Here is a 57,671-nt window from a genome sequence, read left to right as displayed (position 1 = left end):
CATGACCACGCTTGCGATGATCCTGACCTCGGTAATCTTCTGTACCGTCATCGGCGTGCCGGTCGGAATTCTTGTCGCCCGCAGCGATATGATGTGGAAGATCGTTCGGCCGATCCTCGACGTGATGCAGACGGTTCCAAGCTTCGTCTATCTCGTTCCGATCGTTATGCTGTTCGGTGTCGGCATGGCGCCGGGCATCATCGCCACCATCATCTTCGCGCTGCCGCCGATCATCCGCATGACCAATCTCGGCATCCGCAATGTGCGCACCGATCTGATCGAGGCATCGGAGGCTTTCGGCGCCACCTATTCGCAGACGCTGTTCGAAGTTCAGCTCCCGCTTGCCATGAGAACCATCATGGCGGGGTTGAATCAGACGCTGATGTTGGCCATGTCAATGGTTGTCATCGCAGCGCTTATCGGCGCGGGCGGCCTTGGACAGGTCGTCAACACTGGCCTCGGCCGGCTTGATGTCGGCGGCGCGACCGCCGGCGGCGTCGGGATTGTGGTTCTTGCCATCGTGCTCGACCGCATCACCCAGGGCCTTGTCGAGCCATCAGACCCCAACCGGATGACATTCCGTCAGGCGTTGGGTACGCTTTTCAGCGGTCAGAAAAAGGCCGCCGAATAAAACGAAGGCGTCCATCCGGACGTTTTCCGAAAGGGATCTCCAATCCCGTCGCCAAGGCGGTTGCCTGAAACAGGGCAAGCGCCGCAACACGAAGAAACGGAGAAACGCTCATGAACAATCTCACCAAACTGACCGCCGCCCTTATGCTTGGCGCCGCCAGCATCGTCCCGGCCACTGCCGCCTTCGCGCAGGAACCCGGCGATGGCAAGACCATCAAGATGGCGCAGGCCGACTGGGATACCGGCTGGTTCCAGGCCGAAATCTACAAGCAGATGTTCGAGGATCTCGGCTACAGCGTGACCGGCCCGATGACGCTCGGCGCTTCCGCCTTCTATCAGGCCGTGTCGCAGGGCGATGTCGACCTCTGGGTCAATGGCTGGTTCCCGCTGCATGAAACCTACAAGCCGACCTTCGAAGGCAAGGCCAAGGTTGACGGCGCGGTCGCCAAGGGCGGTGCCCTGCAGGGCTACCTCGTCGACAAGGCCGCGATCGAGGAATTCGACATCAAGACGCTTGACGACTTCAAGCGCGACGAAGTCAAGGAAGCCTTCGACCGCAATGGCGACGGCAAGGCCGATCTGGTCGCGTGCCCGCCCGGCTGGGGCTGCGAGCTGACCATTTCGAAGCACATGGAAGAGTTCGACCTGGGGGATGACATCAACCCGATCAAGGCCGGCTACTCCGCTTCGATGGCCGATGCGATCGCCGCCTACCAGAACGGCGAGCACATCCTGTTCTACACCTGGACGCCGAACTGGACCGTTGACCAGCTTTCGCCGGGCAAGGACGTGATGTGGATCGAAGTGCCGCAGAAGGAAGGCGTCGAACTGCCGGCTCCGGCCAAGGGTCTCGACACCTGCGTCGCCGATCCGTGCTACATGGGCTTTGTCGCCAACGACATCGTTCCGGTCGTCAACGACGAATTCATCGCTGACAACCCGGCCGTCGATGCGCTCCTGAAGGAAGTATCGATCCCGCTGCCGGATATCTTCGCCCAGAACTCGAAGATGAACAATGGCGATGATGACGTTCAGGCCCAGGCCAGCGCCTGGATCAAGAACAACCAGGACAAGGTTGACGGCTGGCTCGAAAAGGCCCGCGCCGCGGCCAACTGATCAGCCTTCACGGTTGAATGAAATGATGAGCCCCGGCCTTTCGGCCGGGGCTCTTTTTATGCGTGAATCTCAAGAAGCGTCGAGGCTGATGCCCTTGGTTTCGATGCGGAAGAAGAAGGTCACCAGCGCGCCGACAAGCGAGGTCGCCACAAGGGCGTAGAGCAGCGCCGTCGTGCCGATATCGGCGAGAAGGATCGGGAACAGGAAGGCCGTGAGGCAGGCCCCGATCTTGGCAAAAGAGGCCGCGAACCCCGCTCCCGTCCCCCGGATCCGCGTCGGAAACACCTCGCCGGCAATCAGATAGGTCTGGGCGTTGGGGCCGAGATTGGTCATGAAATTGAACAGCATGAAGCCGGTGAAGATCAGTGCGGTCTGGGTCGCCCCGCTATAGCTCCCGGCCTGGGCGGCGATGAACAGGCCTGCGGCGCAGCCGACAAAGCCGAAGACCTGCAACCTGATCCGCCCGATCCGATCGGCGAGCAGGACGGCGGCGACAATGCCGACCAGCAGAAGCACGTCCAAAAGGGCAGTGCCCTTGGCGGCGATCAGGTCGTTATGCACGAGATCGGCGATGTTCTGGGCATGCTCGCGTTGGTGGCCCACGGTGGCGGCCAGGATCGTCGGCGTGAAGATGCCGATCCCATAGGTGCCGAGGTCCTGCAGGAACCATGGCACGGAGGCCAGGACCAGCGCCCTGCGGTTCCGGTTCTGGAACAAGCCGCGATAGCCCGTCGCATGCGGTTTTTCACCATGCTTTTCCCGCCGGCCATTGATCGAAACCGTCTTCGGATAGAGCGGATTGCGGCGCAGCAGCTTCTGCAGTTCCGTCTCCGCGGCGCGCTCCCGGCCGCTGACGGCCAGCCAGTGCGGGCTTTCAGGAATGAAGAACCGGCCGATAAAGACCGCGAGCGCCGGAATGATCGCGCAGCCATACATCCAGCGCCATGCCCCGACGGACGGGTCCAGCGTGAGGATGATGTAGCCGAGAACCGTGCCGAACAGCGCGCCGACGGCCTGAAACCCAAACGCGGAAAGCACAAGGCCCCCGCGCGTGCGTGACGGCGTGCTTTCCGAAATCACCAGATGGGCCGTGGGGTAATCGCAACCGAGCGCGAGCCCCATGCCGAACAGGCAGACAATGAGCCATGGGAAGTTCGGGGTGAACACGATCATCGCCAGAAAGGCGATGAAAAGCCCGATCTCGAAGATGAACACTCGCTTGCGCCCGAAGCGATCCGAAAGGCTGCCAAGCGCGCTCGCGCCGATCAGGATGCCGAACAGCGAGGCCGAGCCAACCATACCGTGCTGGGCGGCATTGAGGCCGAACTCTTTTGCAATCAGCGGCATGGCGACGCCGGTCATGAAAACCACAAGCCCTTCGAAGAACTTGCCGGCGACCGAAAGGCTCCAGATCCGCCACTGCATCGCCGTCATCTGCGGCGCCGGCGCTGCCGTGCCATCCGCCCAATACGGGTGTTCGTCGATATAGTGCTGGACGCTGTGGCCATCCGCCTCGGTCCGCATGTCCTTGTCTACCACGTTCATCACAATCCCTTCCCTGCCGGACGCAATCCCCTGCGACAACAGTCGTAATGACGCCGGTTGAGACTTTGATGACAATACCCGAAATACGGGCCCTGGATTGGAAGGATGATGTGGCGCGAGGACGAATTGAACAGAAAAAGAGGCCCGACGCTGAACGCCGGGCCTCTTTCTGTCTGAACGTTTTTTCCGGCTGCCCTTGTCAGGCGGCAGCGGCGAGTTCGCTTCCGATCAGCGCGCCGAGCCGGCGCATGCCCTCGTCGATCGCCGCGGGCGCCGAGCAGGAGAACGACAGGCGCAGATGATTCTTGCCGCTGCCGTCCGCGTAAAACGCATTGCCGGGCACGAAGGCCACCTTGGCCTCCTTGAGCGATTCCTTGAGCAGCGCGGCGCTGTCGATATGCTCCGGCAGCGTCACCCAGACGAACATGCCGCCCTGCGGCTTGGTCCAGCTCACGCCGTCGGGCATATGCCTGGCGAGCGCATCCAGCATGGCGTCGCGACGCTCGCGATAGACGGCGATGATCTTTTCGGCCTGGGCGTCGAAACCGGCTTCGGCAACGCGCGCGACCGCCATCTGGTTGATCGTCGGCGAGTGCAGGTCGGCGGCCTGCTTTGCCAGCACCAGCCGGCGGATGACCGGCCGCGCCGCGCAGACCCAGCCGACGCGCAGGCCCGGCGACAGCGTTTTCGAAAAACTGCCGCAGTAAAGCGTGCGGGTGTTCTCGATGCCGCCGGAGCGCGCGCAATCCATCGCAAGCAGCGTCTGTTGACGCTCGCCGTCAAAACGCAGCGCGCGATAGGCGGCATCCTCGATCACGGCGATATCCAGCGCCTCGGCGATATCGAGCAGCTTTTCGCGCTCCATCGGCGTCAGGCATTCGCCGGTCGGGTTGGCGAAATCGGCCGAAAGATAGGCGAATTTCACCCGGCTTCCGGCTTCGCTGGCGGCCTTTGCATAGTCTTCCGGCGCGGTGTTACGCGAAAGATCGAGCCTGTCATAACGCGGCTCATAGGCATTGAAGGCCTGCAGCGCGCCGAGATAGGTCGGCCATTGCACCAGCGCGGTATCGCCTGGCGACAGCATCAGCTTGCCGAGATAATCGAGCGCCTGCTGCGAGCCGGAGGTGATGAAGATATTGCCGATATCGGCATTGATGCCGCGCGCATTCATGCGCTGCACGATCCATTCGCGCAGGCGCGGATAGCCTTCGCTGACGGAATATTGCAGCGCCTGACCGGCCTCGGAGCTTCCAAGGATATCCGAATAGGCCTTCTGGAAGTCGGCCGCCGGAAACAGCGCGGGATCGGGAATGCCGCCGGCAAACGAGATGATATCCGGCTGCTCGAGAAGTTTCAGCAATTCGCGGATTTCGGACGCGCCCATGCGTTTGGCGCGCGTCGCATAGATGTTTTCCCAGTCAAGCATGGGGGTTTCCTCAAACGTCTTTTTGTGCCGGGAAGATCAACACAGCACGGGATTTAAGTCAATAATGCTGACCTATTTTTCGGCAATAAAAGCGCATGAAACAGCGGACTGACGTAATTTTCAGTCTCAGCGGGATCAAGCACGGCAACTTTATGATCACTTGTCGCGCAACTGCAAGCGCTCGAAGCCCATCACGGTGCGTGGCTTCATTCTTCCGCGCGCGCAAAGAACGGATCGCCTGCGTCCTTGAGCTCGCAGGCATTGCCGTCGGGGTCGATGAAGGTCGCAACAGTGCCCCAATCGAACGATTTGCGGGTAACGGCGACGCCGCGGGCTTCGAGCACATCGGCCGCCGCATCAACGTCCTCGACGTTGAGCCGCAACATGGTTGGGTTTTCGGTGTTGGGTTTGCGCGCGTCGCGGGCAAACCCGCCGGTTTCGATCATCAGATAGCCGTCGCCGAAATGCAGACAGCACAATCGCTCCTTCTCGAACCAGACGGGCAGTTCAAGAATGTCGCGATAGAACCGCAGGCAGGCATCGTAGCGCTCTGTTCCGAGAATGATTCCGTGTGTCCGGATCATCCCTGCAAGACTTCTGGTTTTGCCGGCTGAGGACATTCGCTGATTCCCTTTGTGGTCCGCTGCCTGAAAAGGTCATGCGGAAGGCTGGCCAAGCGTGTGCAGGCTAACATCATTCGCCTGACTTTTAGAGCAACCGTGTTGTCGTCTGGTCACCAGGGCGGTTGGATGACGGGCTGCTGCGCCTCACAAAAGAGGCCCTCAAGGCAATCGCTCGTGGAGACACACTCAGAAAGAACGCGTCATACGAAAAAGCCGGAGCGCTTTTCGGCTCCGGCTTCTCCTAAATCGCTTAGGCGAAAGACTTAGTTGCGCTCTTTGTCGACCAGCGCGCCCTTCTTGATCCAGGGCATCATGCCGCGCAGCTTTTCGCCAACTTCCTCGATCTGGTGGTGATCGTTGACGCGGCGGGTGGCCTTGAAGCGGGCGGCGCCGGAATGCCATTCCTGCATCCACTCGCTGGTGAAGCGGCCGGTCTGGATGTCCTTCAGCACGCGCTTCATCTCGGCCTTGGTCTCTTCGGTGATGATCCGCGGACCGGTGACGTATTCGCCCCACTCAGCCGTGTTCGAGATCGAGTAGTTCATGTTGGCGATGCCGCCTTCATAGATCAGGTCGACGATTAGCTTCACTTCGTGCAGGCACTCGAAATAGGCCATTTCCGGGGCATAGCCGCCTTCGACCAGGGTTTCGAAACCGGCGCGGATGAGCTCGACCAGACCGCCGCACAGAACGACCTGCTCGCCGAACAGGTCGGTTTCGCACTCTTCCTGGAAGGTGGTCTCGATGATGCCCGAGCGACCGCCGCCGACGCCGGAAGCGTAGGACAGCGCGACGTCCAGCGCGTTGCCGGACGCATCTTGGTGAACGGCCACGAGGCAGGGAACGCCGCCGCCCTTCTGGTATTCGCCGCGCACGGTGTGGCCGGGGCCCTTCGGCGCGATCATGATGACGTCGACGGTTTTCTTCGGCTCGATCAGGCCGAAGTGAACGTTGAGGCCGTGGGCAAACGCGATCGCCGCGCCGTCGCGGATGTTGGGCGCGATCTCGCTGTTGTAGATGCCGGCCTGCAGCTCGTCAGGCGTTGCCATCATCATCAGGTCGGCCCAGGCGGCGGCATCAGCCACGGTCTTGACCTCGAAGCCGTCGGCTTCGGCCTTCTTGGCGGTAGCGGAACCCTTGCGAAGGGCGATGGCGACGTTTTCGGCGCCGCTGTCCTTCAGGTTCAGCGCATGGGCGCGGCCCTGCGAGCCATAGCCGATGATCGCGACCTTGCGGCCCTTGACGAGATTGAGATCAGCATCCTGATCGTAGTAAACACGCATTGTCTTTCCTTCCCTTGACAACCTGTCCTTTGATCAACCGCCCCAAGGCGGCGTCAATTCACTTGGCCGCGTAAAGCAGCCAGAAACGTTCAACCGCACGCTCGGCGCGGCGCTGGAACATGCCGCGGTCGGCGGGCTCGCCCAGAAGCTGGCGCACATGGCTGTCGCCGACGATCAGCCCGTAAAGCACACGGTAAGCCTCGTCGCCATTGTCGAACAGCAGCACGCCGGAGCGTCTGCCGTCTTCCAGAAGCGCGCGGGCGCGCTGGTCGATCTGCGCCCGGCCCCGTTCCAGAAGCATGCGGCCGAGCTTCTGTCCATCCCGCGTCACCCGGCCGATCGCCAGCCGGTTCAGCGCCAGCGACACATCGCCGGAAAGCACTTCCAGCAGATCCTGTCCGAATGTCTGGAGATGCCGCTTGAGTTCGTCGCTATCAAGGCGATGGCCTGCGCTTTCGAAGGTGCGCACCTTGCTGGCCTGATAGGCGACCATGGCCGCCAGCAGACCGTCACGATCGCCGAACCATTTGTAGAGGCTTTCCTTCGAGCAGCTTGCCGCGCGCGCGATACCCGCCGTCGTCACGGATTTCTCGCCGCCCTCGACCAGAAGCCGCAGCGCCTGCTCGAGCACCGCCTGCTGGCGGGGCGAAAAATGGGCCTCGATGTCGCTGTCCTCGACCACGGAACGGCTCTCTTTCTCCAATAGGTAACGTACGGTACGGTACCTAGTGCAACAGATTTGAGCCGCGGTCAAGCGTTTTGATGATCCCTGATGCTGTCTGCCTGGCGGGTGAATTCGAGAAGCCCCGCCACGGGAACCGCCCCGGAACCGGGAGTGCGGCTATAGCTTGAGTCCGGCCGCCGGTTCGGGAAGGTGATAGGCATAGCCCTGCGCCAGATCGACGCCCAGATCCCTGAGACGCGCGGCGATCTTATCATCGGAAACATATTCAGCAATCGTCTGAATGCGCAGTATCCGGGCCATCTCCACGAAACACCGTATCGTCGCCTCGTCGACGGGATGGGTCAGCAGCCCCTGGGCAAACTGGCCGTCGATCTTGAGAAAATCGATCGAAAAGCGCTTGAGGTAGCTGAAGGAGGAGGAACCGGCACCGAAATCATCAAGCGCGATCATCACGCCGCGTTCACGCAGCGCCCGAATGAATTCCATGGCCTCGGCCATGTTGGAGATCACCGATGTCTCGGTGATTTCCAGGCACAGGCTGCGGCGCACCGCCTCGCTTGCCCCATCAAGCAATTCCAAAGCGAAACGGTGAAACCCGCGGTCGCCGACCGACTGGCCCGAGACATTCACCGACACGACGCTCTGGGGACCGGCACCGGCCGACGCCATCCATTCCAGCGCATGGGCGAGCACCCAGCGATCTATCCGGGTCGCGAGATTGAAGCGCTCGGAGGCCGGCAGAAAGGCGCTGGGCGGAATAACCTCGCCATTGTCGCCGATCATGCGCAGCAGGAGTTCGACATGGGTCTTGCCGCCCGTTCCGGAAAACGGGACGATCTTCTGGGCATAGAGGACAAAGCCATCCTCCTCCAGCGCCTCCTCTATGCGGGTGACCCAACTCGTCTGGCCGACCAGGGATCTCACAGCCTCGTCATAGTCTCTCCAGACATGAACCCGGTTGCGTCCCTCCTCCTTCGCCGCATAACAGGCGGCGTCTGCCTCCTGAAGGATCGTCGCAACGCTCGACGCGGCCGCATCGATCCGGGCGAGACCTATACTGGCGCCGATCCGGTAGTGCTTGCCCTCGTGAACCAGAACGAAATCGGCGACCGCGTCGCAGATTTTCTGGGCGATGTTCTGGGCGATATCGATGGGACAGTTTTCGATGATCACGGCGAACTCATCGCCGCCGAGACGCGCGAGAGCGTCGTTCGCCCGGATCACGCCCTGCATCAGCCGGCTGATCTTGATCAGCAACTCGTCGCCCACGGCATGGCCGCAACTGTCATTGACGATCTTGAACCGGTCGAGGTCGATGAACAGCAGCGCCGATTCGGGACCGCCGGTACGAGCCGCATCGAGTGTCCTGTGCATCCGCCGCTCGAATTCCGAACGGTTGATAAGTCCGGTGAGCTGATCATGGTTGGCGCGATAGGACATCTCGCGCGCCAGCCGTCTTTGTTCGCTGACATCGCGAAACACCAATACGGCGCCCAGGATCTCGCCCTCCTCGCTCCTGATCGGCGCGCAGGAATCCTCGATCGCGAACTCCCGTTCGTCGCGCGAAATCAGGACAGTATCTTCCGGCAGACCAACCACCTGCCTCAGTTCCAGGCAGGCGCGGATCGGATCCACTGCCGGTTCGCGGCTGTCTTCGCGAATGATTCGGAAAACGCGGTGTGACGGCTCGCCCTCGACATCCGCCGCGGACCATCCGGTCATATGCTCGGCGATCGGGTTCAGCCAACGGATCATGCCGTCCGCATCCGCCGTGATCACGGCATCGCCGATCGAATCCAGCGTGACCCGCATAAGCTCGTGCTGCTCCGCAAGCTCAAGCGCCAGTTGTCGCTCGTCGGTGACCTCCCAGGTGACGCCGATGAAGCGATCCGGCCCCCCATCAACGCCACGCACCACCCGCGCCGAGGCGCGCAGATGATGGAGCGAGCCATCCGGCCAGACAATCCGGTATTCCTCGTCGAGCTGACCGTCATTGTCGATGGCGCGCCTGACGGCATCCACCAGACGGGTGACATCCTCTTCAAGCGTGTAGCGCCGCCATAGAACGGCCAGAGGGGTTGGGGTATCCGGCGGCAATCCGTACAGGCGGTACATGCCGGCGTCCCAGCTTGCCTCATTGGTGGAGAGGTTTATCTCCCATATGCCGATGCCGCCATTGTCGGCAGCGATCGCCATGCGCTCTGCGTTCAGGAGCCGCTCGACCTCCTGCTCCTTTTGCCGGGTGATGTCGGTGTGGGTCCCGATCATGCGCAGCGGCCGGCCGTCCTCGTCCCGTTCGGTGACCAGCCCGCGGTCGAGGATCCAGATCCACCGACCATCCTTGTGGCGCATCCGGAACTGTTCCTCGAAGATCGGCGCCTCGCCGCGAACATGGGCGGCATCCGCCGCCAGTGCGCGCTCCATGTCGTCGGGATGGATGAAGGATTGCCAGGCCGTTCCGCTGTCCGAAACCTCTTCACGGGTATAGCCGATCAATTCGCACCAGATATCGGAATAGTCCGTCTTTCCTGTAACGAGGTCGGCGTCCCATATACCGATCCTGCCCGTTTGGGTCGCCACCGCGAAGAGTTGGTTGACGTCTTCCAGCGCCTTGCGCTGGGCTACCGTCTCGCTGATATCCTGAAATGTTCCGACCAGCCGGACGGCCTTGCCGTCCAGGAATTCCGCCGAGCCGACGGCGCGGACCCAAAGCAACCTGCCCTTGGCGGTAACAAGTTGCAGCTCCAGGTCCCACCCCTCGCCCGTGGCGATGCATTTTTCAACCGCAGTCAGAATGAGGGGTTGCGAATCCGACGCATAGAAATTGATCGCCTCGTCGAGACCTGGCTCGAAATCCGGTTCGACGTCGTGAATCCGACAGGTCTCTTTCGACCAGCGCAACCTGCCTTCCAGCAGGTCCAGCTCCCAGCCGCCGACGCCAGCCACTTGGCCCGTGCGGTCGAGAAGCTCCTTGCTCAGGCGGAGTTCCTCTTCCCTGCGCTTCTGGACCGTGATGTCCACATGGATGCCAAACATCCACTCCGGCCGGCCATCGCTCAGGCGCGCAAGCACGCGCCCGCGTGTGGCGATCCATACCCAGTGCCCCTGTTTGTGGCGTACGCGCAGCTCGGCTTCGTAATTATCGTTCTCGCCGCTGAAATGCGCGTCAATCCGCGCGTCGAGCAGCGGCCGGTCATCGGGGTGAATGCGGTCCCGGAAGGCATCGATGGTGACGGGCGCGAGCTCCTTCAGCGTATAGCCCAGCATGGCCGCCCATTCCTCATTCACCCGGTTCTCGCCGGTGGCGACGTTCCACTCCCATGTGCCCGCGCTGGTGCCCTCGATGATCTGGCCGAGCCTGCGCCGTTCTGCCCGCAACGCCATTTCGATCTGCCGGCGATAGGTGATGTTTTCGACAATGCCGATTGACCGCAGCACCTCTCCTGAAGCACCGCGTTCGATCACGGCCGAAAGCAGGACATCGATCACCGCGCCGGAACGGGTGGTCATCTGCGCCTCGACATCCTCGTAATGTCCTTCGTTCGCAAGCGCCGGCAACAGCTCAGCGCGGAAGCGGCGCGCCGACGGCTCCGGCATGAAGTTCGCGAGCGGCCGGCCGAGCACATCCTCCCGACAATAGCCCATCATCTCAAGCCAGCGATCGCTGACGCTCAAAAGCCGGCCGTCGGGGTCGAGGGCGTGAAGCATGGCCGGCGTGGCCTGATAGAGCCGGCGCAGTCGCTGTTCCGCTTGCGAAAGCTCGTTCTGCGTCGCCAGGATATCCGAAATGTCGCGGATGATTTCGGTGGCGCCGACGATATCACCGTCTTCGGAGACCACCGGACCGATCGACACGGAAACCGGAATGACCGATCCATCCCTGTGCCTGCGTTCCGTGCGGACCGTGCGGGCGTTGCCGAGTTCCCTCAGCCGCGCATATGGGTCGTAGGCGGCGGCATCGTCGCCGGACATGATGCCTGCCGAAGCACCCAGGGCCTCATCAGCCGCATAGCCGAACATCCGCTCGGCGGCCCTGTTCCACCGGGTGATCCGGCCGCCCATATCCATGGTGACAATCGCATCCTCGCTGTTTTGCAGGATCGATTGCGTCTCGGCCGCGGCGGCCAGCAGTTCATTCTCGTGCAGGAACGCTCGGCGCATCTCCAGCGCCCTGGCCGTCGCTTCCGCAAGATGGCTCAGAATCTGCCGCTGCTCGTCCGAAAGGCTGCGCGCTTCCATATCGATAACGCAGAGAGAACCGACATTCTCACCGCCGGAGAGCTTCAGCGGCACGCCGGCGTAAAAGCGGATCCCGGGATCTCCCGTAACGAAGGGGTTTGCCGCGAAGCGCTCATCCTTGCGGGCATCGCCAACCTCAAAAAGCCCCTCGCCTTCGATGGCGTGGGTGCAAAACGAAAGGCGCCGCTCGGTCTCCACCAGACCTTCAAGGCCGACATTCGCCTTGAACCACTGGCGATCCCTGTCGATCAGCGAAATCAGGGAAACGGGCGTGCCGCAAACCAGTGCCGCCGCCCTGGCGAGCGCATCGAACTCCGCCTCCGGCTGCGTGTCGATCACCTCGAGCTTCCGCAGCGCCGCGAGGCGCTTCTCCTCCGCATTGGGCTTCAGGGGGCTATTCAATGGCGCTCGTCCTGATACCGGCAAGATCCTCTATGACATATTAGCATAGCATGAAAAACATCCCGTAATACGTCCAGGCCCAGGCCCGGACATCAACGGCCTGACTTCATGATATGAAGCGCAAAGCAAGTTTTTCAACCAGGCAAGGTCTGACCGGATCAAATGGCGATGGACACTGCCACTTTATGTAAGTTTATACTAACTAACTTAAATATAAAAAAACCCGGAACGCGAGGCTCCGGGTTTTTCGCCAAACAGCGAGATCAGGAGTTGCAAGCTTCCTTGAGGCCCTTGCCGGCCGTGAACTTCGGAACGTTGCGCGCCGGGATATCAACTTCGGCGCCCGTCGAGGGGTTGCGGCCCTTGCGCGCGGCGCTGTGGGAGACCGTGAAGGCGCCGAAGCCGGCAAGACGGACTTCGCCGCCATTCTTCAGTTCGCCCTGAACGGCGTCGAATACAGCGTCAACAGCGGAAGCCGCGTCGGTCTTCGACAGGCCGGCCTTTTCAGCTACGGATGCTACGAGTTCACTCTTGTTCATGTTTCCACCCTTTCTCAAATGGTTCGAAACGAGGTCTTGTCTCAGGGGTTTAGTTACACTCCACCAAAGCCCGCTGCAATTCAAAAGCCTTGCGTGGCAGGGAATTGCAAGGGGTTTGGGGCATTTTGCACGCAAAAGGCCGGTTGAAAACCGGCCTCCTGCGCCCCTTTTCCACAGGAGCCCGTGAAAAGTGGCAATTGTTCGACCTCAATGGGCCACGGATTTGACCGAGTCGCCTTCCGATTCATCGCTCGAAATCGCGACCGGATCCGCTTCCGGATCCCATTCGATGGGCTTGGGAACCTCCAGCAACGCGTGCTGAAGTACCTCGCCCATGCGCGATACCGGGACGATCTCGAGACCGTTCTTGACGTTGTCCGGAATGTCCGGCAGGTCCTTGGCGTTCTCTTCGGGGATCAACACCTTGGTGATGCCGGCGCGCAGCGCCGCAAGCAGCTTCTCCTTCAGACCGCCGATCGGCAGAACCCGGCCGCGCAGCGTGATCTCGCCCGTCATCGCCACGTTGCGGTTGACCGGAATGCCGGTCATGACCGAGACGATGGCTGTCGCCATGGCGACGCCCGCCGACGGACCGTCCTTGGGCGTGGCGCCTTCCGGAACGTGAACGTGAATGTCGTTCTTGTCGAACATAGGCGGCTTGATTCCGAAATCGACGGCGCGCGAGCGGACATAGGATGCCGCCGCAGAAATCGATTCCTTCATCACGTCGCGCAGATTGCCGGTAACCGTCATGCGGCCCTTGCCCGGCATCATCACGCCTTCGATCGTCAGCAGTTCGCCGCCGACTTCCGTCCAGGCAAGACCGGTGACAATGCCGACCTGATCGTCGCCTTCCGCCTCGCCGTGGCGATAGCGCTGGACGCCGAGATAGTCGTGCAGATTGTCCGCGGTGACATGGACCTCGGTCTTGTCGCCTTTGACGATTTCGGTCACGGCCTTGCGGGCGAGCTTCATCAGCTCGCGCTCAAGGCTGCGCACGCCCGCCTCGCGGGTATACTGCTGGATCGTGCGGGTCAGCGCGCCGTCATCGACCGAGAACTCCTCGGGCTTCAGAGCATGCTCGCGGATCGCCTTCGGCAGAAGGTGACGACGGGCAATTTCCAGCTTCTCGTCCTCGGTGTAGCCGGCGATGCGGATGATCTCCATACGGTCCATCAGCGGGCCCGGAATATCGAGCGTGTTCGCCGTGGTGATGAACATCACGTTCGACAGATCGTATTCGACCTCGAGATAGTGGTCCATGAACGTCGCGTTCTGTTCCGGATCCAGCACCTCAAGCAGGGCCGATGACGGATCGCCGCGGAAATCGGCGCCCATCTTGTCGATTTCATCAAGCAGGAACAGCGGATTGCTCTTGCCGACCTTCTTCATCGACTGCACGATCTTGCCGGGCATCGAACCGATATAGGTCCGGCGGTGACCACGAATCTCAGCCTCGTCACGCACACCGCCAAGCGCCATGCGCACATATTCGCGGCCGGTCGCCTTGGCGATCGACTGGGCGAGCGAGGTCTTGCCCACGCCGGGCGGGCCGACGAGGCACAGGATCGGGCCCTTGAGTTTCTTGGCGCGCGCCTGCACGGCGAGATACTCGACCACGCGTTCCTTGACCTTTTCGAGACCGAAGTGATCTTCCTCCAGCACCTTTTCGGCCGCCTTCAGATCACGCTTGATCTTCGACTTCGAATTCCACGGAAGGCCCGTCAGCCAGTCGAGGTAATTGCGCACGACGGTCGATTCGGCCGACATCGGGCTCATGTTGCGCAGCTTCTTCATCTCCGCATCGGCCTTTTCACGGGCTTCCTTGGAGAGCTTGGTCTTCTTGATGCGCTCTTCGAGCTCGGCCATTTCGTCGCGGCCATCCTCGCCCTCGCCGAGTTCCTTCTGAATGGCCTTCATCTGCTCATTCAGATAATACTCGCGCTGGGTCTTCTCCATCTGCCGCTTGACGCGGGTCCGGATGCGCTTTTCGACCTGAAGGACCGAGATTTCGCCTTCCATGAAGCCGAGCGCCTTTTCCAGGCGGCTCTTCACGCTGGTGGTTTCCAGCATTTCCTGCTTCTCGGTCAGCTTGATCGCGAGATGCGAGGCCACCGTGTCGGCAAGCTTCGAGTAGTCCTCGATCTGGCCGGCGGCGCCGACAACCTCGGGCGAAACCTTCTTGTTCAGCTTCACATAGTTCTCGAATTCGGACACCACCGAGCGCGACAACGCCTCGATTTCGACGGTATCTTCTTCCGGTTCGGCCAGCACGCTGGCATTGGCTTCGTAGAAGTCGTTCTCAAGACGGACATCGTCGATCTGCGCACGCGCCTTGCCCTCGACCAGAACCTTGACGGTCCCGTCGGGCAATTTCAGCAATTGCAGGACGTTGGCGATGGTGCCGATACGATACAGCGCGTCGGGTTCCGGATCGTCATCGCCGGCATTGATCTGGGTGACGAGCATGATCTGGCGATCGGCGTTCATCACTTCTTCCAGCGCGCGGATGGACTTCTCGCGGCCGACGAACAGCGGAACGATCATGTGGGGGAAAACCACGATGTCACGCAAGGGCAACACGGGATAAGCGGCGGCTTCCGCTGCTGGCGCGTTCTGCGTCATGTCTTTTTCCTTTCCGACCGCCCGGAGGAAGACCGGGCAGTATTGACGGGCCGTTGGGAGCAACCCGTTGATTTCTTCTCGATTGTTGCGGAACAAGTGGCGCTTTGGAAGGTCGATTTCAAGCTGTACCGCGAATTCGGCGGAACAAACCGGCAATCCGCGCCGTTTCGTGCCGGATGCGCCCTGAAACGACGCGGGCAGGACGATGAAATCGCCCTGCCCGCGCCAGATATAGTCAGAAAGCGTCTGCCTCAGGCCGAGGCATTGGCCTTGTCGCCCGAGCGATTCTCATAGATGTAGAGCGGCTGCGCCGTTCCTTCGACCACCTCGTCCGAGATCACCACTTCGCGAACGCCCTTCATGGCCGGCAGTTCGAACATGGTGTCGAGCAGGATCTTCTCCATGATCGAGCGCAGGCCGCGCGCGCCGGTCTTGCGTTCGATTGCGCGGCGCGCAATGGCGAGCAGCGCGTCCTCGTGGAATGTCAGCTCGACATCCTCCATTTCGAACAGCCGCTGATACTGCTTGACCAGAGCATTCTTCGGCTCGGTCAGGATCTGCATCAGCGCCGCCTCATCAAGGTCTTCCAGCGTCGCGATCACCGGCAGACGGCCGATGAATTCGGGGATCAGCCCGAACTTGACCAGGTCCTCCGGCTCCAGCTCTCGCAGCACATCGCCGACGCGGCGGTCATCGGCGGCCTTGACCGATGCGCCGAAGCCGATCGAGGTGCGCTCGCCGCGCGCCGAGATGACCTTGTCGAGGCCCGCGAACGCGCCGCCGCACAGGAACAGGATGTTGGTGGTGTCGACCTGCAGGAATTCCTGCTGCGGATGCTTGCGCCCGCCCTGCGGCGGCACGGAGGCAACCGTGCCTTCCATGATCTTCAACAGCGCCTGCTGAACGCCCTCGCCCGAAACGTCACGGGTGATCGAGGGATTGTCGGACTTGCGCGAAATCTTGTCGACTTCGTCGATATAGACGATGCCGCGCTGGGCGCGCTCGACATTGTAATCGGCCGACTGCAGCAGTTTCAGGATGATGTTTTCGACATCCTCGCCGACATAGCCGGCTTCCGTCAGCGTCGTCGCATCCGCCATGGTGAACGGCACGTCGATGATGCGGGCAAGCGTCTGGGCAAGATAGGTCTTGCCGCAGCCGGTCGGGCCGACGAGCAGGATGTTGGACTTCGAAAGCTCGATCTCGCCGCCGCCCTTGGAGGCATGGGCGAGCCGCTTGTAGTGGTTGTGGACCGCCACCGACAGAATGCGCTTGGCGTGGTTCTGCCCGATCACATACTCGTCCAGAACCTCCATGATCTCCTGCGGCGTGGGCACCCCGTCGCTCGACTTCACCATCGAGGTCTTGTTTTCCTCGCGGATGATGTCCATGCACAGCTCGACGCATTCATCGCAGATGAAAACCGTCGGGCCAGCGATCAGCTTACGGACTTCGTGCTGACTCTTTCCGCAAAAGGAACAATAGAGCGTGTTCTTCGAGTCACCGCCATTGTTACCGCCGACTTTGCTCATTATCACTTCCTTCCAGTAAGCCGCCCGCCTTGAACGGCCACTATCATATTCGCTTTCTGCCGCCCTGAAGAACGCTCGCAAAACAAAAGGGCAACAACACGACGGGTCATGCCCGCTTCCAGGCCATGCCGTCAAGCCCGGCCCCGTTACGCACTACGATGTCGTAACAGCTTCGGTTTGCCATACTATTAACGGCTTCAACCGCGGATAAAACCCCAAAAGCGTCGACCGGCGCGATTTGCATATCGCGATTGCAACTCTGCGACATCGCCCGGCCCCGTCAAAGGCGGCCATCCGACCGAAATATCGGCCGAATGGAGCCGATGCTCAGTTCGCGCCTTCGATTTCGCTGCGCGAGGTCATGACCTTGTCGATCAGACCCCAGTCCTGCGCTTCGCCGGCGTCCATGAAATGGTCACGATCGAGCGTGGTTTCAACTTCCTCGTAGGTCTTGCCGCAGTGGCGGACATAAACTTCGTTGAGCTTGCGCTTCATCTTGATGATGTCGCGGGCGTGGCGCTCGATGTCGGATGCCTGGCCCTGGAACCCGCCCGAGGGCTGGTGAACCATGATGCGCGCATTCGGCGTGGCAAAGCGCATGCCTTTTTCGCCGGCGGCCAGCAGCAGCGAGCCCATCGACGCGGCCTGGCCGACGCAAAGCGTCGACACGGCGGGACGGATGAACTGCATGGTGTCGTAGATCGCCATGCCTGCCGTCACCACGCCGCCCGGCGAGTTGATGTAGAGCGCGATTTCCTTTTTCGGGTTTTCCGCTTCGAGGAACAGGAGCTGCGCGCAGATGAGCGACGCCAGATGGTCCTCGACCGGGCCGGTCAGGAAGATGATCCGCTCCTTCAAAAGGCGCGAATAGATGTCATAGGATCGTTCGCCGCGATTGGTCTGCTCCACGACCATGGGTACGAGGGCCATCGCGGTGTCTACGGGATTTGTCATGGCTTTCCTTCGGGCGCTGATCGCCACCGGTCTCATTCGAATCTTTTCGTCCTCCCCTACATAGAGTGCCACACCTTGTCACTTCAAGAGATGGTTTGCGTCCGGCGCGACAGGTTTTCGGCGGCGAAGGTCCTTTTATTCCCGTTTCAATTGTGTAAAACTTCACAAACTCTCGTATTAAATCGTTTAGCACCAAAAATGGGTCGGGGCATATCTGGAGGATGGGTTGCACCCTCGCTATGCTCAGGTCCCGCATTGCAGATATTCGGGATTTCGATTTGCCCTATAACCTGACCGCAGTCATAGCCTGGTCAGCGGACAGCTTGCTTCTGGCCGCCTTTCTGCTTCCTCTCTGGTTGCGGAATCGAACCCGCGTATATGTGCTTTACTGGGTGTTCGCCCTGCTTGCCCAGGGGATCGGCCTGGCGCTCCTCACGGTTGCCGGTCGCGACGAGTTGCGTCTGATCGGAATGATAGCGTTCACAGGTCTCATCAGCGCCCGCGCGCTTTCGACTGCGGGGCTTCTCAGCCTTTGCGGGGAAGACCGGCCCGCCGCCTTCACCTCGGTGATCGTCGGGCTCTGGTTCGCTGCCGTGGTCGTCAGCAGACTTGCGGGATTTGATAGCGTTGCCAATGTCGCCAGTTTCTACGTCGCGGCCTTTACGATCGCGATTTACGGCTTCTATTTCATGGCGAAAAACCTGCACGCGCTCAAAGGGCCGTTTCGCCAGTCGCTCATGGCGATCTTCATCGTTGAAGCCCTTACCTGCCTTGCCTTGCTCAGCGCCTACAATCTTCAGGAAGCGCCGCCATCGCTTGGTAGCGCGACCACCTCGATCGCACTGATAACCGGTTTCGTGCTGTTCTCCCTGAAAGGCTTCCTCGCCGTTTGGCTGACGGTCGAGCGGCTGGAACGCGATCTGCGCGACCTCGCCTTCAGCGATCCGCTCACCGGCGTCCTGAACCGTCGCGGCGTCGTCGATGAAATCGAGAAACTGTCCCAGCGCTCCGCCAAATCGGACCAGTTCGCGTTTTTCTCTCTCGATCTCGATGATTTCAAGAGCATCAACGACGTTCACGGCCACAATGCGGGCGACAGGGCCCTGGTAAACTTCACGCACGTGGTGCGCCAATGCCTGCGCGAAAGGGATATATTCGGCCGGACCGGTGGGGAGGAGTTCGCGATCTTCACGCGGGTCGCCGATCGAAACACCGCAGGCCAGATCGCGGAACGGATCAGGTCGACGCTGGAAGCCACCACGTTCCACGAGGACGGTCAAGAATTGCGAATGACCGTCAGCATCGGCGTTACCCTGATGCGCGGTCGGTTCGGCAATATCGAATCCATGCTGACCGAGGCCGACCGAGCGCTCTACCAGGCCAAAGGCGACGGACGCAATCGCATCGTGTTCTATGACGGCCCGACGCCGCAACCCGCGCAATCAGCCGATCGTGAGGTCGCGCTCGCCGTTTAGTGGCGGCAGGCCCGGGACCATTCGGGCTTTGCGACGGGCGGCAGCTCAGCACCGCCCGTCACGCAATCGACTCAGATCTTGCTCAAGGCCTGTTCAAGATCGGCGATGATATCATTGACATCCTCGATGCCGATCGACAGACGCACCACGTCCGGCCCCGCCCCGGCGGCAACCTGCTGCTCCGGCGTAAGCTGTGCATGGGTTGTGGATGCGGGGTGGATAACCAGTGATTTGGTGTCGCCGATATTGGCCAGATGCGAGAACAGTTCGAGCCCGCCGACAAAGGTCTTTCCGGCCTCGTAGCCGCCCTTCAGCCCGAAGGTGAAGACCGCCCCTGCCCCCTTGGGCGCGTAGCGCTGCTGAAGCGCGTGATTGGGATCGTCCTCCAGACCGCAATAGCCGACCCAGGCCACCTTGTCCGACCGTTTCAGCCATTTGGCGACGGCCAGCGCATTGTCGCAATGGCGCTGCATGCGCAGCGGCAGGGTCTCGATGCCGGTCGCGATCATAAAGGCGTTGAACGGCGAGATCGCGGGGCCGAGGTCGCGCAGGCTCAGCACCCGGGCGCCAAGCGCGAAGGCAAGGTTGCCGAAGGCTTCGTGGATCACCAGACCGCCATATTCGCTGCGCGGCTCCGACAGCATCGGATACTTGCCGGATTTCGACCAGTCGAACGTGCCGCCATCGACCAGAATGCCGCCCATGGAATTGCCATGGCCGCCGAGGAACTTGGTCAGCGAATGCACGACGATATCCGCGCCGTGGGCAAGCGGGCGCACCAGATAGGGCGTCGCCATCGTGTTGTCGACGATCAGCGGCAGGCCGTGATCATGGGCGACCTTGGCGATCGCCTCGATATCCACGAAGGTGCCGCCGGGATTGGCAAGGCTTTCAATGAAGATCGCCTTGGTGCGGTCATCGATCTGCGAGGCGAAGCTGTCGAGATCGCCGGAATCGGCCCAGCGCACCTGCCAGCCGAAGTTTTCGAAGGAATGGCCGAACTGGTTGATCGAACCGCCATAGAGACGACGGGCCGCGACGAAATTGTCGCCGGGCTGCATCAGCATGTGGAAGGTCAGGAGCTGCGCAGCATGGCCGGAGGCAACCGCGAGTGCTGCCGAACCGCCCTCAAGCGCTGCGACGCGCTCTTCCAGCACGGCCGTGGTCGGGTTCATGATGCGGGTATAGATATTGCCGAATTCCCGAAGGCCGAAGAGCGCTGCGGCGTGATCGGAATCGTTGAAGACAAAAGAGGTCGTCTGGTAGATCGGCGTCGCCCGCGCATTCGTTGCGCTGTCGGGCGCCGCACCCGCGTGGATCGATAGCGTCGAAAATCCCGGTTCCCGGTTTTCCATGATCAGTTCCTTCCCTGTGTTCTGCCCCGGCCGAAAGCACCCCTCCGGCTTTTTTGATCGGGATCAATGCTGTCTTTTATACAGGTGTCAGTATCGCTGTCGACAACGCGGAGAACAGCAATGGATTTTTTGATTGAAGGCCTTGCGGGAACCGATCGTGGCGCGCACGGGTGGCATCACGCAAATACGATCTTCCCCGCGATCTCCACGGCGCAGTTCGCCTTCGCCGAGCCGCGCGACGCCGCGGAAATGACCGAAATGATGAAGGCGCTCAACATCGACCCGGTCGAGGCGGAATTTCAGTATCGCCGGCTCTATTACGGCATGGAGGCCAATTGTACCGGCTGCCGCGACAAGGAGCGCTGCCGCGCCGATCTCGCAAGCAATACCGCCGCGGAAAACTTCCGCGACTACTGCGACAACGAGGCTTTGCTGAACGAGATGCGCGCGGACCCGGAGATGTTGCGCGCGGAGGGCTGAAGGCCGCCTCAGGCGCCGATCAGGCGCGGATACTCGATCGCCGGGCATCTGTCCATGATGACGGTCAGACCACGCGCCCGCGCTCGCTCGGCTGCGGCATCGTCGCGGATATCGAGCTGCATCCAGATGACCCGCGGCAGCGGCGAGAGCGTCAGCGCCTCATCCACCACGCCACTGACGAAAGCCGAGGCGCGGAAGATATCGACCATGTCGATGGCACCCGGAATATCGGACAGGCTGCCATAGACGGTTTCGCCATGGATCGTCTTGCCGGCAAGACCCGGATTGACCGGCACGACTTCGTAGCCCTTCGACATCAGAAAACCCATCACCCGATGGCTGGGACGCTCGGGTTTGGGAGACGCGCCGACGAGAGCGATGCGTCGCACCGACTTCAGGACATCGATAATAATTGAATCGTCCATTTTAAGTTGTACCATGATGAAACAATTCCTCTAGATGCGGGTTATCAAGACAATCAGGGAGGCCCTTGCGGGTTTGGAGTTCATGAAAACTTTCATCGCGGCCGGTATGCTTCTGGCCTCAGTCGGGATGGCGGGCGCGCAGGAGCCGATCAACCGATACGACATTCAGGACATGACCTGCAATCAGGTTCAGTCTATCCTGCGCCAGCAGGGTGCTGCAATCCTGCGCTATCCCTCGCCCAACGGCAATGGCCGTATCCTCTATGACCGCTATGTCGACAACCCCACCATCTGCTTCGCGGAACAGGGCCATGCGGTCCAGCGCGTGGTCCCGACCAAGGACACCAATGCCTGCCCGACGCTGTCCTGCAAGCCCGGACCGCCCGAATGCGACGACGGCATTCTCGGCTTCGACATGTTCGGCTGCATGGACGACAACTGAGCCGGCTCAAAGCGCTTTTTAGACGGGCTAAACGAAAAACCCCCGAAACCGCGCGGTTCCGGGGGTTCTGTTTTGGAAAAAGTCAGCCTCTTACCACTGCATCTGGAAGCTGACCTTGCCGGTGAGGCCGTAGCTGTCGCCGAAGTTTTCCAGCCCGGTCGAGGCCGTCACGTCGCCATTGATGCCGAGCTTGCCGTTCAGCCAGGTATAGCTGCCGCCAATGCCGATCTCGCCGGTCCAGTCGCCGTCATCCGTCGACATGTTGACGCCCGAGACCCGGACTTCGCTCGGGTCGTTGGTGAAGTCGTAATAGACGTTGGCGATACCGTGGAGCGAAGCGCTGCGCGCTTCACCCGTGGCCGTGGTCCAGTTGGTGCGGTAATCGGTCTGCAGACCCATGCGCGCGGCAAGGCTGTCGCCATTCACCAGCGATACGTCTTCATTGTAGACGCCAGTGAAATCATCGAAATTGACCGAGCCCCAGGTGAGCTGCGCCTGCGGGGTCATCGCCCAACCCGGCGCCACGTCTATGCGGTAACCCGTCTCGGCAGACAACGAGTACCCATAGGACTGCTGCATGTTGAGCGTCGGCGTGCCGGCGATCGTGATGTCATTGTTGATGACATTGCCGAAGGCCTGACCGTCGACATAGAAGCCGTTATTGCCGTACCAGGTCATCGTGGCGCCCATGCCGAACAGCTGGGTGACGACATCACCGCCGCCAACACGGGAGCTGACGTCAGCCGTGGCGTTGGCATACTGGAACACCAGGCCGCCGACGGCAAAGCCGCTTTCGGTCTCGCCGAACTGGGCATCAACACCCATGCGAAGCCGGTAGATATCGGCATTGTAGGAGGCGTTCAGCGTGCCCTCGGTGCCGTCATAATGCTCGCGGCCGCCGGTGAAATCGGCCCAGACATAGCCCGGATCGGACACGTCGCCGAGGTTCCAGTAGCGCTCGCCGACGCGATCCTGCAGCGAGTCGGGGCGGTTCAGAGTGAGCATCAGCTCGGGCAGAACCTCGTAGACCGGCGTGGCGTTGGAGAAATCGCCGACCAGGAAGTACTGGTTGCCCTGCTTGAGAACGTCATAGGCATAGGCGCCGGACACATTGTAGCCCGGCAGAACGAAGGCGCCGGTTTCGCCGCCATCGAGCGTGATGATCTCGATCGGCTTGCCGGTAGCATAGCCCGTCGACAGCTCGTTGAGCGAAAGCGTGGTGACGCCGCCGAGATAGGCGCCGTTGACCGCGAGCGAGTCGGCCTGCGCATTGGCGAGATCGACATCGATCGCGAGCGTACCGCCGCCGGTAAGGTTGCCCGTCACCGTCATGGCATCACCCGTCGCCCCATCAACCGACGACAACGTCGAGCCTGAAGTCAGGAACATGTTGCCGTTGAAGACTGTGCTCTGGTTGACCTGAAGCGTCGAACCGTTGAGGTAGATCCCCTGCGACGCGGCCGACGTCGAACCGACGGTAATCGCCCCGCCCGTCAGCGTCAGCATGGTGTTGTCGAGGCTGAAGGTTTCCCAGTTGGCGATGAGCGAACCCGCCGTCGTCGCCGAAACGCCGTTAAAGCTCAGCGCATCGACGCCGTCGCCGCCGTCGAACACCTCGGTTCCGTCATAGATCGCGCCGCCGCCGAGATAGGCCGTGTCATTGCCCGCGCCGCCGTAGAAGCCGCTGTTGAGCGCGCCGCCGGTCCAGTTGAAGGCATCATTGCCGTCTTCGCCCTGAATATCGCCGGTCCAGGAACCGCCGGCCAGATTGAAGGTGTCATCGCCCGCGCCGAGCCAGGCCGTGCCGACGACCGTGCCGGTCGTGGTCACGGTGACCGCGCCGTCGAGATCGACAAGCGCCATGCCGTCATGGCCGCCGGAAGCCGTGATCGCGGCATCGGAGCCGATCATCACCGTGCCGGTCTGGCCGGCTTCGGACTCGGTCTTGATGCCGATATCGGCAGACACCGAACCGCCAAGCGCGTTGACGGCGTAGGTCGCGCCCGTACCAAGCGTGAAGGTGCCGAGGCCGATCGCCGCGCCGGAAGCGGTCGCGGAAATCGAACCGCCGTTCATCGTCAGGCTGGCCATGCCGCCATTGTTGACCTGTGCGATGGCAGCAGCAGCGAAGATATCCCCGGAGGCGCTTGCGTCGAGCGCGATATCGCCCGCGGTCACAACGGTCGCATTGCCGTTTTCCGCAAGCGCGCCGATGCCGATGGCCGTGGCAACAGGGCCGCCATCTGCAATCGTCTGGATATAGGAACCGGCTTCGGAGGTGGTGTAGGCATCGCCGGTGCCATGGGCCATGCTGGCCACACCGATCGAGCTTGCAAATCCATTGTCGGCCCCCACCGTCGTGTTGACCGAAGCCGTCGACTTGACTTCCGTGACGGCGTCGCCGGCGCCATCGGTCTCAGTGCTGAGGCCGGTTGCTACTGCATCGTCGCTGAGGCTGCTCGCCATTACCGAGGCGACGCCGCCAAGGATGGAGTGGGCCGTTCCATCGCCCACGGCAACATTTTCGATGCCGATCGATTCTGCATAGAAACTCGCAGCGGAGATCGCACTGATCGAAGCCCCGTCCTCCACCAGCAGCCGCGCCCTGCCCTCTTCGGTCACGTTGCGCAGCCCGGTGGCAGAGGCGTCAAGAGCTCCGAGAATCTTGACCTTGACGACGCTCGTCCCCAACACGACCATGTCGGCGTCGCCGAAGCGGGAACTGTTCCAGACGCCGCCGGCAATAGCATCACCGTTGCCCTCGGCACCGACGGATATCAGGCCGCCCAGCATAGCGGTTGCCGAGCCGCCGGCGTTGTTGGCGAAGTTGGTCGCCGCCACCGCTCTCGCCTCATCACTTGCCGAGGCCTTCGCAAGCAGCGTGCTTCCGGCACCAAGATCAAGAAAGGCCTCGCCGGCGCCATGCACTTCGTTGGCCACGGTGCGCGCGGTGGCAATTTGGCCTTCGGCCTCGGCCGAAGCGAGGCTGGCATCGAGCAGTTCGACAAAAGCGTCGCCGTCATTGGCAAAGTTGTTGAGCGCCCTTGCCTCGGCAGATGCCGTACCGCTGATCGCGGTTGCACTGACGCTGCCCGTCTCGGCAAGGGCAAGGCCCGCAAAGCCGGAGCCCGAGACATTGTTGAACCCGGCCGCGTTGGCATCAAGCGCACCTTCGGCAAAGGCGGTAACCCTGCCAGCGCCCGCAACCACGCCCTTGGCCAGGCCGGCGGTGTTGGTGTTTTCTATCGCGACGGCCGTGGCGATATCGTTCTCGCTCTTGCCCTCCGCAATCACTTCTGCCGCGTCCGAAAGCTCGGTCACGGCCTCGCCGCCCGCGGCGGCGTTCACGACGCCAAAGACTTCGGCCGCCCCGCTGGCATCCGCCGTGCCGGAAACCAGCCCCTTGATCGAGGCGTAGGCCACGCCAAGCGGGTCCTTGGCACTGTTGCTGACGCCGGTCACATATGCGGTCGTTCCCGCCTGGTCCAGGGTTCCGACTTCGACCACGCTGCCGGCATCGATGGCGACACCGGCCGTGCCGGCCCCGCTCAGGGTGTTCATGATGCCATAGGCGTAAACATCGCTGCCGTTGACGTCGACGGAAACATCGCTTGAGCCCAGCAGGCGAACGATGGCATCGCTGCCCACCGCGACGGACATGACCCCGGTCGCCGTGGCGCTGCCGGCAACGCTGTCCGCCGTGGCAGTGATCGTGCTGCCATTGTCCAGCTCGACCCGGCCAGCGCCATCGTAGGAGAAGTTGCGAACCGCGAGGGCCGTGGCATCAAGCTGGCTTTCAGCCAGGGCAACCGCAGTCGATCCATTGTCCAGAACGGTGCGCGCCTCGCCAAGCGACGTGAAGGTGTTGATCGCAAGAGCGTTGGTGTTGTCCGTGGTGCTGAACGCCCCGGCGGCAACGCTCGACATATCGTCGATGACGGTGGAGGCATCGCCCGCCGTCGAAGCGTTGAGCACGCCGGTCGAACTGGCGGCGAATCCGCCAAGACCGGCGCTCGCCGCGCCCGTCGCCCTGCTGGTGATGACGCTGCCGCCGCGAATGCGAATCCGCGCTTCGGTCTCCGCCCGGTTTTCGATTGCGGTTGAGACCGCATAGCTGTTGCCGCTGGTGGCGGAGGCCATAAGCGTGCTGGCATCAGCACCGACGCCGGCGCGTCCAGTGGTAGCGGTGTTGTCAACCGCCGTGGCTTCCACAACGCCGGTTCCACTTGCCGTCGCGGTAATCCCGCTTTCGTCCAGAACAGTCGTTGCCTCAGGGCCGCCGGTATTGATGACGCCGGAGGCATTCACCTCTGCGCCGCCAATTGCCTCGGCATGCAAGGCGCTTGCGCTATCCACGCGTACGGAGGCATTGCCTTGTTGCGAGTCGTTATTGAGGGCAACGGCCTGCGCATTGGTCAAGCCATCGGCGAGAGCGTTGACCTGGCTGCCATCCTCGAAAGCGACTTCGGCATCGCCCAGAACGGCAACGTTATCGACCGAGATGGCCACTGCCTCTCCCAGAGAGCTGGTCGCGACAACCGTCAGCGTGCTGGCACTGCCGCCGACGCCGGCGACCCCATCAGTAGCGGTGTTGGCGACGCCCGTTGCTTCGGTGCGGCCGGTGGCGCTTCCTGTTGCGGTAATCGTACCGTCTTCCAGAATAACAATTCCGGCAAGACCGCCCTCGTTGATAATACCCGAGGCAGTCGCGTTGCCGAGAAGGTTATCGGCTTCGGCTTCAAGCGTTGCGTTTTCGCCTACGTAAACAATCGCACCCTGGGAATCGGAGACGTTACGGATCGCAGTCGCCCAAGACTGAACTCCGCTGCCGATGGTAACAAGGCTGTCAGCATCGGCCCAGATCGATCCGCCACCCTTGACCGTGGCCTTGGCCACGCCGCCGATACTCTGGTTGTCGATCCCGAAGGCCGTCGAGGTCAGGAGCGAAGTCGCGGTGGACGAAAGCGATGCGTCGTCGACAATGGTTTCGACGCCGCCGTCGCCGGCTTTGTTGGAAATACCGGTAGAAAGAGCAAGATTAACAGCGTTGGTGGCCGATGCGCTGACATCAGCATCGTCCGACAAGGACACATATCCCATGCTCGAAGCGCCGGACGTTTCGACGCTGATCGCGGTTGCCTTGTGAAGGCCCGGATTGCTGAGATCTATATTAACGCTGTTGGACGCCGTGATCTGACTTGCGCCATCAACCGTGACCGAGCCGGTATTGCCCGTGCCGCTGCCCGTCAGGCGCACGCCGAAGGCATTGTTGCCGCCAATGCTGACGGACGAACCACCGGTGATCGTCGCCGCCATTTCAGAACCGTCGGCATTGCCGTTCACGATCACGGCGCTGGTGCCGGGGGTCAGGGCCGAGCCGATGCTTACCGTTGTGCCGTCAAGGTTGATCGTACCGATATGATCGGCCGTGCCGCCTGGCGCAAGCGTCACGACGATATTGGCCGTACTAACGTCAAGCCCGAAAACGGGAGCAGCCCGCACCTGGCCGCCGGAAAAGTTTGCGGTTACGGCGCCATCGCCTTGCAGCACAACCGGCCAGTAAATCCTGTTATAGCTGGTGGCGTTGAGGGTCAGGTCATTGCTGCCGGTCGACGTGAGCATTACACCTCTTGTATTAAAGAGGCCGTTGCCGATGTTCATGCTAGGGGTTTTGAGATTAACGGTCGCACCCTGCAGGTTATTATAGGTGATGCCGCTCGGCTTGTTGCCGGTACAATCGATCACCGCATCAGCGCCGCCCGCAGCGCCGCACTCATTCGCCGCGAAGGCAGTAGAAACGCCCGTGCCGAAATAGGCGGCTCCGGACGACAGCGCGAGCATGCTGAGCGCGAGCACCGATGCGGTTGCGCGCGGCGCGTAGCTCGCTGCATTACCCGCAACCTTGGTCATGCGCCCGCCGCGCGGCTTCGCTTCCAACAATGACATAAAATCCCCCAAAAAAGCTGAACGTTCGATTCCTGTATTAGGGAAATGACATTATGCGGGCGAAAATACAAGCAAGATTGACAGCAAATACTAACATTTGCAGGGGTTGACGATCGATAGTTGCCAAGCTGCAACGGACGGCAACCCACAGCAACAGCTTGGAAGCCGTCGTGCCACCTGTAAGTGCAACCACTACCTCGAAAGCACGCCACCAAATAGCAAGTAATTGAATTAAAACATTATTATCATAACTAAAAGTTGCGCATTGCCAGGAATAGACAGCGCACGCGAAACTGAGTTCACGCCAACCGCACACTGTTTGCGGCATGAGTGGGAAAATTCATCTGAAGCTTGGCTAATAAAATGATTGTCTGACCGCGCCTGCACCCTGCCACCGAAGATTGCATACACTCTTTTCCCAGCACCGAAAGCGGAGCGACAGGCGATCGCAGGACGGCCCATTGCGCGCCTGAAAAATGAAGACATCGAATCCAACATGACAGTTTTATGACAGTTATTTGAATATTAAATAACAACACACCGGTAAATTTCGGGAATTATGAAATTTTTACAACAATATATGCTTACATGACTTTCGTTGTTATAGCACTCCCGTTTTCAACCAAACCTCAAAAGGGCTATCTGATGAAAATCGGAAATTTTTCCAAGGGCGCTAAGGTTGCTGCCGTTGCCGTCGCCATGGCCGTCTCCGGCACTTTCGCTCACGCCGCCGACACGTCGCTGACCGGCTCGGGCGCCTCCTTCCCCTTCCCGCTCTATTCGGCCTGGTTTAAGGATTTTGGCCAGAAGACCGGCATTGAAGTCAACTACCAGGCCAAGGGTTCCGGCGGTGGTATCGAAGACTTCACCAACCGCGTTGTCGACTTCGCAGCCTCCGACGCTGCCATGAGTGAAGAAGAAATCGCCAAGATCGACGGCGGCGTCGTTCTGCTGCCGATGACGGCCGGTGAAGTCGTTCTCGCTTACAATCTCGAAGGCGTTTCCGAACTGAAGCTGCCGCGCGACGTTTACCCGAAGATCTTCCTCGGCGAAATCACCAAGTGGAACGACGAAGCGATCGCCGCCGCCAATGAAGGCGTCGAGCTCCCCGACGAAAACATCACCGTTGTCGTTCGCTCGGACTCCTCGGGCACCAACTTCAACTTCACCAACCACCTCGCAGCCATCTCCGAAGAGTTCAACAGCACTGTTGGCGGCGGCAAGACCGTTCCGTGGCCGAAGGCTTCGAACTTCGTTGCCGCTCCGGGCAACCAGGGCATCACCGCCACGGTCAAGCAGACCCCCGGCGCCATCGGCTACATCGAGTATGGCTACGCCCAGCAGACCAACACGCCTTACGCCATGCTGGAAAACCAGGCCGGCAACTTCGTGAAGGCTGGTCCGGAAGCCGGTAGCGCCGCGCTCGCTTCGGCCGAACTCGACGAAAACAACGTCGCCTTCATCACCGACCCGAAGGGCGAGCAGGCTTACCCGATCGCCACCTTCACCTGGATGCTGTTCTACAAGGACGGCCAGGACGCCGACACCGTTGCGGCGCTCAAGGAAATGGTCAATTACGGCCTGACCACCGGCCAGACCATGGCCGACAAGCTGGGCTACATCCCGCTGCCGGAAAACATCATCGAAATCAACAAGAAGTCGCTCGAAGAAATCGGCGGCTGATTTCGGCCTGATCAAGCTTTCGCCGGGGCGTAACCTGTTTGCGCCCCGGCTTTTGTCCGATTGCAGCACCGCGCAAGAATTGTGACGCTCGTTATTTGTCAGATCGCGGCTACCCGACCGCCGCCAGCAGGAGCCCGTTGATGGCCGACACATCGAAATCCGCCCCGCCAAGCGATGGCAGCGTTTCGCGCCCGCCGACCGCTTTCGAGTATGGCTACGACAAATCCTTCCGCTTCCTGACATTCCTGGCAGGCCTTCTTATCGTCGTCCTGCTGGCCTATATTTTCTGGAAGATCGGCGGGCAGGCAGCACCTGCCATGCGCGAATACGGCCTGAGCTTCCTGACGACCGTCGAGTGGAACCCCAACACCAACGAATACGGCATTCTGGCTGAGATCTGGGGCACGCTCTATTCGTCGTTTCTGGCGCTGATCTTCGGCGGCGGCCTCGGTATCGCGGTCGCGATCTTTCTGACGCAGGGCTTTCTCAATGCCCGCCTGGCCTGGGTGTTCCGCCTCATCGTCGAAATGCTGGCCGCGATCCCCTCGGTCGTTTTCGGCCTCTGGGGCATTTATGTGCTGATCCCGGCGATCCGCCCGATGGCGAACTGGCTGCACGACACCCTGCCCTTCATTCCGTTCTTTTCCACCAACCTGGCCGGTCCCGGCATGTTCCCGGCCATGATCGTACTGTCGATCATGATCCTGCCGACCGTCGCGGCGATCTCCCAGGACGCCTTCAAGGCTATCCCGATGAAGATCCAGGAAGCGGCCTACGGCATGGGCACCACCAAGTGGGAAGCGATCCGCAAGGTCATCATCCCGACCGCCTCCGGCGGCATTTTCGCCTCGCTCGTCCTCGGCTTCGGCCGCGCGCTCGGCGAGACCATGGCGCTCGCCATGCTGATCGGCAACTCCCAGCAGGTGACCCTGTCGCTCTTCGCCCCGGCGACGACGCTGGCATCGCTTCTGGCCTCCACCTTCCCGGAAGCCGGCGCAAACCAGATCGGTCCGCTGATGTATGCCGCCGTCGCCCTGCTGGTGATCACCATGGCCGTCAATATCATCGGCACGATCATCATGAGCTACACCTCGCGCCAGACCGTAACGTAAGGCCATTGGGAAACCGAACATGACCACGACGACCGATCAGACAACGATGAATCCCGAGGTGATTGCCCTCGGTGATCCCAATCTGAGCTTCTCGTTTGCCGAGCGGCGCACGATGATGAACTTCATCCAGACCGTCATCCTCTGGATCCTTGCCGGCATCGCGGCCATTCCGCTGATCTCGGTGCTCTACATGCTGATCAGCCGCGGCGGCGCGCGCATCAGCACGGCGATCCTTACAGAGCTTCCGCCCGCCCCCTTCGAACAGGGCGGCGGCATCGGCAACGCGATCGTCGGCACGCTTGTGATGGTTGCGATCGCATCGGTGATCTCGATTCCGATCGGCGTTCTCGGCGGCGTCTATACCGGCCTGATCAATCCCAACAGCCGCTTCTCCGCAACCGTCCGGTTCGTGGGCAAGGTGCTGACCGGCTTTCCGTCGATCCTCTCGGGCGTTTTCGTCTACGCCTGGCTCGTCATCGTCATGAAGACCTACTCGGCGGTGGCCGGCGGGCTTTCCCTGGCGATCCTGATGCTGCCGACCATTCTTCTGACCTCCGAACAGGCCTTCCGGATGGTGCCGCAGCGCATGAAGGACGCAGCCTATGGCATGGGCTGTAATGCCACACAGGTTGCCACCAGAATTGTTTTGCCGACGGCGCTTCCCGGTGTTATGACCGGTGTCATGCTGGCGGTTGCGGGCGCGTCCGGAGAATCGGCCCCGCTGCTGTTTACAGCGCTGTTTTCGAATTACTGGATCGGAAGCTTCACGGAGCCCACAGCGTCATTGTCGATCTTGATCTACAATTTCTCGGCAATGCCCTATGAAAACCAGATTGAACTCGCTTGGACCGCATCGCTTGTGCTTGTGCTCATCGTGCTTGTCTTCAACATCCTCAGCCGCTCCTTCGGCACCCGCCGCGTTTAGGAAAAAGGTCGTAAAGATATGTCTGCCACACTGGAAATGAACACCGCCCCAGCCGCCGATGTCAGCCCCGAAGTCGCGATCGGCGCGCGGATCGAGAAGATTTTCTACGGCGACTTCCTTGCCGTGCGCGATGCCGATGTCGACATCGAAAAAGGAAAGATCACCGGCTTTATCGGCCCGTCAGGCTGCGGCAAGTCGACCGTGCTGCGCTCGCTGAACCGCATGAACGATCTGATCCCCTCCTTTAGCCTCCAGGGGCATGTCCACTTCCTCGGCCAGGATGTCTACGGCAGGAATGTCGACCCGGTCGTCGTGCGCCGCCATATCGGCATGGTATTCCAGCAGCCCAACCCATTTTCCATGAGCATTTTCGAAAACGTTGCCTTCGGCCTGCGCCTCAACGGCTTCAAGGGCGATATCAACGGTCGCGTCGAAAAGGCGCTGCGCCGCGCGGCTCTCTGGAACGAGGTCAAGGACAAGCTGAAGCAGAACGGGTTGTCGCTTTCCGGCGGCCAGCAGCAGCGCCTGTGCATCGCCCGTGCGATCGCCACCGAGCCGACCGTGCTTTTGATGGACGAGCCCTGCTCCGCGCTGGACCCGATCGCCACGCGTCAGATCGAGGAGCTGATGCTGGAGCTGAAGAACGACTACACGGTCGCGATCGTGACCCACAACATGCAGCAGGCGATCCGCGTTGCCGACAAGACCGCCTTCTTCTCGGTCGACATGTCGCAGGGCGGCCGCACCGGCTTCCTGGTCGAGGTCGGCGCGACCAAGCAGATCTTCGAAAACCCGAAGCAGCAGCTCACCAAGGAATATCTCTCCGGCGAGTTCAGCTGATCCACGACAAGGTCGCAATCGACGCATTTCGGGCGGCTCTTTCGGGATGCCGCCCTTTTGATATCCGCAACGAAGCCGTTGATCTCAACGCTCGCTTCGCTACGCTATCAAACTCGAACCCAATTCAGGGTTGAGCGGAAACCAAGATGTTCAAACACGTACTCGACCTTGAAAAGATCGAAGAAAGGCTGCGCGAGACCCAGCGGCAGTTCGCCCTTATCAATGCGCGCCTGACGATGCAGCGCGACGGCATGTCCGACAGCATCGTCGAGCACATGATGGAGGGCTACAGCTATGTCGACCGGTTGCTGCGCGACAACACGGACATCCTGAGGATCGGGCAGTTTCACCACCTGCTGGAACTCAACCATCTCGTGCTTTGCGGTTCCGAAAGGGAGCGGCGCGCGGAATTCCGCAATCACATCGAGCGCACCGAAGCCCAGTTCTACGACCGTGAACTGGGCGACATCGGCGGGCTCGTGGACTGGTACGCGCGCCACAGAGGCAAGCCGGTGCGCAAGCGCGCGGCGGGCGTCTATGTCCGGGTACTCAGCCGTCCGCAGCTCTATATCGAGGGCAATCACCGCACCGGCGCGCTGATCATGAGCTATATTCTCGGCCGCGAGGGCAAGCCGCCCTTCGTGCTGACGCCCGAAAACGCCGAGGCCTATTTCAACCCGTCGACGCTGGTGCGCGACGCGCACAAGTACTCATTCGACGAGCTCATCAAGATTCCGAAGCTGAAGCGCTATTTTGCTGAATTCCTGAAGGAAAACGAGGATGAGAGCCTGATCGCCAAGCCCGAGACGGTGGAGACGAGCTGACGGCCGCCGCAACGAAGGAAGCGGCCCTCAAGCCTTTTTCTGCCAGCGACCACCCTCGCCCTGCTGCCAGTAGGTGAGGCTATGCTCACTTTGCCTCAGCCGCTTCCACTCCGCACGCGCCGCATTCAGCTCATCCACATCATGGCCGTCAAACATCACCACGACGCGCTGATAGTCCTCGACGGCCGAGACCGGCGCGCCTTCCACGAAGAATCGGATATCGGCCTTGCCGGGATTGGTGTCCGCGGTCGTCAGAAGCACGGGCTGGCGCTCCGCGTCCGGCTCGTCATCCCGTCCGTGCGGGATGAAACTGTCGGCGCGGAAGGTCCACAGCACCTCATCCAGCCGGTCGCGCTCCGCCTCGCTCGTCGCCTGGATCACAACCCGCCAGCCACGCTCCAGGCTTTTTTCGACAAGCGGCGGCAGGGCCGCGTCGCGCAGCGATTCCGTCAGATGATAGAACAGGATCTCCGCCATGAACGTCCCTGCCCTCAGTCACGCGCCTCGTAATGGGCGCGCACCAGTTCGTCCAGAAGCCTGACGCCGAACCCGGAGGCCCAGCCGCCATTGATCTCGCTCTTTGGCGCGCCCATGGCGGTGCCCGCGATATCGAGATGCGCCCAGGGCGTTTCGCCCACGAAGCGCTTCAGGAACTGCGCGGCGGTGATCGAGCCGGCATAACGTGAGCCGCCGGTATTGCGCATATCGGCAAAGCGGCTGTCGATCATCTTGTCATACTCGTCGCCGAGCGGCAGGCGCCAAAGGTTTTCCTGAGTGCGTTCGGCGGCGTCCGCAAGCTCCTTCGAGAGGCCGTCATCATTGGAAAACAGGCCGGCGCGATGCGAGCCGAGCGCCACCATGACGGCGCCGGTCAGCGTCGCGAGATCGATCATGAAGCGCGGCTTGAAACGCTCCTTGCAGTACCAGAGCGCATCGGCGAGAACCAACCGGCCCTCGGCGTCGGTGTTGATCACCTCGATCGTCTGGCCGGACATCGAGGTGACGATATCGCCCGGACGCTGGGCATTGCCATCCGGCATATTTTCGACGAGACCGAGAATGCCGACGACATTGACCTTGGCCTTGCGCGCGGCGAGCGTATGCATCAGGCCGATGACGGCGGCCGCCCCGCCCATGTCACCCTTCATGTCTTCCATCGAGGCGGCAGGCTTGATCGAGATACCGCCGGTGTCGAACACCACGCCCTTGCCGACGAAGGCGATCGGGCGCTCGTCATTGCCGCCGCCATTCCACTGGATGACGGCGAGATAGGGCGGACGCACCGAGCCCTGGGCAACGCCGAGCAGCGCGCCCATGCCGAGTTCTTCCATCTTGTCGCGATCGAGAATCTCGACCTTAGCGCCGAGCGCCGAAAGCGCCTCGGCCTTATCGGCGAATTCGCGCGGGCCGAGAATATTGGCGGGCAGGTTCACCAGTTCGCGCGCCAGCACCACGCCCTCGCCCACCGCCTGTCGATCCGCGAAAGCAGAATTGGCGGCGGTCACGTCGCCGGTCACGATCTCGACCGGGATTTCACGCCCGTTACCGTCTTCTTCCTCGTCCTTGCCCGTGGTCTTGAACCGGTCGAAGGAATAGCCGCCGAGAATCATGCCGAGCGCGAAATCCGCGAGCTCGGAAGCCGTTGCGGCGCTGTCCGGATAGACCACCAGTTTCCTGGCCTTGCCGGCAACAGCGGCGGCCTTGCCGCCGGCCCTGAGCCAGGCATTGGCCGAAAGCGAGTCGCGCTCGCCGAGCCCGATCAGCACGATCCGCGCCGCAGCGCTTTCGGCAGGCGCCAGCAGATCGAGCGTCGAACACAGTTTCGCCTTGAAGCCGGCGGTGGCCGAGGCCTTTTCATAAAGCGTCTCGCCCATGCCGGCGGCCTGAAGTCCCGCCGGAGCGTGACCGGCGCTCGCCAGGACAATCGCGGTGTTTCCGGCGCTTTCGGCCTTGTCGACAAAGGAAATCGAGAACTTCATTTCATGCTCCGGGTTCTGGTGTCACGGAATTGACAGGATGGGATGAAAAAGAAATCCACCCCTTGTTAACGCAACCGGCCAAGAATGGTTGACCCGGTTCTCATAACACTTAAAACGACGAAAATGGAAACGGTGTGTGCGCCGCGCCGCCAACGAAACCGGAAAACGCCGCATTGCAGCAACACCACCAATGGCTTGACAAACTGCCGGGGCGCTTTGGCACGATGCGGCCACTCAAGGCCGCATTCATTCTGCTTTTGGCGCTGTGGTGTTTCCTGCTCCTGGTTTTTTACCTCTTTCCCGGCATCGACCTTGCGGCCTCCCGGGCGTTCTTTCATCAGACGACCTGCAGCACCAGCGCGCCGGACGGCAAAATATGCGGCAGCTTTCCGATTGCAGCCGACGCCGTGCTCGGCTTTTTGCGCGAAGTGATCTTCTACCTGCCGATCATTCTCGGCCTGACCCTGATCTACCGCCTGATCACTGTCTGGTCCCATCACGGCGCGACCTATGACAAGGCGCTCGCCCGCAGGCTGCTGGCCGGGCTCGTCGCCCTGATCATCGGCCCCGGCCTTTTGGTCAACAGCGTGCTGAAGGAGATTTCCCACCGGCCAAGGCCGCGCAATACCGATCTCTTCGGCGGCGATCTGACCTTCGTTCCGGCCGGCGATTTTTCCGGCGCGTGCCAGTCGAACTGCTCCTTCGTTTCCGGCGAGGCGGCCGGCGCCGGCTGGCTGTTCTGCTATGCGATCTTCCTCGTCCCGGAGCGCTTCCGAATCCTGCTGATGCCGCCGCTGATCGCGCTTTCGCTGGCCTCGCCGGCGATGCGGCTGGCCTATGGCGGTCATTATCTTTCGGATATCATACTCGGATGGCTTGCATCGGTGGTGATTTTCACCGGATGTCTTTACATTTTCACGAGAAAGGAGCACGTCAGCCCGCTTCGCGAAACGACCTGAGACCGGTCCGCTCCGCAACGCACGACACCGAACGGCATGAAGATACTGGAACGCTACATATTGGCGCGGGTTGTGCGCATGTTCCTGGCGACATTGTTGCCGGTGCTGGCGGTGCTTTGGCTGACGCAGGTGCTGGGGCGCATCAATCTGGTGACCGACAGCGGCCAGTCGATCGTATCCTTCCTGACGCTGGCGACGCTGATTCTCCCGACCGTGATTCCGACCGTCCTGCCCTTCGGCATCGTGCTTGGCACCGCGCAGACGCTGACGTCGATGAACAATGATTCGGAGCTCGCGGTGATCGACGGCGCAGGCGCCGGGCGCTCGATCATCTACCGGCCGATTCTGGCGTTCGCCGTCGTGCTCTGCGCATTCTCCTTCGTGCTCGACAATTATATCGAGCCGCGCTCGCGCGCCGAGGCCCGCAGCGTAATCGCTTCCGTCTATGCCGACCTTCTGTCCTCCGTGATCGAGGAAAAGACATTCCGCGAGATCGAGGACGGGCTTTACATCCAGATTTCCGAGCGCCTGTCCGGCCGGGTGCTGAAGGGGCTTTTCGTCGCCGATTACCGTCAGCCGGACAATTCCTACATCTACTACGCCAAGGAAGGCGCGGTTGATGAAAGCGGTAGCCAGCTCATCATGCGTGACGGCCAGGTGCAGAGGGAAAATCAGGACGGCGACGTTTCCATCGTTCAGTTCGACTCCTACAGTTTCGACCTTTCCGAACTCACCAGCGACAAGAGCCAGACCCGCAGGCGCGCGACCGACCGGGGCCTCGCCTATCTGCTGAACCCGCCGCAGGACGACCCCGATTACCTCGCCAATCCCGGCTCCTATCGCGCCGAACTCACCCGCCGGCTGACCGACTGGACTCTGCCCTTCATCTATGCCGTGTTCACCATCGTGATCGTCGGCGATGCCCGCTCCCACCGTGAGCGGCGGGTGCCGCCGATGGCAAGCGCGTTCGGGCTGACGCTGCTGCTCAGGCTGCTCTCCCACTTCAGTTCCAACCAGGCAGAAAACGATCCGTTCTTCGTCTATGTCTGCTATGCGATCATCTTCGTATCGCTGGCTATCGGGCTCTATCTTCTGCTGCGGCCGCGCCGGGCGCGGCGAAAGACCGGGCCGCTCGGCCGGATGATGGCCGCGCTGTTCCGCCTGCCGCGCAGGGCTGATGGCGGAGGTGCGGCATGATCTACTCCGTGCTCGGCCGCTACTTCTTCGTCCGCTACGTCATCACCGTCTTATGGTTCCTGTTCGGCGTGGTGTCGATCATCTACCTGATCGACTTTAGCGAGGTGGTTGGCAATATTTCCGAGGAGGCCGGGCAGAACCTGTTCGACGCCCTGCTGATCACCGCGCTGCGCCTGCCCTATATCCTGCAGCAGACCATACCCTTCATCGCGCTGTTCTCGGCGATGGTGGCGCTGATCGCGCTCAACCGCCGCCATGAGCTGGTCGTTGCCCGCGCCGCCGGGATTTCGGTGTGGCAGTTCATCATGCCGTTCGTGATCGGCGCAGCCCTCTTGGGCGCGGCAAGCGTGCTCGCGCTCAACCCGCTTGCCTCCTGGAGCCAGAAACGGGCCCTCGGGCTCGAGGCTGTCGGCGGCAAGCAGGATCAGGTTGTGCCCTGGCTCAGACAGATCACCGACGGTCAGGACACGATCATCGGCGGCCGCGGCATCGCCGAGAACGGGACCGAACTGCTCGATGCCGTGGTCATATATTTCGACGATCAAGGGGGAATCGCCAAGCGCCAGGATGCCACCCGCGCGGTGCTGAGCGACGGTTTGTGGACGCTGCATGACGTGACCCAGACCGAGGCGGGCGAATTATCCACACATATGGACGAGGTGCAGGTGAAGACCAATCTGGAGGAGGATTTCGTTCAGCAGCATCTCGTCCAGCCCGATCTCGTAAGCTTCTTCGCCTTGCCGCGGCAAATTACCCTGGCGCGCCAGTTCGGAACTTCCACCAGCGCCTTGGAAACCCAGTATAACTACCTGCTTTCCCTGCCATTATTGCTAGTCGCGATGACATTGATCGCCGCGACGGTCTGCCTCAAGTTTTCGCGCTTCGCGCAGTCACCCACTGTTATTTTGGGTGGCATCCTGTCCGGGTTTCTGCTTTATGTGACGAGTGTTCTTGTAAAGGCGTTCGGCAGCAGCGGAATCCTGTCCCCGCTTCTGGCAGCCTGGATTCCGGTTGTCGTGGCTATGGCATTGGGTTTGACGATATTGCTGCATCAGGAGGATGGTTAGTGGCCCGGCGTAAACTAAGCGCATATCGCCTTGCCGGGCTCTTGGTCCTTGCCACCGCATTGACCCCACCCGGAGCGGGGCTGCATTACACGGCCGGAGCGCAGGAAAGCGTGCTTCCGGAGCCCCCCGCCGACGACCAGGGCCCGATGCTGCTCAGCGCCAATGAGTTGGTCTATAACCACGACACCCAGCAGGTCTACGCGCTTGGCGGCGTGCAGATTTATTACGCCGGCTACCGCATGGTCGCCAACAAGGTCGAATATGACCAGAAGGCCGGCAAGCTGTTGGCCTTCGGCGGCATCGAGGTCGTCGACCCCGACGGCAATCGCCTGCGCGCCGAAAAGCTCGACGTCACCGACGACTTCGCCAACGGCTTTCTCGAAGCCATCAGCGTGCGCACCCCGGAAGATATCGCGATCGCCGGCGAGCGCGCCGAGCGAATCGACAATGATGTCATGGTGCTGGAAAACGGCGTCTACACCGCCTGCATTCCCTGCGCGGAAAATCCGGAAAAGCCGCCCTTCTGGCAGATCAGGGCCCAGCGCGTCATCCAGAACGGCGTCGAAAAGACGGTGCGGCTGGAGCATCCGCGATTCCAGCTTCTGGGCCACACCATCGCGATCCTGCCGACCGTGACGGTTCCCGACGCCAGCGTAAAGCGCAAGCGCGGTTTTCTGTTCCCCTCGGCAACCGTCGAGGAGAATCTCGGCTTCGGCATTTCCGTGCCTTACTACATTCCGCTTGGCCCGAGCGCGGACGTCACCTTCACCGGGACAGGCTACACCCAGCAGGGCTTCCTGCTTGAGGCGGAGTATCGCAAGCGCTACCGCAACGGCCAGCACACGCTGCGCATGGCCGGCATCGACCAGTTGGGCAGCAGCCGCTTCCCCGCCGGCACCAGCGATGCCGACAATGACCTGCGCGGCATGATCGCCTCCACCGGCGAGTTCCAGATCAACCCGCGCTGGGTGTTCGGCTGGGATGTCATGGTGCAGAGCGACACCAATTTCGCGCGGACCTATTCGATTGACGGCCATGACGACCGGATTTTCAATAACCAGGTCTATCTGGAAGGTCTCGGCAAGCGCAGTTCGCTCTCCATCAAGGGCAATTATTTCGACGTTCAGGACGCCAACAGCCAGAACGCCAACGAGGACGAGCAGGCGATCGTTCTGCCGGTGATCGATTACGATTATATCGCCCCGCGCCCGTTCGCCGGCGGCGAACTTTCCGTGACCAACAACCTCACAAATATCGTCCGGCAGAAGAACGATGTTGTCGAGACCACGGTCAACGACCGCTTCCTTGGGCTTCAGGGCAACAGCACGCGGCTGACCAGCGAGGTCGAGTGGAAGAAGACCTTCACAACGCCGCAGGGCCTCCAGCTTACGCCGATCCTGGCCGCGCGCGCCGACGGTTACCTGCTGAACGTCGACAATCCGAACCAGATCGCGCCGGGCACCTACAACTACGCCGGCAATTTCGTCGATCAGGATGCCGCCGCCCGTGCCATGCTGACGGCGGGCCTGGAAGTCAAATACCCGATGCTGATCACCAACGGCTTCAGCTCGCATATCGTCGAGCCGATCGGCCAGATCTTCGTCCGCCCGGACGAGCGGTATGCCGGCGGGCTGCCGAACGAGGACAGCCAGAGCTTCGTGTTCGATGCCACCACGCTGTTTGATCGCGACAAGTTCTCCGGCTATGATCGCGTCGAGGGCGGCACCCGCGCCAATATCGGGCTGCGCTATCGCGGCGTCTACGACAACGGAATCATGGTCGACGGGCTTTTCGGCCAGTCCTTCCAGCTTGCCGGCGCGAACTCGTTCGCCTCACCGGATCTGGTTGGCGTCGGTATGGAATCCGGGCTTGAAACAGAACGCTCCGATTATGTCGGCGCGGCCCAGATTTCTTTCCCCTTCGGCGTCGGCCTCAACGCCTCCGCCCGTTTCGACGAGACCGATTTTTCGCTGCAGCGCACGGATGCCGGCATCACCTACACCTCCGCCCGCTTCGACACCGCGCTCGACTACACCAATGTCATGGCCCAGCCCGGCTATGCCTATGACGAGCGCAACAGCGAGATTAAATCCACCAGCACCTTCCGGTTCAACGACAATTGGGGCGTCTCGGGCTCGTTGACCTACGACCTCAGCAACAATGTCCTGACGCGCCGCTGGGTAGGGTTGACCTATGAGGACATCTGCACCCTGTTCTCGATCACCTACCAGGAAAGCTGGGACACCGACGACGCCAAGGGCGTCGACTGGACGATCGGCGCGCGCCTGACGTTGCGCACGCTCGGCGATATCGCGATCGGCTCCGACAATTTCGGCGGCAGTTTCTAGAATTATTTCGCTTTTACGTGGGAAAATCTGAGACCGGTAAGAACTCGGCAATGCGACGGGATGCCATCCTTGCCAAGAAACGGAACGCTCTCAGAGACCGATCCGTTACGCCGGCCCGATCAGGCGAGCGAAGTCTCCCAGCGTAAAGCCGATTTCCTTTACCACCAGCCACCACAGCGCGAACACCACGGCCGAGACCGCCGAGGTCCACAGCACCACGCGCCAGGGGCGGAATTTGTGGGGCGCGCTCTCGGTGGTGCCGGGCACGACGTCGCCTGCCTCATCCTGGGTCCTGAGGCCGAACGGCAACACGGCGAACAAGGTGATCCACCAGATCACGAAATAAACAGCAAACGCGGAAAACACCGACACGTATCAACCTCCGACCGGATGGGCGCCGACATTCTGTCGCAATTCGTACCGGCCAGACATAACCGGTCCGTCGCTTGCGCCATCCTGCTCGCCCCTCCTTAAACCGTTTACCCCGCTCAAAGCAACGGCGGGAACCTTGGGCGGATCGACGCATTACCGCAAAAGAAGCTCAACAGCTCACGATCGGAGGCAGACATGACCGGCAAGGCACAACAGAAGGCAATCGCCAAGGCAGTCCTCGAGCGCTATCCCGAAAGCTACGCGGAAGCGCTTCATATCAATGTCGGCAAGAACACGCCGGCTCCTCTCTATCAATGGCTCCTGTGCTCATTGCTGATGAGCGCGCGCATCAACGCCAACCAGGCCCGGCAGGCAGCCGCGGCGCTTTTCGACACCGGCTGGACGACGCCCGAGAAGATGGCGGCGACGACCTGGGAGCAACGCGTCAAGGTTCTGAACGAGAACGGCTATGCCCGCTATGACGAGAGCACCGCTCGCTATATCGCCGACACCACGAAGATCATCACTGATCGATACGCGGGCGATCTGCGCAATCTCCGCAAGGAGGCGGAGAACGATCCGGAGCGGGAGAGAGCGTTGCTTCAGCAATTCAAGGGCATCGGCAATGTCGGCGCGGATATCTTCTTCCGCGAGGTCCAGGTGGTGTGGGAGGAGCATTATCCCTTGGTCGACCACAAGGCGGCGGAGGCTGCCACCGATCTGGGGCTCGATAGCGAGGCGCTGGCCGATCTGGCCGGCAAGCGGGAGAACCTCCCCCGCCTGCTGACCGGGCTTGTACGCGCAGCGCTTGACGAAGCGAAAGACGACATACTGAAGGCGGCGGCCTGATACAGCCGCCGCCTCGCTCGCCGATCAGAAGCAATCGGCGAGCAACGCTTTGGTGTTCGCCAGAGTCATCTCGACCGGATTGCCGCCGGTGCTCGGGTCTTCCATGGCCATTGCCGCCAGTTCATCGATCCTGTCCGGCTTGATGCCCATGGCCGTCAGCGTATCCGGCACATCAAGAGCCGCCCTGAACTCCAGAATGAAGTTGTAAAAACCTTCATAACCACCTGAAATCTGAAGATAATCAGCAGCCAACTTCAGCCTGCCCTCAATCTTCTCGCGATTGAAGCGCAGCACCGGCGGCATCACCACGGCGTTGGTCATGCCGTGATGGGTGTTGTAGACCGCGCCGATGGGATGGGAGATCGCATGGATCGCGCCGAGGCCTTTCTGGAAGGCAACGGCGCCCATGGCGGCGGCGCTCATCATCTCCGCGCGGGCGTCGATATCGTTGCCATCCGCATAGACGCGCGGGAGATTGTCCTTAACCAACCGCATGCCCTCAAGCGCGATTCCCTGCGACATCGGGTGGTAATGCGGCGAGCAATAGGCCTCCAGGCAATGCGCCAGCGCATCGAGCCCGGTGCCCGCGGTGATCACCTTCGGCATGCCGACCGTCAGTTCGGGATCGCAGATGACGATGCCCGGCAGCAGTTTCGGGTGAAAGATGATTTTTTTCACATGGGTTTCGGAATTGGTGAGAACCCCTGCCCGGCCGACTTCCGAACCGGTGCCCGCCGTGGTCGGCACCGCGATGATCGGCGCGATCTTGCTGGCATCCGCCCGCGTCCACCAGTCGCCGATATCCTCGAAATCCCAGACCGGACGGGTCTGGCCCGGCATCATCGCCACCAGCTTGCCGAGATCGAGGCCCGAACCGCCGCCAAAGGCGATCACGCCGTCATGGCCGCCATTGACATAGGCCTTCACGCCGGCGGCGAGGTTGTTCTCGTTCGGATTGGGGTCGACATCGGAAAACAGGCCCGCCTCAAGCCCGCCATCGGCGAGGATCGCCAGCGCTTGTCTGGTGATCGGCAGGCCGGCCAGCCCCTTGTCGGTGACCAGCAGCGGGCGCTTGATGCCGAGGCTGTTGCAGGCATCGGCAAGTTCGACGATCCGTCCGGCGCCGAATTTTATGGCGGTCGGATAGCTCCAATTGGCTCTCGGGCTCATTTCGTGACTTTCTTCAGATGATAGGATTTCGGCCGGGTGAGATTGTGGAAACCGATGACCGAGAGCGATCCGCCGCGCCCGGTATTCTTGCAGCCGGTCCAGCACAGGCCGGGGTCGAGATAATCGGCGCGGTTCATGAAGATGGTGCCCGTCTCGATCCGCGCGCCAAGTGCTGCCGCGCGGTCGGCATCTTCAGTCCACAGCGATGCTGTCAGGCCGTACTGGCTGTCGTTCATCAGCGTCAGCGCCTCCTCATCGGACGACACCTTCATGATCCCGACGACGGGGCCGAAGCTTTCCTCCCGCATCACGCTCATCGAGTGATCGACATCGACCAGCACCTGCGGGGCGAGATAGGCGCCGCCGTCATCTTCCGGAAACAGCGCCGGATCGACCAACGCCTTTGCGCCGGCGGCAACCGCCTCTTCGATCTGCTGGCGCACGACCGCGGCGAACCGCTTGTGCGCCATCGGGCCGAGCGTGGTTTCGCTGTCGAGCGGATTGCCGAGCTTGTAGGCGGAAGCAAAGGCCACCGCCTTTTCCACGAAGGCGTCGTAGAGGCTGTCGATCACATAAATGCGCTCGATGCCGCAGCAGCACTGGCCGGCATTGAACATCGCCGCGTCCATCAGCGTCGCGACGGCGGCGTCGAGATCGGCGTCGTCCATGACATAGCCCGGATCCTTGCCGCCAAGCTCCAGGCCGAGCGGGGTGAAGGTGCCGGCGGCGGCCCGCTCCATTTCACGCCCGCCTTCAACGGAACCGGTGAAGTTGATGAAATCAAAGGTTTTTACGGCAATCAGCTCGCTGGTCGTCGCATGATCGAGGAAGATGTTCTGGAACAGGTCCTCGGGAATTCCGGCGGAGACGAAGGCCTTCACGATACGCTCGCCGACCAGCAGCGTCTGGCTGGCATGCTTGATGATCACCGCATTGCCGGCGATCAGGCCCGGCACGATGGTGTTGATCGACGTCAGATAGGGGTAGTTCCACGGCGCAATGACGAGAACGACGCCGTGCGGCTCGCGGGCGATGTAACGGCGAAAATCGCCGCTGTCCTCGACCTCGATCGGCGCCAGCGCCTGTTCGGCGATCTTCGCCATATAGTCCGCGCGCTCGTTAACGCCGCCGAACTCACCGCCATAGCGCACCGGCCGGCCCATCATCCAGGCAAGCTCCTGCACCACCTCGTCGCTCATGGCGTTGAGCGCCTTCACGCCGGCCTGCACCAGCGCGATCCGCTCCGAAAGCGGCCGTGCGGCCCATTCCTTCTGCGCCACGCGCGCCCGCTCAACGGCGCTCTTCGCCGCCGTGGCCGAAAGCGCCCCGCGCTCGGCATAGACCGATCCGTCGACCGGCGAGATACATTGGATCATTGTCATGATCGGCATCCTGTTGTCTTGATAATCTCGTTTCGCTCGCGCCGCTCAAAGTCAGGCGCGTTCGAACCCGCGCGCCACTTCCCAGTCCGTGACGCGGCGGTCATATTCTTCCTGCTCCCATTCCGCCGCGCGGCAATAATGGTCGATCACATCGTCGCCGAAGGCCTTGCGCAGCATGTCGGAGCCGTTCAGCGCCTCGCGCGCGGCGCGCAATGTCTTCGGGATTTCTCGGACATCGGCGGCGCTGCCATAGGCGTCGCCGACATAGGGCTCCTCCAGCGTCATTTCCTTCTCGATGCCGTCGAGACCCGCCGCCAGAAGCGCCGCAAAGGCGAGATAGGGATTGAGATCGGCGCCGCCGACGCGGCATTCGATGCGGATGCCTTTCGAATGATCACCGCAAAGGCGGAAGCCGGCCGTGCGGTTGTCCTTCGACCAAATCGCCTTGGTGGGCGCGAAGGTGCCTGCCATGAAGCGCTTGTAGGAATTGATATAGGGCGCCAGGAAATAGGTGATCTCGGCGGAATGGGCGAGCAGGCCGGCCACATAATGCTCCATCAGCTTCGACATGCCGAACCGCCCGTCGGGATCGTAGAACAGCGGCGTCTTGCCATCCTTGCTCCACAGCGACTGATGGACATGGGAGGAGTTGCCGGCTGCGTCGTAATTCCACTTGGCCATGAAGGTGACGGCCTTTCCCTTCTGCCAGGCGATTTCCTTGCAGGCATTCTTGGCGATCACGTGGCGGTCGGCCATGGTCAGCGCATCGGCATAGCGGACATTCAGTTCCGCCTGCCCCGCATCCGCCTCGCCCTTGGTGTTTTCGACCGGGATACCCGCGCCCTGCAAGCCGTTGCGGATCGCCCGCATCACATCCTCCTCCTTGGTGGTCTGGAGAATGTGGTAGTCCTCGTTATAGGCGCTGGAGCGGGTCAGCCCGCGATAGCCGGATTGCTGTGCGCTCTCGAATGTCTGGTTGAACAGGAAGAACTCCAGCTCCGTCGCCATGAAGGCGCGGTAGCCGTGGTCTTCCAGCCGGGCGATCTGTTTCTTCAGGATCGCGCGCGGCGAATGGGCGACGACCGAATGGGTAGCGTGGTCGGACACATCGCACAGCACCAGCGCAGTGCCTTCCAGCCAAGGCACGCGGCGCAGCGTCGAAAGATCGGGCGTCATGGTGTAGTCGCCATAACCAGAAGCCCAGCTCGTCGCGGCATAGCCTTCGACGGTGTGCATCTCCATGTCGGTCGCCTGGACGTAATTGCAGCTATGGGTTTCCTTGTGGGCGCTATCGACGAAATGCGTCCCCGTGAAACGCTTGCCCATCAGGCGACCCTGCATGTCGATCTGGCAGACGAGAACGGTGTCGATGCTGCCGTCCGCGACATCCTTTTTCAGTTGGTTGAATGTGTATTCCGCGCTCATCGGGTTCATCCTGTGGTTCATGCAGTCGTCCGGAGCAGGAACACTCCGGACGACCGGTGTCAATGGTGTGGCTGCCCGGGCATACGGTGTGCACCGGCCTCTTCCCCTCTCATGCGTCATGCTCGGGCTTGACCCGAGCATCCAGGCGACACGGAGAACGCTGCCTGGACCCTCGGGTCAAGCCCGAGGGTGACTCAGAAAAGGAGGGACGGCTTGGCGAACAGAAACACTTCCCGCCCCGGCAGCCTCGTCAATCAGCCGGCGCGGTAGGGCGGGCCGGCGGCGTTCATGTCGGCCTGATACTGCTTCAGGATCTTGACGACTTCCGCCGTGCGGTCGGTCTCGGCGGCGATCTCGTCCCAGAAGGCATCGGCGGCATCTTCCACCGTCTTCCATTCGGCATCCGGAATGGTGGTCAGTTCCAGCTTCTCGCCATGGGCGCGCAACCGGGCCTCCCCGCCCCAGTACCAGTGCAGGCGGTGGAGGTGCGATGAATCCGTGCACATGCGGAACAGCACCTTGAGGTGCTCCGGCACCTCCGCCCACTTGTCAGAATTGACGAAGAACGAGCCGCACCAGCCGCCGGAAATGTTGTTGGTCAGGAAGTAGTTGGTCACATCCGCCCAGCCGACGGTGTAGTCCTCGGTGATGCCCGACCATGCCAGACCGTCAAGCTCGCCGGTCTGCATCGCAACCTGCACGTCTTCCCAGGGCAGCGTGACCGGCACGACGCCGAACTGCGACAGGAACTTGCCGGCCGTCGGGAAGGTGAAGATGCGCAGTCCTTCGAGATCGGACAGGCTCTTGACCGGATTGACGGTGGCGAAGTTGCACGGGTCCCAGGCGCCGGCGGAAATCCACTGCACGCCGACCTCCGAATAGGCCTTCTCCCAGATATCGGCGAGTCCGTATTCATAAAACAGCGTCGGCACATCGAGGCTGAACTTCGAGGCGAAGGGGAAGTAGCCGCCGAATACCTTGATATCGAGCGGCGAGTTCATCGAATCGTCGTCCGACTGAACGGCGTCGATCGTGCCGGCCTGCATGGCGCGGAACAGTTCGCCGGTCGGCACCAACTGGTCGGCGGTGAAGAGCTGGATCTCCATCTCGCCGTTCGCCGCCTTGTTGAAGTTGTCGATGCAGTCCTTCACCACATGTTCGGCCAGCGCCGGACCGGCATAGGTCTGGAGGCGCCAGGTGATCTTCGACTGCGCGCGAACGACGGCGGGCGCGGCGAGCGCGGATGCGCCGGCTGCTGTCGCCAGACCGGCATTCCTGAGAAATGTACGTCTGCTGTTCATGTCCGTTTCCCTCTGTTTTATCGAAATCCGGCCTCATGCCGCATTTCGCATTTTCCCGGCAAAGCCGGCTCCAGCGCGCCTCCCGCTCCCTCAGCGCGCATAGACAAGGTTCGGCAGCCACAGCGCGATCTGCGGGAATGCCGTGACGATCGCCAGACCGATGATCATGATGATCACGAACGGCCAGACGGAGCGGTAGATATCGACAAGCGATATTTCGGGCGGGGCCATGGCCCGCATGAGAAAGAGATTGTAGCCGAAGGGCGGCGTCATATAGGCGATCTGGCAGGTGATGGTATAGAGCACGCCATACCAGACGAGATCGAAGCCAAGATGACCGACCAGCGGCACGTAAAGCGGCGCGACAATCACCAGCATCGCCGTGTCATCGAGGAACGTGCCCATGATGATGTAGGAAATCTGCATCAGGATCAGGATTTCCCAGGGGCCGAGTTCCCATTTTTCGAGCAGCAGATGCTCCAGCGCCCGGACCGCGCCAAGCCCATCGAATACCGCGCCGAAGCAGAGGGCGGCGACGATGATCCACATGAACATGCAGGAAATGCCGAGCGTCTGCTCCATCGTCCGGTTCAAGAGCTTCCATGTCAGGCGACGCTTGACGAGGGCGGCGACCAGCGCCGAAAGCGCGCCGATCGCTGCACTTTCCGTCAGGCTGGTGACGCCCATCAGGAACAGGCCCATCATCAGGAAGAAGATCAGGAACGGGATGATGCCGGCCCTGAGCAGCTTCAGCTTCTCGGCCAGCGGCATGTCGCGCTCTTCCTTGGGAAGCGCGGGCCCGAGCGCCGGGTTCATGCGGCAGCGGATGACGATGTAGATCACAAACATAGCGGCGAGCATCAGGCCCGGCAGCGCGCCCGCGACCCAGAGCTTGCCAACCGGCTGGCGGGCGATCATGCCGTAAAGCACCAGAACCACGCTCGGCGGCACCAGAATGCCGAGCGAGGAACCGGCCTGAATGACGCCCGAGACCATGATCTTGTCATAGCCGCGCCTCAGGAGTTCCGGCAGCGCAATGGTCGCGCCGATCGCCATGCCGGCGACCGACAAGCCGTTCATGGCCGAAATCACCACCATCAGCCCGATGGTTCCGACCGCAAGGCCACCGGGCAACCCGCCCATCCAGACGTGGAACGCTTTGTAGAGGTCTTCGGCAATGCCCGATTCCGACAGCATGTAGCCCATGAAAATGAACAGCGGCAGCGTCAGCATCGGATACCACTTCATCAGCTTCATGCTGGCCGAGAATCCGAGTTCGGTGCCGCCCGTGCCCCAGAGCGCGGCTGCCGCCACCACGCCGACAAAGCCGATCGCCGCGAACACGCGCTGGCCGGTCAGCATGGTCATCATCATCGAGAAGAACAGCAGAAGCGCGATCATTTCATAGGAGAGGTTCATGCCATGTCCCTCCCCAGCGCTTTCGCCAGATCCTTGAAGAAGATCGATGTGGTCTGCAGGAACATCAGGAAAATGCCGGCCACCATGACGATCTTGATCGGCGCCATATAGGGCGACCAGCTTGAATAGGAGGTCTCGCCGTATTTCAGCGCGTATTGGGTGGAGGACACCCCGCCGATCAGCAGAAAGATGAGGTAGGTGAACAGCATGATCACCGTGATGGCATCGACCGCCGCCTTCTGGCGCGGCGTCCAGCGGCCATAGATCAGGTCCATGCGCACATGGCTGTCGAGCTGAAGCGAATAGGCGCCGCCGAGGATGTAATAGGCGGTCATCACGAACTGCGCCATTTCCAGCGTCCAGAGCGACGGGTTGAACATGGTCTTCGAGATCGACGACCACAGCAGGATGCCCATCATCACGAAGATCAGCCACATCGCGATGCGCCCGACCACGCGGTTGAAGCCGTCGACATAGCGCACATAGGTCCTGATCGCCTGCGGCATCATCCGGCCTCCCCGCCAATGCACTCGCCGAGAAGCCCGGCGATGAAGCCCGCGGCCTTCGCCTGCCCGGCCGGGTCGGCAATCAGATCGTTGCGGATTTCGATCATGACATTCGGGAGCCGACGCGACAGCGCATGGCGACGCAGCGTGTGGGTCACGCCATCGACAGGTGCATAGGGTTCGTTGCGGCGCACGTCGTATCCGCCCGCGACCTTTGCCAGCATGCAATCGGCAAGCCGGCTGTCGCTGTCATGCAGAATGCCGATCTCGACATCGCGCGTGACGCCCTTGAAGACCGGCGTGAAGGAATGGATGGTGACGATCACGGGCGAACGCCCGGCATTCTGGCGCGCGACAAGCAGATCATCGATCGCCTTGTGGAACGGGTGGTAGAGCGCATCCGCCCGGGCGTCGCGTTCGGCCGTACTCAGACCACGATTGCCGGGGACCCCGAAAACTTCGCTGATTTCCGGAATGGCATCCTTCGCCTCGGGCGGCCGGTTGCAGTCATAGGCAAGCCGCGAGAAACGCTGGTGAATGAGGGTGGCGTCGAGCGCTTCACTGAGCAGCATGGCAACCGCAAGCGCGCCGGGGTCCCAGGCAATATGGCTTTCGAGCAGCTCTTCGCTCAGCCCCATATCGCCGAGGGCCTCCGGAACACGCCGGCTGGCATGTTCGCAGATCAGCACGATATCGCTTTTCGCTTCCGCGCGTTCGATGGCAACAGGCACACCGTCGCGGGCGCTCAAGAGCCCCGACATTTCCAGCATCCGATCCCCTGATTTTTGTATTTCTTGTTTTGTAAATAGTTCTTCAGAACGCCGACGTTGTCAATCGCAGGATGAAAACTTCTCTTCATTTTTGCCATTGACGGAATTGGCGCCGCATCTCTTAATGAGCGCGAACCATGGAGCAGAGCGTGAACGAACCAGTCCGGACAGTCGCCGACATTATCGCCGCCAGCTATGAGGGGCTGACGCGGTCAGAGAAGCGGCTGGCCGACACGATCCGGGAGAACTATCCGGTCTCCGGCCTCGGCAGCATCACAACGCTTGCCGAAAACGCCGAAGTGTCGACGCCGACGGTCGCCCGCATGGTGCAGAAGCTCGGTTTCAAAGGCTATGGCGAGTTTCAGGCGCGGCTTCATCAGGAGCTGGAGGCGACGCTTTCCAATCCGATCGCCAAGCATGACCGCCTCGCCCGCAACGTGCCCGAGACCCATATCCTGAACCGCTTCGGCGAGGCCGCGATCGACAATATGCGCCGCACGCTGTCACAACTCGACCAAGCGACCTTTTCAGGCGCCGCCGAGCTTCTCTCCGATCTCGATCGCGCGATCTATTTCGTCGGCGGCCGCATCACCGGCGCGCTCGCCAGCTATTTCTTCACCCATATGCAGGTGATCCGGCCGAAGACGACGCTGATGTCGTCCAACTCCTCCTCATGGCCGCAGCACATGCTGAACATGGCCGAGGGCGATGTACTGGTGATCTTCGATATCCGTCGCTACGAGCAGGACATGGCGGTGCTGGCGCGGGTGGCGAAGGAAAACGGGCTGGAAATCATCCTGTTCACCGACCAGTGGGCCTCCCCGGTCGCCAAATTCGCCCGCCACACCTTCCGCGTCCACATCGAGGTTCCCTCCGCCTGGGACTCCTCGATCGTCACTTTGTTCGTGGCCGAGGCACTGATCGAGGCGGTGCAATCGAAAAGCTGGGCCAAGACCCGCGAACGCATCAGCGTGCTGGAGGGGCTGTTCGAGCAGAGCCGGCTGTTTCGGCGACCGGGGTGAGAGGCGGTAGACGTAGAAAGGCAGAGCGGCAAAGGCCAAGCCCGAAGAGGCCAACCAGTTCAGCGGCATTTCCGGTACGTTCCACAAACTCCCCCCCTTTGCTTGGGTCACCTTCGGGCTTGACCCGAGGGACCAGGCAGAATTCTCGGCAACGGCTTTGAGCCTACAGCAAAGCCATCCGTCCGAGCGCCAACATCACCGCAAACGTAAGCGTTGAGCGCACGGCCTTGATACATGCCTGACACTTCGCCATTATCCGATTTCGGAGTTCCGCCAGGACGGCAAGGATCATGCCTGGGTGCGATATCTCGATGGCGCCCAGACGGAGGCCGACGTCTTTTTCCTCTCGAAGTTCGCCAACGTCGAAAAGCCCTATCGCCACTCCATGATCGGCCGTGGCAAGCAGGCGATCATCGTCACGTTCCGGAAGAATGACGATCTGTTTTCCGGCAATCCGGCCGTGCTGGTCGAGCCGCCGCCGCTGCCGCTCTACGACCCGCACCGCGACGATACCGTCGGCGGCATTGGCCCGCAGCGTTTCGATAATCCCGCGACCTGGACGCCAACGCTTAGTCCGGCCGTGATCGCCTACAACATCGCCCGCGGCATGCGGCACGCCGGCGGCTGGTATTATGGCGGCCAGAACGTCGAGGCGCTCCGGCTTCCGCCGTCCGACTGGATGGCGGCCGCCAACGAATGCGACATAACTGCACACGGCGCGCAGCAATATCGCGCCGGCATCGAGATCGATGTCAGCGCCGAGCCGCTCGATGTGCTGGAGCAGTTCCGGCTTGCCTGCAACGGCGTCTTCGTCGAGGGCGGCGGCGTGCTGAAGCTCGCGGTCGGCGGGCCAGGCGCGGCCGTCTATGCCTTCACCGACGCGGACGTCATCATCACCAAGCCGCAGCAGCTCGATCCCTGGCCGTCGCTCTCCGATACCCACAACACGATCTCCGCCTCCTATCCCGAGCCGGGCGACAAATGGGCGCGCAAGGACGCGCCGGAATATGCCCAGGACGCGGCGGTTGCCGCCGATGGCCGCAGCCTGGCGCAATCGGTGACCTTCGCCGCCGTGCCATGGTCGGAGCAGGTCCAGCACCTGCAAAAGACCATGATCGAGGACGGGCGGCGGATGCGCGTTCACACCCTCGTTCTGCCGCCGCCCTCGCGCCTGCTGGAAGCCGGCGACGTGATCGCCTGGACGAGCGCGCGCAACAATTATCAGGACAAGGCCTTCCAGATCACCACGCTGACGCGCCTGCCGGGCTCGCTCAGCCAGGTCACGATCAAGGAGATCGATCCCGCCGACTACGATCCGCCGTCGATCGTCATTCCGCCGACGACGGGTCTGCTCGGTCGGGGAACGCCGCCGGTGCAGATCATGAAGGGCTGGACCGTGGAGCCCGCCTCCATGGCCGATGGCAATGGCGTCGGCCGGTTGGCCGCCATCAAGGTCTCCTGTGGCGCGGGCATCGATGGCGTGACGGCCGTGGTCGTGCAGGTGCGCGTCCGCGACACCGGCCAGATGCTGTTTTCCGGTCATACGACGGCTTACGAGGAGCCCTACTCCTGGCTGATCGGCCCGCTGCCGTCGAAGACATGGGTCGAGGCGCGCGGGCGGTTCATCTCCGACCTCGTGCGGAACCAGGCATGGTCCGACTGGCTGGAAGTCGAAACGCCGAATGTCATGGAGGACCTTGGCGTCAGACTGGATACGGTCGGCGAGGACATCCGCAAGCGCTTCGAGGAGCTTCAGGCCGATCTCGACCGCTCGATCAGGCGCTCCTCCGAGCTTGCAGCGGCGCTTTCGCTGCAAGGCTCCGTCGGCCTTCTCGACCGTCAGGTCTTGCGTCAGCAGAGCGGCGAGGCGCTGGCGCAGATCATCGAGGAAAGGCTGGTGCGCGCCAGTGAGGATGAAGCGCTTGCCCAGACGCTTGAACTGGTCGGCGCCGAGATCGTCGATGTCTCCGCATCGGTTGTCGAGGAACGCCAGGCGCGCGTGACCGCCGACGAGGCGATCGCGCAGCAGACATCGGCCGTGACCGCGTTGCTGAACGAGAACTTCGCGGCCGGTCAGGTGAAGTTCGCAGCCACCGCCAACCAGAGCGGCGTCAATGCCCGCTTCTCCGTCCTCCTGAGGGCCGGCACGGGCAGCGGCTATCACGAAAGCGGCCTCTACCTCGAAATCTACACCGAGGGCGGCGTTCAGCGCTCACGCTTTGCCGTCAACGCCGACCAGTTCGTGGTGCTCAACAATGGCCAGCGGCCATTCCTGTTCGAAGGCGGCGTCCTGAAGCTCAACGCCAGCCATATCGGCACGATCGTCGCCGGTCTGTTGCGCGGCTCCAGCGGCAAGACGCGGCTCGATCTCGACAATGATTACCTTTCGGTGAGCGACTGATGGCAACGCGATTTCTCATGACGGCCGGCCGCATCCTGCTGACCAAGCCAGGATATGATGCCTATGACGGCGGGATTTCCGACCGGCACAAGCTGTTTGACTCCAACTGGAATTTTTCAGGCGTTTTGATCGCGGCCGGGACCATCACGGACCCGGCGCCGGTCAACGGAAACGACGGCCTGACCTCGACCGCATCGCCGCTGGTCATCCACTTTCCCTCGCCCGGCTATGTGCCGGCCGCCTATGTCACCTTCGAGAACCAGGGCGCGAGCACGCCCTATGACGGCGCGGGCTTTGGCGAGCTGCGGATAGAAGACAGCACCGTGGAAGATGGTTCCAGGGTCTATGCCGATCGGCTTGAGCTTTCTCGGCCGTCCATCCCCGGCGGCGGCTATCGCCGATATCGCGGGCTCATCCACTATCGCGTGTTTGGGGTCTGATCATGGCGAGACGCATCATCATCGGCAGACATCCGGGCTTCGGCGTTTCCGGCGCGTTCCTGAGCCGGCCCGGCGACGACGTCGTCAACCCGACCGGCGCGTTGCTGCTCGATTCCCGATACCAGAACGTGGCGGTGCACGCCGAGGGCCGCTTTCGCATGGGGCGGACCACCGGCAACGGCTATTCGACATGGTGGGCGACGGTCAATTTCCCCGACCTTGGCTACAGGCCGCTGTTCTACGGCTCGATGACCTACGCCAATCCGCACAATGCCAACGCGGTCCCGGTGGACTCCAACTATTACCCGACAAGCAGTTGCGTCAATCGCGACACCACGCTTGGCGAGGTCCCGTTCTTCTTCGGCGTCTGGCTGGAAAACAACTGGACGATCAAGGCCAAGACCTACGCCGACACCGGCCCGCGCAACGCGGATTTCGACTTCTATTACATCATCCTGAAGAGGGCGACATGACGCGGCGGGTGTTCATCGGCAATGACAATGGCGCGTTCCGTTTTCGCGTCTCCATGCCCAGTCACGATGCGCTGACGGCGGCCGACCAGCATCTGACCATCAAGGAAGGCATGCGGCCGCTGACGCCGAAGGAGGTGGTGACCGCATGGCTTGCCGCGCGCTCTTCCGGCGGCCCGCCCTCCACGGTGATGATCAACACGGCGAAAGACTACGGGCTTCCGCCCTTCATCGTGCTCAAGGCAACGGACAACACCATCCCCGGCGAGAAGACCTTCTACGCCCGTTTCGAGCCCTATTACGACCGGCTCAGGCTCTACAACATGCTCGGCCGGCCGCTGACCATCTCTGCATTCATCTTCGACGAGGTTATCTGATGACCGCTTACGCCACAGGCACAATCACGCTCACCAACGGATCGAGAGCCGTCACCGGCGATGGCACGGGCTGGACGACGGCGCTGATCGCCGGCGGGGTGATCTATCCGCAGGCGGCAGGCAATCCGCTGCCGATCGCAAGCGTCGACAGCGACACCGCAATCACGGCGGCCACCGAATGGGTCGGCGCGTCCGGCACCTATGCCTATGCTCTGCAGCGGCAGGATGACGCCAATCAGGTGATCGCCAATGCTGCGGCGTTGGCGGACTATATTCGGCGGCTTGACAACGAGACGTTGTCAGCCCTCGCCGGGTTGACGCCGGCGGCCGACAAACTGCCCTACTTCAACGACGCGGGCTCTGCCGCCATCACCACGCTGACGAGCTTCGCGCGATCGCTGCTCGATGACGCGAACGCGAGCAATGCGTTGGCGACACTGGGCGTCTCGACGTTCGCGAAAACCCTGCTGGGCGACGCGGATTCGTCAGAGGCACGGCAGACGCTGGGTACAGAGCCTGAAACGCCTGGCAGGGTCGCGTTTTTCGCGAGGAGTTCAGCGCCGACGGGCTGGCTCAAGGCCAACGGCGCGGCTGTATCCCGCGCAATCTATTCCGGCCTCTACAGTGCGATCGGAACGACTTTTGGCGCCGGCGATGGCGCGACGACCTTCAACCTTCCCGATCTCAGAGGAGAGTTTCTGCGCTCACTTGATGATGGTCGAGGGGTCGACAGCGGCCGTACGCTCGGATCGTTTCAGGGCTCGCAGATGCAGTCGCATACCCACAACTGGTCCGGACCGCGCCGGTATCTTGCTGGCGGCGCGTACCCTTGGGTGGTCGACGGGGGAGCCAATTTCGCCGCAGAAAACGGCACGACATCAGCGGCTGGCGGAGCATCGAACGGCAGCGAAAACCGCCCCCGCAACATCGCGCTTCTTGCCTGCATCAAATACTGACCGGAGCAGATCATGGATATCTATTATTTCAGCGCCGTGACCGGCGAGTATCTCGGGCACGGACAAGCCGATGCGGACCCGCTGGAGAAAGGTCGTTTCCTCGTGCCCGCAAATGCCGTGACCGTTGCGCCGCCCGATGCCGGGCCGGATGAGGCAAGCGTGTTCGTCGACGGGCAATGGTCCCTCGTCGCGGACTATCGGGGACAGACTTGGTTCAGCAAGGACGGTAAAGCTGTCGAGGTCGAAACTCTCGGCGATCCTGGCGAGCTTGGATTGCTTGCGGAAGAACCGATCGTCCCTGCGCCGCCGCCGACGGCTGACGAGCTTGCCGCCTATGCCCGCAACCTCTCCTGGCGCATCCGCGTGGCCGGCACGGATATCAATGGCGTCCAGGTCAGGTGCGATGACGGCGCGATTGCGCTGATCAACGGCATGGCCATGCTCGCCCAGCAGGACGAGGTGCGGACCTTCAACTTCGATGCCGGCGACGGGATGGTGAGCCTGACGGCCGCAGAGGCGATCGCGCTGGCGACGGCCGTCGGCGCGTTCGTGCAATCGACCTTCGATCGCCGCGCGACGGTGCTCGCCGCGATCGCGGATGGCTCCGTTACCGACGCGGCCGCGATCGATGACGCCTTTGCCGATCTGGCGGCGGCGTGGCCTTCGCAAGCATAGCAGGCAGGTGGCCATGGCCTCACGGCCATGGCGCGGCGGGGTCACACTTGGCAGAGAGACCCGCCGGACAGCACAATGAGTTAACTGCCACACCCGCACCCCATAAAGGGCGGCGCGAGTGTGTCTGACTCGTGAGATATTTGAAATGGTAAATCAGCGCCCGGTCGCTCCGACCGTTCCCGCCGCCGGCTATATCGGCGGCAAGCGCATTCTGTCGAAGACCGTGATCGCCAGGATCAATGCGACCCCGCATGATGGCTACGCCGAGCCCTTCGTCGGCATGGGCGGCGTGTTCCTGCGCCGCGATCGCCAGCCGAGGACGGAGGTGATCAACGATATCAGCGGCGATGTCGCCAACTTCTTCCGCATCCTGCAGCGGCACTTTCCGCAGTTCATGGATACGCTCCGCTTCCAGATCTCCGGAAGGCGGGAGTTCGAGCGGCTGATGAAGACCGACCCGTCAACGCTGACCGATCTCGAACGCGCCGCCCGCTTCCTCTATCTCCAGCGCCTCGCCTTCGGCGGCAAGGTCGCCGGCCGGAATTTCGGGGTCAGCAAGACCACCGGCGCGCGCTTCAATCTGGTCAAGCTCGCCTCGACGCTTGAGGACATCCACGAGCGCCTCGCCGGCGTCGTCATCGAATGCCTGCCCTGGCAGGACTTCATCCGCCGCTATGATCGACCAGGCATGCTGTTCTATCTCGACCCGCCCTATTGGGGAAACGAGGCCGATTATGGCGCCGACGTCTTCGGCCGGGAGGATTTCGAGGCGATGGCGGAGGCTTTAGCCGGCCTTCAAGGCACCTTCATACTGTCCTTAAATGCCGTTCAAGGCGTCTTCGAAACCTTCTCACGGTTCGACATCGAGGAGGTCGATTGCACATATTCGATCTCTGACGGCAACAACAAGGGCGTGAAGGAGGTCATCATAACGCCAGCAAAGTCTTTTCGCGTGGCGGCCGAATGAGGCTACCCCCACGGTCAACAGGCTACCACTCTCTATTAGGAAAGACCGCCTTGGGGAAATCAATCCGCCCTTTGATGGATGGACTCTCTAGCCGATTTCTTCAATATTACTTCCGTTTCAACTTACGGAGGGGGAAGACGTGGCTAAAGAGTCGGTTCAAAAAGTGCTTCAAACAAAACTCGCAATTTCTGAGCACAGTTTCCGGACAAACCAACCTCCAAAGTTATCGATATACGAAGCTATGAAGTCCATCCATGCCACATTCGAAGGCCCAACAACACGTCGTGCGGTCGTGGGAGAAAAGATAGTTGAATGCCGGGGATATAAAGAAAAAGAGGATGTTCTGGGGGTCTATCTGGTTGGCTATATCCCGAATGACGAAGTTGGAATTGTTCCGCATACGTCTGAGGACTTGGAGCTTTTCCCGCCACCGGAAAATGCCGATTTTCTGGATGGCGAGATGATGGCACTCATATCTGAGAGGCCGATTTAAAAGTTATTGAGTGATATCAG

47 protein-coding genes (1 of these 47 running past the window's edge) are annotated in these 57,671 nt (G+C 61.6%); 24 read left to right on the top strand and 23 right to left on the bottom strand.

The window, feature by feature from the left end; genetic code table 11:
- Together K7H91_RS21430 and proX are read left to right on the top strand one after the other, a co-directional pair.
- On the top strand, window positions 1–631 hold the 3' portion of the coding sequence (locus tag K7H91_RS21430; RefSeq protein ID WP_230722239.1) for an ABC transporter permease. Its footprint begins 281 nt before the window's first position; only the last 631 of its 912 coding nucleotides appear in the window; its start codon lies off the left edge, out of view; its stop codon occupies window positions 629–631.
- Window positions 632–741: 110 nt separating this feature from the next.
- On the top strand, window positions 742–1,746 hold the full coding sequence (proX, locus tag K7H91_RS21425; protein WP_230722238.1) for a glycine betaine/L-proline ABC transporter substrate-binding protein ProX: 1,005 nt from the start codon (window positions 742–744) through the stop codon (window positions 1,744–1,746).
- A gap of 69 nt (window positions 1,747–1,815) precedes the next feature.
- On the opposite strand, the gene K7H91_RS21420 is transcribed toward proX, so the two are convergent.
- The 10 genes from K7H91_RS21420 to clpP form a co-directional block, all read right to left on the bottom strand.
- The gene (locus tag K7H91_RS21420; protein ID WP_230722237.1) at window positions 1,816–3,291 is read right to left on the bottom strand and encodes an MFS transporter; all 1,476 of its coding nucleotides are present in this window, start codon (window positions 3,289–3,291) and stop codon (window positions 1,816–1,818) included.
- 199 nt (window positions 3,292–3,490) lie between these two features.
- The gene (locus K7H91_RS21415; RefSeq protein WP_230722236.1) at window positions 3,491–4,717 is read right to left on the bottom strand and encodes a PLP-dependent aminotransferase family protein; all 1,227 of its coding nucleotides are present in this window, start codon (window positions 4,715–4,717) and stop codon (window positions 3,491–3,493) included.
- 206 nt (window positions 4,718–4,923) lie between these two features.
- Window positions 4,924–5,301: a VOC family protein gene (locus tag K7H91_RS21410; RefSeq protein ID WP_230722235.1), complete on the bottom strand. Its 378-nt coding sequence runs from the start codon at window positions 5,299–5,301 to the stop codon at window positions 4,924–4,926.
- 302 nt (window positions 5,302–5,603) lie between these two features.
- Window positions 5,604–6,623: a ketol-acid reductoisomerase gene (ilvC, locus tag K7H91_RS21405; protein WP_230722234.1), complete on the bottom strand. Its 1,020-nt coding sequence runs from the start codon at window positions 6,621–6,623 to the stop codon at window positions 5,604–5,606.
- 58 nt (window positions 6,624–6,681) lie between these two features.
- Window positions 6,682–7,305 (bottom strand): TetR/AcrR family transcriptional regulator, encoded by a 624-nt coding sequence (locus K7H91_RS21400; RefSeq protein WP_230722233.1) that lies wholly within the window; start codon window positions 7,303–7,305, stop codon window positions 6,682–6,684.
- A 159-nt stretch (window positions 7,306–7,464) separates the two neighbouring features.
- Window positions 7,465–11,949 carry a PAS domain-containing protein gene (locus K7H91_RS21395; RefSeq protein ID WP_230722232.1) on the bottom strand — a complete coding sequence of 1,495 codons (4,485 nt, stop codon included), beginning with the start codon at window positions 11,947–11,949 and terminating at the stop codon, window positions 7,465–7,467.
- A gap of 263 nt (window positions 11,950–12,212) precedes the next feature.
- Complete coding sequence (locus K7H91_RS21390) at window positions 12,213–12,488, bottom strand: HU family DNA-binding protein (protein ID WP_018066007.1); 276 nt, start codon at window positions 12,486–12,488, stop codon at window positions 12,213–12,215.
- Between the two features lie 207 nt (window positions 12,489–12,695).
- The gene (gene lon, locus K7H91_RS21385; RefSeq protein ID WP_230722231.1) at window positions 12,696–15,113 is read right to left on the bottom strand and encodes an endopeptidase La; all 2,418 of its coding nucleotides are present in this window, start codon (window positions 15,111–15,113) and stop codon (window positions 12,696–12,698) included.
- Window positions 15,114–15,364: 251 nt separating this feature from the next.
- Window positions 15,365–16,645, bottom strand: coding sequence for an ATP-dependent Clp protease ATP-binding subunit ClpX (gene clpX, locus K7H91_RS21380; protein ID WP_018066005.1), 1,281 nt, complete (start codon window positions 16,643–16,645; stop codon window positions 15,365–15,367).
- 327 nt (window positions 16,646–16,972) lie between these two features.
- On the bottom strand, window positions 16,973–17,599 hold the full coding sequence (gene clpP / locus K7H91_RS21375; RefSeq protein WP_026173677.1) for an ATP-dependent Clp endopeptidase proteolytic subunit ClpP: 627 nt from the start codon (window positions 17,597–17,599) through the stop codon (window positions 16,973–16,975).
- Window positions 17,600–17,979: 380 nt separating this feature from the next.
- Here clpP and K7H91_RS21370 point away from each other — a divergent pair, with 380 nt between their 5' ends.
- Window positions 17,980–19,074 (top strand): GGDEF domain-containing protein, encoded by a 1,095-nt coding sequence (locus K7H91_RS21370; RefSeq protein WP_230722230.1) that lies wholly within the window; start codon window positions 17,980–17,982, stop codon window positions 19,072–19,074.
- A gap of 71 nt (window positions 19,075–19,145) precedes the next feature.
- Here K7H91_RS21370 and K7H91_RS21365 read toward each other — a convergent pair whose 3' ends face one another.
- Window positions 19,146–20,429, bottom strand: coding sequence for an O-acetylhomoserine aminocarboxypropyltransferase (locus K7H91_RS21365; protein ID WP_230722229.1), 1,284 nt, complete (start codon window positions 20,427–20,429; stop codon window positions 19,146–19,148).
- Between the two features lie 120 nt (window positions 20,430–20,549).
- On the opposite strand from K7H91_RS21365, the gene K7H91_RS21360 reads away from it, so the two are divergent.
- The gene (locus K7H91_RS21360) at window positions 20,550–20,909 is read left to right on the top strand and encodes a DUF6455 family protein (protein ID WP_230722228.1); all 360 of its coding nucleotides are present in this window, start codon (window positions 20,550–20,552) and stop codon (window positions 20,907–20,909) included.
- 8 nt (window positions 20,910–20,917) lie between these two features.
- Here the strand turns inward: K7H91_RS21360 and K7H91_RS21355 are convergent, their stop codons facing one another.
- On the bottom strand, window positions 20,918–21,349 hold the full coding sequence (locus K7H91_RS21355; protein ID WP_230722227.1) for a CoA-binding protein: 432 nt from the start codon (window positions 21,347–21,349) through the stop codon (window positions 20,918–20,920).
- Window positions 21,350–21,416: 67 nt separating this feature from the next.
- Here K7H91_RS21355 and K7H91_RS21350 point away from each other — a divergent pair, with 67 nt between their 5' ends.
- Window positions 21,417–21,776 (top strand): hypothetical protein, encoded by a 360-nt coding sequence (locus tag K7H91_RS21350; RefSeq protein WP_230722226.1) that lies wholly within the window; start codon window positions 21,417–21,419, stop codon window positions 21,774–21,776.
- Window positions 21,777–21,866: 90 nt separating this feature from the next.
- Here K7H91_RS21350 and K7H91_RS21345 read toward each other — a convergent pair whose 3' ends face one another.
- Complete coding sequence (locus K7H91_RS21345) at window positions 21,867–27,722, bottom strand: autotransporter outer membrane beta-barrel domain-containing protein (RefSeq protein ID WP_230722225.1); 5,856 nt, start codon at window positions 27,720–27,722, stop codon at window positions 21,867–21,869.
- Window positions 27,723–28,367: 645 nt separating this feature from the next.
- Here K7H91_RS21345 and pstS point away from each other — a divergent pair.
- The 5 genes from pstS to K7H91_RS21320 all read left to right on the top strand — a co-directional run bounded on the left by pstS (window position 28,368) and on the right by K7H91_RS21320 (window position 33,106).
- Complete coding sequence (gene pstS, locus K7H91_RS21340; RefSeq protein ID WP_230722224.1) at window positions 28,368–29,405, top strand: phosphate ABC transporter substrate-binding protein PstS; 1,038 nt, start codon at window positions 28,368–28,370, stop codon at window positions 29,403–29,405.
- Between the two features lie 140 nt (window positions 29,406–29,545).
- Window positions 29,546–30,517 carry a phosphate ABC transporter permease subunit PstC gene (pstC, locus tag K7H91_RS21335; protein ID WP_230722223.1) on the top strand — a complete coding sequence of 324 codons (972 nt, stop codon included), beginning with the start codon at window positions 29,546–29,548 and terminating at the stop codon, window positions 30,515–30,517.
- 19 nt (window positions 30,518–30,536) lie between these two features.
- Window positions 30,537–31,442: a phosphate ABC transporter permease PstA gene (pstA, locus tag K7H91_RS21330; protein ID WP_230722222.1), complete on the top strand. Its 906-nt coding sequence runs from the start codon at window positions 30,537–30,539 to the stop codon at window positions 31,440–31,442.
- Window positions 31,443–31,460: 18 nt separating this feature from the next.
- Window positions 31,461–32,282 (top strand): phosphate ABC transporter ATP-binding protein PstB, encoded by an 822-nt coding sequence (gene pstB, locus K7H91_RS21325; RefSeq protein ID WP_230722221.1) that lies wholly within the window; start codon window positions 31,461–31,463, stop codon window positions 32,280–32,282.
- A 146-nt stretch (window positions 32,283–32,428) separates the two neighbouring features.
- Window positions 32,429–33,106, top strand: coding sequence for a hypothetical protein (locus tag K7H91_RS21320; protein ID WP_230722220.1), 678 nt, complete (start codon window positions 32,429–32,431; stop codon window positions 33,104–33,106).
- Between the two features lie 27 nt (window positions 33,107–33,133).
- On the opposite strand, the gene K7H91_RS21315 is transcribed toward K7H91_RS21320, so the two are convergent.
- Together K7H91_RS21315 and K7H91_RS21310 are read right to left on the bottom strand one after the other, a co-directional pair.
- Window positions 33,134–33,583 (bottom strand): DNA polymerase III subunit chi, encoded by a 450-nt coding sequence (locus K7H91_RS21315; protein WP_230722219.1) that lies wholly within the window; start codon window positions 33,581–33,583, stop codon window positions 33,134–33,136.
- Between the two features lie 14 nt (window positions 33,584–33,597).
- Complete coding sequence (locus K7H91_RS21310; protein ID WP_230722218.1) at window positions 33,598–35,085, bottom strand: leucyl aminopeptidase; 1,488 nt, start codon at window positions 35,083–35,085, stop codon at window positions 33,598–33,600.
- Between the two features lie 224 nt (window positions 35,086–35,309).
- Here K7H91_RS21310 and K7H91_RS21305 point away from each other — a divergent pair, with 224 nt between their 5' ends.
- The 4 genes from K7H91_RS21305 (at window position 35,310) to K7H91_RS21290 (ending at window position 40,656) form a co-directional block, all read left to right on the top strand.
- Complete coding sequence (locus K7H91_RS21305; RefSeq protein ID WP_230722217.1) at window positions 35,310–36,044, top strand: phosphatase PAP2 family protein; 735 nt, start codon at window positions 35,310–35,312, stop codon at window positions 36,042–36,044.
- 36 nt (window positions 36,045–36,080) lie between these two features.
- Window positions 36,081–37,241, top strand: a complete 1,161-nt coding sequence (locus tag K7H91_RS21300) for an LptF/LptG family permease (protein WP_230722216.1) — start codon at window positions 36,081–36,083, stop codon at window positions 37,239–37,241.
- On the top strand, window positions 37,238–38,308 hold the full coding sequence (gene lptG, locus K7H91_RS21295; protein ID WP_230722215.1) for an LPS export ABC transporter permease LptG: 1,071 nt from the start codon (window positions 37,238–37,240) through the stop codon (window positions 38,306–38,308). Before K7H91_RS21300 ends, lptG begins: the two co-directional genes overlap by 4 nt.
- A 110-nt stretch (window positions 38,309–38,418) precedes the next feature.
- Window positions 38,419–40,656: an LPS-assembly protein LptD gene (locus K7H91_RS21290; protein ID WP_230722214.1), complete on the top strand. Its 2,238-nt coding sequence runs from the start codon at window positions 38,419–38,421 to the stop codon at window positions 40,654–40,656.
- A gap of 105 nt (window positions 40,657–40,761) precedes the next feature.
- On the opposite strand, the gene K7H91_RS21285 is transcribed toward K7H91_RS21290, so the two are convergent.
- A complete protein-coding gene (locus tag K7H91_RS21285) occupies window positions 40,762–41,028 on the bottom strand; it encodes a DUF1467 family protein (RefSeq protein WP_230722213.1) in 267 nt (88 codons plus the stop codon).
- A 195-nt stretch (window positions 41,029–41,223) separates the two neighbouring features.
- On the opposite strand from K7H91_RS21285, the gene K7H91_RS21280 reads away from it, so the two are divergent.
- Window positions 41,224–41,877 (top strand): hypothetical protein, encoded by a 654-nt coding sequence (locus K7H91_RS21280; RefSeq protein WP_230722212.1) that lies wholly within the window; start codon window positions 41,224–41,226, stop codon window positions 41,875–41,877.
- Between the two features lie 24 nt (window positions 41,878–41,901).
- Here K7H91_RS21280 and K7H91_RS21275 read toward each other — a convergent pair whose 3' ends face one another.
- The 7 genes from K7H91_RS21275 to K7H91_RS21245 all read right to left on the bottom strand — a co-directional run bounded on the left by K7H91_RS21275 (window position 41,902) and on the right by K7H91_RS21245 (window position 49,841).
- Window positions 41,902–43,047 carry an iron-containing alcohol dehydrogenase gene (locus K7H91_RS21275; RefSeq protein WP_230722211.1) on the bottom strand — a complete coding sequence of 382 codons (1,146 nt, stop codon included), beginning with the start codon at window positions 43,045–43,047 and terminating at the stop codon, window positions 41,902–41,904.
- Window positions 43,044–44,429: an aldehyde dehydrogenase family protein gene (locus K7H91_RS21270; protein ID WP_230722210.1), complete on the bottom strand. Its 1,386-nt coding sequence runs from the start codon at window positions 44,427–44,429 to the stop codon at window positions 43,044–43,046. The genes K7H91_RS21275 and K7H91_RS21270 overlap by 4 nt, the downstream gene beginning before the upstream one ends.
- A gap of 51 nt (window positions 44,430–44,480) precedes the next feature.
- Window positions 44,481–45,854 carry a glutamine synthetase family protein gene (locus tag K7H91_RS21265; protein ID WP_230722250.1) on the bottom strand — a complete coding sequence of 458 codons (1,374 nt, stop codon included), beginning with the start codon at window positions 45,852–45,854 and terminating at the stop codon, window positions 44,481–44,483.
- Window positions 45,855–46,108: 254 nt separating this feature from the next.
- Window positions 46,109–47,155: a TRAP transporter substrate-binding protein gene (locus K7H91_RS21260; protein WP_230722209.1), complete on the bottom strand. Its 1,047-nt coding sequence runs from the start codon at window positions 47,153–47,155 to the stop codon at window positions 46,109–46,111.
- Between the two features lie 90 nt (window positions 47,156–47,245).
- Complete coding sequence (locus tag K7H91_RS21255) at window positions 47,246–48,574, bottom strand: TRAP transporter large permease (protein ID WP_230722208.1); 1,329 nt, start codon at window positions 48,572–48,574, stop codon at window positions 47,246–47,248.
- Window positions 48,571–49,080, bottom strand: a complete 510-nt coding sequence (locus K7H91_RS21250) for a TRAP transporter small permease subunit (protein WP_230722249.1) — start codon at window positions 49,078–49,080, stop codon at window positions 48,571–48,573. Before K7H91_RS21250 ends, K7H91_RS21255 begins: the two co-directional genes overlap by 4 nt.
- Complete coding sequence (locus K7H91_RS21245; protein ID WP_230722248.1) at window positions 49,080–49,841, bottom strand: N-formylglutamate amidohydrolase; 762 nt, start codon at window positions 49,839–49,841, stop codon at window positions 49,080–49,082. The genes K7H91_RS21250 and K7H91_RS21245 overlap by 1 nt, the downstream gene beginning before the upstream one ends.
- A gap of 146 nt (window positions 49,842–49,987) precedes the next feature.
- Between K7H91_RS21245 and K7H91_RS21240 the strand changes: the two genes are divergently transcribed.
- The 9 genes from K7H91_RS21240 (at window position 49,988) to K7H91_RS21200 (ending at window position 57,651) form a co-directional block, all read left to right on the top strand.
- Window positions 49,988–50,872, top strand: coding sequence for a MurR/RpiR family transcriptional regulator (locus K7H91_RS21240; protein ID WP_230722207.1), 885 nt, complete (start codon window positions 49,988–49,990; stop codon window positions 50,870–50,872).
- Between the two features lie 298 nt (window positions 50,873–51,170).
- Entirely contained in the window at window positions 51,171–53,273 is a 2,103-nt protein-coding gene (locus K7H91_RS21235; RefSeq protein ID WP_230722206.1) for a phage tail protein, read from the top strand.
- On the top strand, window positions 53,273–53,713 hold the full coding sequence (locus tag K7H91_RS21230; protein ID WP_230722205.1) for a hypothetical protein: 441 nt from the start codon (window positions 53,273–53,275) through the stop codon (window positions 53,711–53,713). Before K7H91_RS21235 ends, K7H91_RS21230 begins: the two co-directional genes overlap by 1 nt.
- 2 nt (window positions 53,714–53,715) lie before the next feature.
- The gene (locus K7H91_RS21225) at window positions 53,716–54,186 is read left to right on the top strand and encodes a hypothetical protein (RefSeq protein ID WP_230722204.1); all 471 of its coding nucleotides are present in this window, start codon (window positions 53,716–53,718) and stop codon (window positions 54,184–54,186) included.
- A complete protein-coding gene (locus K7H91_RS21220; RefSeq protein WP_230722203.1) occupies window positions 54,183–54,560 on the top strand; it encodes a hypothetical protein in 378 nt (125 codons plus the stop codon). The genes K7H91_RS21225 and K7H91_RS21220 overlap by 4 nt, the downstream gene beginning before the upstream one ends.
- Window positions 54,560–55,516, top strand: coding sequence for a tail fiber protein (locus K7H91_RS21215; RefSeq protein WP_230722202.1), 957 nt, complete (start codon window positions 54,560–54,562; stop codon window positions 55,514–55,516). The genes K7H91_RS21220 and K7H91_RS21215 overlap by 1 nt, the downstream gene beginning before the upstream one ends.
- A gap of 12 nt (window positions 55,517–55,528) precedes the next feature.
- Window positions 55,529–56,191 (top strand): DUF4376 domain-containing protein, encoded by a 663-nt coding sequence (locus tag K7H91_RS21210; protein WP_230722201.1) that lies wholly within the window; start codon window positions 55,529–55,531, stop codon window positions 56,189–56,191.
- A gap of 145 nt (window positions 56,192–56,336) precedes the next feature.
- Window positions 56,337–57,158, top strand: a complete 822-nt coding sequence (locus K7H91_RS21205) for a DNA adenine methylase (RefSeq protein ID WP_230722200.1) — start codon at window positions 56,337–56,339, stop codon at window positions 57,156–57,158.
- A gap of 139 nt (window positions 57,159–57,297) precedes the next feature.
- The gene (locus K7H91_RS21200; protein ID WP_230722199.1) at window positions 57,298–57,651 is read left to right on the top strand and encodes a hypothetical protein; all 354 of its coding nucleotides are present in this window, start codon (window positions 57,298–57,300) and stop codon (window positions 57,649–57,651) included.
- Window positions 57,652–57,671 lie beyond the last annotated feature (20 nt).

It is taken from the genome of Martelella mediterranea (assembly GCF_021021415.1).
Taxonomy (GTDB): domain Bacteria; phylum Pseudomonadota; class Alphaproteobacteria; order Rhizobiales; family Rhizobiaceae; genus Martelella; species Martelella mediterranea_C.
The sequence above is the reverse complement of the archived record's forward strand: the minus strand, read 5'-3'. Positions and strand labels throughout refer to the sequence as shown.

Excerpts from the sequence above, each read along its gene's own strand:
- proX (WP_230722238.1), top strand. The coding sequence starts at position 742 with ATGAACAATCTCACCAAACTGACCGCCGCCCTTATGCTTGGCGCCGCC.
- K7H91_RS21420 (WP_230722237.1), bottom strand. The coding sequence starts at position 3,291 with ATGAACGTGGTAGACAAGGACATGCGGACCGAGGCGGATGGCCACAGC.
- K7H91_RS21415 (WP_230722236.1), bottom strand. The coding sequence starts at position 4,717 with ATGCTTGACTGGGAAAACATCTATGCGACGCGCGCCAAACGCATGGGC.
- K7H91_RS21410 (WP_230722235.1), bottom strand. The coding sequence starts at position 5,301 with ATGATCCGGACACACGGAATCATTCTCGGAACAGAGCGCTACGATGCC.
- ilvC (WP_230722234.1), bottom strand. The coding sequence starts at position 6,623 with ATGCGTGTTTACTACGATCAGGATGCTGATCTCAATCTCGTCAAGGGC.
- K7H91_RS21390 (WP_018066007.1), bottom strand. The coding sequence starts at position 12,488 with ATGAACAAGAGTGAACTCGTAGCATCCGTAGCTGAAAAGGCCGGCCTG.
- lon (WP_230722231.1), bottom strand. The coding sequence starts at position 15,113 with ATGACGCAGAACGCGCCAGCAGCGGAAGCCGCCGCTTATCCCGTGTTG.
- clpX (WP_018066005.1), bottom strand. The coding sequence starts at position 16,645 with ATGAGCAAAGTCGGCGGTAACAATGGCGGTGACTCGAAGAACACGCTC.
- clpP (WP_026173677.1), bottom strand. The coding sequence starts at position 17,599 with ATGACAAATCCCGTAGACACCGCGATGGCCCTCGTACCCATGGTCGTG.
- K7H91_RS21365 (WP_230722229.1), bottom strand. The coding sequence starts at position 20,429 with ATGGAAAACCGGGAACCGGGATTTTCGACGCTATCGATCCACGCGGGT.
- K7H91_RS21360 (WP_230722228.1), top strand. The coding sequence starts at position 20,550 with ATGGATTTTTTGATTGAAGGCCTTGCGGGAACCGATCGTGGCGCGCAC.
- K7H91_RS21355 (WP_230722227.1), bottom strand. The coding sequence starts at position 21,349 with ATGGTACAACTTAAAATGGACGATTCAATTATTATCGATGTCCTGAAG.
- K7H91_RS21350 (WP_230722226.1), top strand. The coding sequence starts at position 21,417 with ATGAAAACTTTCATCGCGGCCGGTATGCTTCTGGCCTCAGTCGGGATG.
- K7H91_RS21345 (WP_230722225.1), bottom strand. The coding sequence starts at position 27,722 with ATGTCATTGTTGGAAGCGAAGCCGCGCGGCGGGCGCATGACCAAGGTT.
- pstS (WP_230722224.1), top strand. The coding sequence starts at position 28,368 with ATGAAAATCGGAAATTTTTCCAAGGGCGCTAAGGTTGCTGCCGTTGCC.
- pstC (WP_230722223.1), top strand. The coding sequence starts at position 29,546 with ATGGCCGACACATCGAAATCCGCCCCGCCAAGCGATGGCAGCGTTTCG.
- pstA (WP_230722222.1), top strand. The coding sequence starts at position 30,537 with ATGACCACGACGACCGATCAGACAACGATGAATCCCGAGGTGATTGCC.
- pstB (WP_230722221.1), top strand. The coding sequence starts at position 31,461 with ATGTCTGCCACACTGGAAATGAACACCGCCCCAGCCGCCGATGTCAGC.
- K7H91_RS21320 (WP_230722220.1), top strand. The coding sequence starts at position 32,429 with ATGTTCAAACACGTACTCGACCTTGAAAAGATCGAAGAAAGGCTGCGC.
- K7H91_RS21315 (WP_230722219.1), bottom strand. The coding sequence starts at position 33,583 with ATGGCGGAGATCCTGTTCTATCATCTGACGGAATCGCTGCGCGACGCG.
- K7H91_RS21310 (WP_230722218.1), bottom strand. The coding sequence starts at position 35,085 with ATGAAGTTCTCGATTTCCTTTGTCGACAAGGCCGAAAGCGCCGGAAAC.
- K7H91_RS21305 (WP_230722217.1), top strand. The coding sequence starts at position 35,310 with ATGCGGCCACTCAAGGCCGCATTCATTCTGCTTTTGGCGCTGTGGTGT.
- K7H91_RS21300 (WP_230722216.1), top strand. The coding sequence starts at position 36,081 with ATGAAGATACTGGAACGCTACATATTGGCGCGGGTTGTGCGCATGTTC.
- lptG (WP_230722215.1), top strand. The coding sequence starts at position 37,238 with ATGATCTACTCCGTGCTCGGCCGCTACTTCTTCGTCCGCTACGTCATC.
- K7H91_RS21280 (WP_230722212.1), top strand. The coding sequence starts at position 41,224 with ATGACCGGCAAGGCACAACAGAAGGCAATCGCCAAGGCAGTCCTCGAG.
- K7H91_RS21275 (WP_230722211.1), bottom strand. The coding sequence starts at position 43,047 with ATGAGCCCGAGAGCCAATTGGAGCTATCCGACCGCCATAAAATTCGGC.
- K7H91_RS21270 (WP_230722210.1), bottom strand. The coding sequence starts at position 44,429 with ATGACAATGATCCAATGTATCTCGCCGGTCGACGGATCGGTCTATGCC.
- K7H91_RS21265 (WP_230722250.1), bottom strand. The coding sequence starts at position 45,854 with ATGAGCGCGGAATACACATTCAACCAACTGAAAAAGGATGTCGCGGAC.
- K7H91_RS21260 (WP_230722209.1), bottom strand. The coding sequence starts at position 47,155 with ATGAACAGCAGACGTACATTTCTCAGGAATGCCGGTCTGGCGACAGCA.
- K7H91_RS21255 (WP_230722208.1), bottom strand. The coding sequence starts at position 48,574 with ATGAACCTCTCCTATGAAATGATCGCGCTTCTGCTGTTCTTCTCGATG.
- K7H91_RS21250 (WP_230722249.1), bottom strand. The coding sequence starts at position 49,080 with ATGCCGCAGGCGATCAGGACCTATGTGCGCTATGTCGACGGCTTCAAC.
- K7H91_RS21245 (WP_230722248.1), bottom strand. The coding sequence starts at position 49,841 with ATGTCGGGGCTCTTGAGCGCCCGCGACGGTGTGCCTGTTGCCATCGAA.
- K7H91_RS21240 (WP_230722207.1), top strand. The coding sequence starts at position 49,988 with ATGGAGCAGAGCGTGAACGAACCAGTCCGGACAGTCGCCGACATTATC.
- K7H91_RS21230 (WP_230722205.1), top strand. The coding sequence starts at position 53,273 with ATGGCAACGCGATTTCTCATGACGGCCGGCCGCATCCTGCTGACCAAG.
- K7H91_RS21225 (WP_230722204.1), top strand. The coding sequence starts at position 53,716 with ATGGCGAGACGCATCATCATCGGCAGACATCCGGGCTTCGGCGTTTCC.
- K7H91_RS21220 (WP_230722203.1), top strand. The coding sequence starts at position 54,183 with ATGACGCGGCGGGTGTTCATCGGCAATGACAATGGCGCGTTCCGTTTT.
- K7H91_RS21215 (WP_230722202.1), top strand. The coding sequence starts at position 54,560 with ATGACCGCTTACGCCACAGGCACAATCACGCTCACCAACGGATCGAGA.
- K7H91_RS21210 (WP_230722201.1), top strand. The coding sequence starts at position 55,529 with ATGGATATCTATTATTTCAGCGCCGTGACCGGCGAGTATCTCGGGCAC.
- K7H91_RS21205 (WP_230722200.1), top strand. The coding sequence starts at position 56,337 with ATGGTAAATCAGCGCCCGGTCGCTCCGACCGTTCCCGCCGCCGGCTAT.